Raw genomic sequence first — 57,671 nt, 5'->3', positions numbered from 1 at the left:
CCTTGTGCAAGGCGATATCAACTGTCCGTACAAAATCAAGTGGATTGCCGATGTCATAGTAGGTGACGGTGATGCCAGCACGATGAGGACTGTGGATGGCCAACTGATTGATGTTGCTAAGAAGAACAATGGTCATGCCGTGATCTTCATTCGATACGATAGGGCTGGAACCGAGGTCAGCGGCGCGAAGGGAATCGTTGTACGATTTGCCCGCCGGTGGCTTAAGTCCGGGGAATCCAGCGAGAGCGAGTAATAGCCTCTCTGAGGCACAACAGCACGAGATCATTCTATGGAAAAGAGAATCAGAGTACTTCTGGCAAAACCGGGTCTTGACGGACACGATCGTGGCATAAAAGTCATCGCTGCGGCATTGCGTGATGCCGGAATGGAGGTCATATACACCGGACTCAGGCAAACACCTGATATGATCGCCGAGGCCGCGGTTCAGGAGGATGTCGATGCTGTCGGTGTGTCAATCCTGTCCGGTGCCCACATGACACTGTTTCCCGCAATTCGGAAGATTCTGGATGAAAAAGGCGCCAAAGATATGATCCTGTTTGGCGGCGGGATCATTCCGGATGATGATATCGAATCTCTGGAAGCAAAGGGAATTAGTAAGCTCTTCGGTCCCGGCACTTCTACCGATGAGATAGTCAGTTATATCAAGATGTCCATCGGCGGAAAGACTGAAGAGGAGCCGATTCTATAAATTGAACTGAGCTACCGGACCCAACCATGATCTCATACACGGATTCTGCAGACAACATTACATCAGAGATGCTATCCGGCTTTTTTGTCGGCTGGCCGAATCCACCCTCTGAAGAGACACATCTCAGATTACTGAGCAAAAGCGATGAAATAGTGGTTGCAACCGATGAGCGGTCTGATCGAGTTGTCGGATTCATCACAGCGATTACAGATAATGTACTCGCCTGTTACATTCCGCTTCTCGAAGTCCTGCCGGAATATCAGAAACAGGGGATCGGCAGTGAACTCGTGAGACGGATGCTCGACAAGTTTCGTGATTTCTATATGGTTGATCTTGTGTGCAACACAGACAAGGTAGCGTTCTACGAGAAGTTTGGCCTCAGAGCGGGCAATGCCATGATGCGCAGGAATTTCGAGAATCAATCCGGCCGGTGAATTCAAGCAGAGATGTAAGTTATCTGAAGAGGATCATCTTCTTACTGTCGGAGAAATCTCCGGAGACTATCCTGTAGAGATAAATCCCATTAGACACGCGCTCGCCGCTGTCATCCCTTCCGTTCCATGAAACCTCATGCAGTCCGGCAGCCTTGGAGTCATCTACGAGAGTGCGCACTTTCTGACCGAGGATGTTGTAGACGGTGATGGTAACAGTCCCTGCTCTTTTCAGTGAGTATTCTATCGTCGTGGTTGTGCCAAATGGATTGCCGTGATTCTGCAATAGCATGCTCGCGGGGAAATCATTGATGTCTGCCGGATCGTCTGCATCCACGGGTGAGGTAAACAGATACTCCACCGGACAGAATGTCTGCAACAGCAATGTGCTCATATCAGCCGTTCGCATCTGGAATCTAAGCGAATCGACTGTAACTTCGCCGTGCAGGATCGTGAAGCTGCCTGTAGCCACACCCGTGCCTGTGGGATATACGGGTGAGTTGTGCGCCTCGTACCACGGAGTCAATTGCCCATTTGTGAACGGCCTGACAAAAATTCTGACCCCGGATGGCTCGTCAGTCGAATACGTGAACGTCACATCTATCGGTTGAGTGAATCCGATTGTGGCAGGTGACGGTGGGTAGCATGCTATATCCGTAACCATGTGCTGCACGTAGAAGTACAGAACCGGCAGAAATGATTGGTAGAGCAACTGACTATGATTGCTGTTGTAAATCTGGAACCTCACAGAGTCGACCGTCACTTCACCTTCAATGATCCTGAAGCTCGATGCTCCCGATCCGGTCGTGTCGCGATAGAGTGGTGACCCGGCAGCGATGTTGCCAGGGGTCGGCACACCATCGGTAAACGGCGTTGTGTAAATATATATGCCTGCGGGCTGGTCCGATTCGTAGTCGAATGCGATGCTCACTCCCTGATCGACAGCTAACCAGGCCGGTGAGGCAGGAGTGAGGACGATGTTTGTGATGGCGATATCACATAGAGCAGGTGACGACATCACAAGAAGCCACAGCATCGCACACGCGATTTTAGTCAGTGAGTTTTTCATGACCGACCCTTCGCTGCAATAAAACAGGATATCCCTATCCGGTCAAGTCAGAAATGCACATTTTGACAATCCGGCAGGCTTATGTCCATTAAACTGTTGCGGTTTAAATTCTGACGACATAAATTATATATAACAGTCACTTACGGAGAGACGCAGCTTGACAGAACTGGGACGTGTTCTGACTGCGGAGCATATTGCGGGATCGCGCTTCGCCAAATTCCGTCATCACGCTCCGCCAGATACCGTCATGACGAGGAGCGAAGCGACGTGGTGATCTCGACGTAAACTGATTATGCAGGTGCTCACGGGAGCTGTGCTCCTGTGGTGGATTGTGGAGGATTCTCGCATGTCGGATGTCTATGACAATCCGAAATACTACGAAATCGCGTTCGGTTTCCGCGATATTGCTGCCGAAGTCGACCTATTCGAGCGATGCTTCCGACGTTATTCCAAAATCCCGGTAAAATCGGTGCTGGAGCTCGGATGCGGGAACTCTCCACACATGGTCGAGTTCGCGAAGCGGGGCTATCAATACAACGGGATTGATTCCAACGAAAACATGCTAGCGTATAGTCGTCAGAAAGCTTCAGATGCACGCATCAGCGCGAGCATGATCAATGCAGACATGATCGAGTTCTCGACAGACCGAAGACACGACTTCATCTATGTCATGCTCGGATCACTCGCCGTGAAGAACACGCAGGACATCGTCAATCACTTCAAATCAATCGCGGGTGAACTCTATATCGGCGGACTGTATCTTCTGGACTGGTGCGTGCAATTCGATCCGCCGTGGGAATTGCAAACAAAGCACACCTGGGAAATGGAGCGTGACGGAATAGTCGTCCGCACAACGCATAGCTGCGAGTTGATCAGCCTTGTGGAGCAGACATTCTACGAGACGCTTCGGCTTGACGTCAATGACAACGGCGAGAGGCTCTCGCTTGTCGACAAGACTGTTCGGCGTGCGATATTCCCGCAGGAGTTTTTGCGCTTCATCGAATGCCACGAGCATTTTGAATTTGTCGGCTGGTGGAACAGCTGGGACCTCTCGCAACCATTAGAACGCACCAACAAAATTGACCGCCCAATAGTGCTGGTACGGCGGATATGAGCATCGCAAGATGTGTCTTGCACCACTATTCCGTATGCGCTACTTCGGCTGGAAAGAGACAACAACGAACCAGCTTATCAGCGAGAGCGCAGGATGAATATCCGTCAAGCAGCGGTCGACGATGCGGTAGCGATCGCACACATCCACATAGAAAGTTGGAGAACAACATACCCTGGAATGGTCCCGCAAGAATATCTTGACAATCTGAGCATCGCAAGACGTGCCGCACACCTGATCGGGCTCCTTTCTGAAGAGGCATCAGATACTATCCATCTATTGGCTGAAGCTGACTCCGGCGAACCGGTCGGATTTGGTTCGTTCGGGCCCAACCGTGATGAACCGGTCGAATATTCATCCGAAATTTACGCTCTGTATGTCCTGAGAGAACATCACGGTACCGGAATCGGTAGGGCGCTCTTTCTTGAATCCGTAAGGCTCCTGATTGACCGCGGATGCGATTCGATGATGCTGTGGGTCCTTCGAGATAATCCCGCGTGCGGCTTCTACGAACACCTCGGAGGCATTCTGGTGGGAGAGAAAACCATCACACTGGGCGGCGCACCGGTGAAGGGGGTGTGTTATGGGTGGCGAGATTTGTCCCGATTTCTAAAGAGCTTATTTTGAACCTCCATGCTGCTTCGCGAATCATGGCTGCCTTGCACGTGGCGAAATTATTCGGAATCACGCTCTCTTTCGTCCAAGAGCTTTGTAGATCAGGATCCCTGAGATATCCGGACCCTGAATTCATAACCTATACACATGCAGTAGCCTACACCATAAGCTGTTATCTGGGACTAATTTAGGTATTATTTGTTTGGTCTTGTCTGGTTATGTTTAGATTCGTCTATTTCGACGGTCGGTGGACACAATGCGGGCACAAAGCAAAGTCCGGTGAGAAGCAATGAAGTCACGCACCGCGCTCAGTGGATACTCTATCTCTTTCTCTTGTGCGCATGGCAAAACCAGGAAGGTGGACTTGCCATCCGTTTGCATCTCTTACCTTCCTTCGTTTTCGCTGTACAGCGGCCATGTTTGACCTTCTTCTTTGCAGCGTTCTTCTTTGACTTACGGACTGGCATTCCTAACCTCCAATAACAGCTTTCAAATCAGGTGATTACATAATTAATTTGGGAAATCTCGCGTCTCAAGTCAACAAGAACATCGTGAAGGCGGCGCAAGGCTGTCACTTGCATAGGCTGGGTGGCCGCGATCTCTTACCGCGGGAAGACCCTGTTTTTGACTTGACACGATGATATGATCGTGATATTCTGATTTTGAATTCGAAGTTGTAGGTCAGGATCCCTGCGATCCTGACATATCAAAAGAGGCGGCATGTCGAAACTGCGACGATTCTATAATGATGGGAATGTTTTCTTTGTCACTAATGTCACATACGAGAGAAAACCGATTCTGACCGATAACGCCGAGATTCTCGTGTCGGCAATACAGAGAATGCTTGGTCTCTCAAATAGCGAGCTTATCGCTTGGGTCATCATGCCTGACCATTTCCACATGATCGTGGAGACAGGGTCGGAGAATATCTCGGATATTATGCATCGCATCAAGCTCTCGTTTGCATCGACATATCGCAAGCAGGAACACATGCGCGGAGGCCGCGTGTGGCAGCACAGGTTTTGGGATCATGTCATAAGAGATCAGGTGGATTTAAACAGGCATATTGATTATATTCATTACAATCCGGTCAAGCACGGATTGGCGACGAGTCCGTTCAATTGGAAGCAGTCGTCAATTCATAAGTATGCTCGCGAGGGCGTGTACGCCACAGATTGGGGACAATTAAAGAAGTTGAGATATGTCGGTGAGTTTGGAGAATGATATCAATAGTCAGGATCGCAGGGATCCTGACCTACGGAGCTGATAAAATCAAAAAGCAGAGGTATTCCGACAGACTCCTAGCAGCTCTGAGGTCTGCTGGATGTCCGATCTGATGAGTTCAAGCCAAGCATGATCGAGTTTCTCCTGCTGCTTCGTGGCATTCTTCTCTTTCCTCCGCTCTTGAAGGTAGGTGGCAATGAAACCCACGATCGCTCCGGCAGCCACGTATATCAGATTAGGCACAATGTTCTCCACTTCGTCTTCCTCCCATTTTGAAATGTCTTACCAGTTCCGTAGGTCAGGATCCCTGCGATCCTGACTATCATTACGATCATCCAAAAGCAATAGGCAGGATCACTCCGTCACGCCGTGCGTGACTTCGGATCGCTGCCCTACAGGATTAACTACAATGGTATATTCCCGTGCTTCTTCGGTGGGTTGGTGTCGCGTTTGGTGTCGAGCATGTTGAGTGCGCGGATCAGACGCGGGCGCGTTGTCTTCGGTTCGATCACATCATCGAGATAGCCGCGCTCGGCCGCCGTGTATGGATTCGCGAACTTCTCCCTGAACTCCTCGATCTTCTCCTGCAGTGCCTTCTCAGGGTCTTTCGCTTTCGCGATCTCTTTCTTGAATATGATCTCAACCGCACCTTTGGGACCCATCACAGCGATCTCCGCAGTCGGCCAGCCATAGTTCATGTCGCCACGCACATGTTTCGAATTCATGACATCGTACGCGCCGCCGTACGCCTTGCGCGTGATAACCGTCACTTTCGGCACAGTCGCCTCGCAGTATGCATAGAGAAGCTTCGCGCCATGCCTGATAATCCCGCCGAACTCCTGCGTGGTTCCGGGAAGGAATCCGGGGACATCCTCGAACGTGACAATCGGAATATTGAACGCATCGCAGAATCGTATGAACCGCGCCGCCTTATCGGATGAATTGATATCGAGCACACCCGCAAGCGCCGCGGGCTGATTCGCAATAATGCCAATCGAACGCCCGCCGAGACGCGAAAATCCGATCACGATATTCTCCGCCCATTCCGGCATCACCTCAAGGAATTCCCCCTCGTCGACCACACGCGTGATGACTTCTTTGATGTCATACGGCTTGTTCGGATCATCCGGCACAATATGATTCAGCTCAGGGTCTTCTCGATCGTGCGGATCGGTCGTTTCTTTGAATGGCGGATCATCCACATTGTTTTGCGGCATAAATGAGAGAAGCTTGCGTGTCAGCAGCAGAGTTTCCGCTTCATTATTGCCGACGAAATGCGCAATGCCGGATTTGGAGGCATGAGTCGTCGCTCCTCCGAGTTCTTCGTACGTAACTTCTTCGTGAGTTACCGTCTTGACGACGTTCGGTCCCGTCACGAACATATACGACGTCCCACGCGTCATCAGAATGAAATCGGTGATGGCGGGAGAGTAGACCGCGCCACCCGCGCATGGTCCAAGCACGACCGAAATCTGCGGCACGACTCCGGACGCGAGCGTGTTACGCAAAAAGATGTCGGCATAACCGCCGAGCGATACTACGCCCTCCTGAATCCTCGCGCCCCCGGAATCGTTGAGACCGACAACGGGTGCGCCGACTTTCATAGCCATATCCATGATCTTGCATATTTTTTCGGCGTGAGCCTCTGCGAGAGAGCCGCCGAACACGGTGAAATCCTGCGAGAATACGAATGTCATTCTGCCGTTGATAAGGCCGCAGCCAGTGACGACGCCGTCACCGAGATATTCCTGCTTGTCGAGGCCGAACGCACGTGAGCGGTGCGTGACGAACATATCGAATTCTTCGAATGTTCCTTTGTCGAGCAGCAGGTCGAGACGTTCGCGGGCGGTCAGCTTGCCTTTTTCATGTTGTGCCTCGATTCGCTTCTCGCCACCGCCGAGTCGCGCCTGTTCCTGCTTCTGCCGCAGCCTCTCGAGTTTTTCCTCTATTGACATCGATATTATCCTGTCGCGTTATGTGAATCGGTTCTGTTTTCCTCACAAGTCTTGAGAACAGCCAGGAACGGCTCCCCAACTTTTTCGGGGATTACATTCCTGCCATCGCGCTTGAGCTTCGCAAATTTGTATTCAAGGTCATGGTCAAATGCCACGATCCAATTTCTGTCAACGATCTTATCTAATAATTTCTTTTTGTAAGCCAGCGTGTCAAGTGGAAAGAGGTCTGATGATGCAATATATTCCGGGCGCAGATGGCCGGTCGTAGGGATCATATCAGCGCAGCAGACGACATTCTGATCGCCGGATGTGATGACGGTTGCCTGATGTCCGGCTGTGTGACCGCCTGTCAGCACGAGCTTTATGCCGCCGAGAACTTCAGTATCAGAATCGACGAATTCGATCAATCCTGCATCTTGGAGGCAGCGCAGATTATCAGACGGATATGCTGCTCTCGAGCGATCATCCGGATTCATGGCGACATCCCATTCTTGTTTTCTGATGAGATGCCGTGCATTGGGAAATTTCGGAGTAACATCGCCGTTGTCGTCAAGAGCAAATGTGCCGCCCACGTGATCGAGATGCAGATGGGTCGGAATTACGATGTCGATCCTGTCAGAAGAGAGACCAAGCCTCGTTAGTGATTCGTCAAGACGGGATGGGGCAGTGCAACCGTATAGCTTTCGTTCCCGATCAGTAAGCACATCCCCGAGCCCGCAATCGACCATGATGCATTTGCCATGAGCCTTGATTAGAATGATGTTCATGTCAAGCGGCACAAGATTGTTCTCATCGCACGGGGTCAGTTTCGACCATAGCTTCTTGGGAATGACGCCGTATATCGAACCACCATCGATATATGATCTGTTCTCGACGAACGAAAATAGCTCCAGGTCGCCGAGCGCAAGTTTGGTCATGAGATGCGGTTTCTCTGCATTCACGCGCAAAAATCCTGAAATTGTGGACATAAGAAAACGCTGCCGATTCAATCGAGCCGGCAGCGTCTTGAGTCAGCTTTTATCCTCTAAGGACATTGCCTGCAATAACGAGTCGCTGGACTTCCGAAGTTCCTTCAAATATCTCAGCCACGCGCTGATCGCGGTAAAGCTTCTCGATCGGTGAGAATTCACCAATATAGCCGTAGCCGGAATGTATCTGCATCGCTCTGTCGACACAGAAATTCGCAGCTTCAGCGGCGAAAAGCTTCGCCTGCGCGGCTTCGAGGCTGAATCGAGCACCAGCATCCTGCAATTCAGCAGCCTTATAGGTTAGCAATCTGGCTGCCTCGGTCTTAGTTGACATATCAGCGATCATCCACTGGATGGCCTGGAGCTTCGCAATCGGAGAACCGAATGCGATTCGCCCCCTGGCATACTTCACAGCTTCATCGAGCGCTCTCTGGGCAATGCCTGTCGACTGCGCGGCGATGCCAATGCGAGCGCCGTCGAGTGCCATCTTGGCATACTTGAAGCCTTCGCCCGGCTCACCGAGAAGGTTCTCCTTGGGAACCTTGACATCCTTGAACCAGAGCCGCCCGGTAGTGGCATATTTCATGCCTATCTTTTGCTTGAGGGTCTCGGCCCGCACGCCACTCTGCTTGAGATCGACGAGCATCGCCGATACTTTGTCGCGCACGCCTTCTTCCTGAATTTTGGCAAAGACGACACCTACATCCGCGACGTCGCCGTGCATGATGAATATCTTCTCGCCGTTAATCACGTAGTTGTCACCATCAGATTCGGCTATAGTACTCTGATTAGCTGCGTCTGAGCCGGCATTCGGTTCCGTGAGAGCGAATGCGGGGATCAGTTCACCGGTTGCGGACTTCGGTATAATAGCCCTCTTCTGCTTATCTGTACCGACTCTCGATATCGGGTCAACCGCGAGCTGCGAAACTGCTGCCAGCAGGGAAGAGGGGGCGTCGTAGTAGGCGACTGTTTCGATCATAGTCGCGTATTCCAAGGCGCCGTGTCCGCCGCCGCCGTATTCCTTCGGCATATTGAATCCGACCAGTCCCTTGGCCGCCAGTATCTTGAATATGTCGAACGCAAAACCGTCAGGTTTGCGATCCCATTCATATCCGAGCTTCTGGATTTCCGGACCGATCTCTCCGACAAGATCTCTGATGGGCTGTTGATCATCCGGTTTAACGTTAAAGGGCATTACTTCTCCTTAAATTCGCTGTTACTTTCCTATTAGGCGAAAATTTACGAAATTGATGTGTGTTGCGCAAGTCGTTTGAATGAGCATCCGGCTGTCGGTTTAGCTTGCATTATGCGACGCGATTTCGTAATATCCTCGCGTGTCCAAGTTCCAGAAGATAGACTTAGGCAAGGTCAATCGATACTCCATACAGGAACGCCGAAGCAAGGTGGCGACTGATCGATTCGGCAAGCCTTCCGATCCAGCAGGGGGAGGTCTGCTTGCCTACCTCGACTCTCTGCCGCAATTCCTGAAGGCGAACGATTTGAGGAGCCTGGTGGAGCGCTGCGTCATCGCCATAGGTGCAAATAGGCCGATTATCTTAATGTCGGGAGCACATACGCTCAAAGTAGGACTTTCACCGATTTTCATAGATTTTCTTAAGTTCTATCCGAACATTCATTTTGCGACCAACGGCGCAGGCTTGATCCATGATTTGGAAATCGCATTCTTCGGGTCAACATCGGAAGATGTAGAAGAGAACTTGCAGGATGGGTCATTCGGAATGGTCAGGGAGACTGCCCAGCTCTTTGCGAAGGTCCTCTCGATTGCAGACGAGCGCCAGATGGGTCTCGGAGAGGCTGCGGGTGTTATGATTGCGGACGAAAAGCCCCCTTTCGCGGAATACTCGATTGCCTACAATTGGTACGCTAATGACGCGCCATATACACTGCACATATCTGTAGGAACCGACATTGTCTGTCAACATCCCGAATATGACGGCGCAAAGGCAGGGAGAGGCTCGCAGCTCGATTTTCGGGTATTGTGCAGCTCAGTAGCTGATATTGGGGGTGGAGGGGTTGTGCTGAACATCGGATCGGCTGTTACCATGCCGGAAGTCTTCCTCAAAGCTCTTTCGGTCGCCAAAAACCTCGATCAATCCCTCAGCGGGTTCACGACTGCCAATTTCGATATGATTCATCAATACCGTCCCGCAGTGAATGTTGTTAGCAGGCCGCAGAAACTTGGAGCTGTCGGGTACGATTTTGCAGGTCATCACGAAATCATGATTCCACTCCTGTTGGGAGCTATAAAGGAGGGAGCTTCAAAGACATAGAGCGGCAGCGCTGAATTCTACTGCCGCAACAGATTATCGCTAACAATCCGTCAGTAAATGACGAATACACTTGTAGGGGAGGGGGTTGTTCCGAAATAGCGCCCCTGCACCTATAGGTGAGCTGAATGTAAGTAAACATTCGACACAAAAGGAGATACGCTGTGACGGACCAAACAAAACCAAGCTCCGAGAAGATCAGTGAAGCACTGCAACTTCTCGAAGAGGCCGCCAAGGACAAGAAAGCCGAACTCAAAGGCCTGGTTGCTAACAAGTACAAGAATGTGAGGGATGTCTTTTTTTCCAGCGAAGAGCAGGTTGCCGAGGCGCTGAAAAAGGCTAAGGATGCCAGCGCGGAGAAGATCAAGGAAGTCTCGGGCGCTGTCGATCAGGAGGTTCATCGCAATCCATGGCCGTATATCGGTGGCGCGGCAGTAGGTGCGCTTCTGCTCGGATACATTATGGGGAAAAAGAGCTCCTAAGTGCTTGAATTCGTAAAATCGCTCATCAGATCAGTTCTGTGGGAGTCCTTCTTGAAGCGGAGCTTCCAGACGGGGTCCTTCGATCTGCTATTGATCAAGGGCGTCTCGGTCTACCTGAAGGCCATCGATGCGGCACGGAAGTCGGTACTGAGGCTGATACTGCTGATGGCCGCGTTGATGATGCTTATAGTCGGATTTGTTGCGCTGCATGTCGGTGTTTTCATCCTGGCTGGATGGAGCCTGCAGACTGTCGGCATCATCACAGTTTGCCTCGGGGGAGCCTATTTCCTGATATTTGGCGCATTGATGCTGGTTCTGACATCGGAAAGAACATGGATGAAGATATCCAAAGGGGCTGAGCTGGTCGAGAAAGTAACGAAGAGTAAGTGCAACTGAAATGCGATTGGTGCCGGTCAGATTCCGCAAGGAATAAGCCCGGTTCTGTTCTGAATTTCCTCCTAAAGACTTTGACAGTCTTGCTGCTAATTGCTATATTCGCTAACTTGGCTTCCATACCTGTAAAGGATGAGGAAGCCTTGGATTGGGGCGGAGCGTTCGGCGTTCACCCCTCTCGCGGAAACCTTGAGAATAGATATATGGATATTAATGTCTTTGCTCTTGAGACGCAACTTAGCAGAATAGGATAATCACAATGGCGAAACTTGTAGAGGTGATTCCCAATTTCTCGGAGGGGCGTCGCCCCGAAGTGCTCGATGAAATAATCGATGCAATACTCTCGGTCGAAGGTGTGGTCCTTCTCGACAAGGAGATGGATTCTGACCACAATCGCGCTGTCGTGACTTATGTCGGCGAGCCTCAGGCAGCAGCCGAGGCGGCCTTCAGGGGGATAAAGAAAGCCTCCGAAGTGCTTGATTTGTCGACCCATACAGGCGAGCATCCACGTATGGGCGCCACCGATGTGTGCCCCTTTGTGCCAATTTCGGAGGTAACCACCGAGGAGTGCATCGAATTAGCCAAGCAGGTTGGGGAGCGCGTCGGAACGGAGCTGAATATACCCGTCTACCTCTACGAACTTGCTGCTTCGAGACCTGAGAGAGTCAATCTCGCTGACGTGAGGAGAGGGCAGTACGAAGGTATCAGAGACGAAATCGAGACTAATCCTGATCGCGTACCCGATTTTGGACCTGCGAAGATGAACATCAAAGCAGGCGCTACAGCAGTCGGCGTCAGACTTCCCCTTGTTGCATACAATGTCTATCTCGACACGCCTCATGTCAGCGTTGCGAAGCGCATAGCGAAGGCTATCAGATCGCAATCAGGCGGTTTCATGTACTGCAAAGCGCTCGGATTCGAGATAAAGGAACGTCATCAAGCACAGGTTTCGATGAATCTTGTGCATTACAAGAAGACACCCATATTTCGAGTGTTCGAGGCGATAAAATCCGAGGCTAACAGATGGGGAGTCAACGTCACATCGTCTGAAATCATCGGTCTTGTACCGAACGATGCACTGGTCGATGTGTCCGACTTCTACCTGAAACTGGAGAACTTTTCGAAAGATCAAATCCTCGAAGAGAAGCTAAACAAGAGCATGGAAGCACAGTCCAAGGGGCGAGGGCTTCTCGATTTCGTCGAATCGGTTGCATCGTCATCGCCTGCACCGGGCGGTGGTTCTGTGTCGGCATGCGCAGGTACTCTTGCAGCAGCGCTCAGCGGCATGGTCTGCAGGCTGACGCTCGGCAAGAAGAAGTATCAGGATGTGCAGGATGAGATGTCAGAGACACTCAAGAGGGCCGATGATCTGAAGATGGAGCTATACAAACTGATTCAGGAAGACGCTGATGCTTTCGATGCCGTTATGGCGGCTCGCAAGCTGCCCAAGGACACGGATAAGCAGAAAGAAGCGCGTCTCGAAGCGATTCAGAAAGCGACGATCATAGCCGCTGAAGTTCCCCTGAAAGTCATGAAGACGTCACTCGAAGTTATGGCGGTCGCGCAGGTTGCCGCAGAAAAGGGCAATGTTAATTCAGTTTCGGATGCTGGTTGCGCTGCACTGAATGCCCGCTCCGCGGTGCTCGGCGCTTTCCTAAACGTGAAAATCAACCTTCCCGGAATTGACGATGAGGCTGTGAGAAAGCGGCTCGAAACCGAGGCGGATAGGATCAGGAATGAAGCCGAGCGGACGGCACAATCTGTCTATGATCTTGTTCTAAGCAAAATATGAGTAATTTCGCCGATTTACATGTCCATACGAGTCATTCCGACGGCGTTCTGTCGCCGGAGGAAGTGGTGCGGCTCGCAATCAAGGCTGGCCTGAGAGTCCTTGCAATATCGGATCATGATACCCTGTCGGGGTACCGAGAGGCGAAGCAGCACGTGTCGGATGAGGAACTTATACTGCTGCCAGCTGTAGAATTGTCGACCGCGGTGGATGACTCAGAGCTGCACATACTCGGATACTTGATTGATTGCGAGAGTTCCCAGCTGGCCGCAAGAATTGAGGAGTTCCAGCAGGAGAGGCTGGTTCGTGGCCAGAAGATAGTCGAGCGCCTGAATGAGCTCGGAGTGGATCTCTCAATGGATACAGTCATGCGAGTAGCCGGTAATTCCGCTCTCGGCAGGCCACATGTTGCTGATGCACTGATTAGCGAGGAGTATGTGCGTACTTTTGATGAAGCATTCGCGCGGTATCTCGGCTACCACGCCCCGGCTTATGTCCCCAAGTTCCACATGACTCCTGTTGAGGCTGTAGAACTGATTCATGCAGCTCACGGTGTTGCGATACTGGCGCATCCGGGAACATTGGGTCGAGACGACCTCATTCCATCGCTTGCCAAGAAGGGGCTGGACGGAGTCGAGGCTGTATACCCGCTGCATGACCACAGAACTGTACAGAGATACAAGAAGATGGCCGCTGATCACGGTATGATATTTACCGGCGGATCGGACAGCCACGGTCGAAAATCCGACAGGGCCGCTTTGGGTTCTATTAATGTACCAAAGGAGTGTTATGAGAGCTTGCTTCGGGTTAAAGAGAGATATATCAGTTAAGGAGTCAAGGTGAGAACAGTATCATTTGCGGTCCAGATCGTTCTGGTGATTTTCTCAGCAGCGCACGCGGCGCCGCTAAGTTCGACGGTTGAAAGCCAGGTAACCGACATCATTCGGGGCTGGTCCGGCGAACAGATGATATCAACATCCTCAATGATCGATTTGATCGGCTACCAGCCTGTCAAATGCGGTACCCCGGCAATCCTGTCTGTCCAAAATATTGTTCGGCAGGCCTCACCAAAGGTACAAGAGGAGTTGAGCCTGCTGCTTGAGAAGAGGTATAATCAGATATGCCCGGATACAGTCGGCTCACTTGACGATCATTTTCTCATTCACTATGCCTCAAGCGGGACCCATGCTCCAGCCAACCCAACGGTCGACAACAATGGTAACGGAATCCCGGACTACATCGATCAGACGGCGATGATCTTCGATTCGGTGTGGACGTTTCAGATGGGAGAACTGGGCTTCGAACCGCCGCTCTCAGATGGCTTCTATCCAGCGGGAATTGATGACCGATACGACGTATATGTATTTGATCTGTCAACCGGGGCCAATTTTCCCGGCGTTTATGGTGCGACGTTTCCTGACACGACAGTTGTGTCTGCGGGGAGACCGAAGTCGACCAGTTTTATAATCATTGAAAATGATTACGCAGGAGCGAGCTTCGGGGAGTATCAGGGCCGCCCGCTTGATGCACTCCGGGTCACGGCAGCTCATGAGTTCTTTCACGCAGTGCAGTTTGGATATGATCCGTTCGAGTTCGAACTCGGTCTGGTCGAAAGTGATCCGAATGATGATAGAACTCAATGGATGGAGATGTCGGCGGTCTGGATGGAAGAGCAGGCATTCGACTATGTCAACGACTACTACTTCTATCTGCCCACATTCCATTATAACTGCAATTGGTCGTTGAGAACGGGTCGTAAAGATGGCAGCATCCAGGGGACCTATCAGTATGCTGCTGTGGTGTGGCCGCTTTACTTGTCGCAGACCTTTGGCTCGAATACAATAAGGAGAATTTGGGAGGAATGCGCTGCAATCTCCGGTCCGAATGTGTTCCAGAATGCCTTCGATGATGTCATCCGGGAGGTTTCCTCTGATGAACAGGACTTCTCGACCGCACTGTCGGAGTTCTACGTATGGAATTATTTCACCGCAAGTCGCGCCATTGACGGATTCGGCTACGAAGAGGCAGCCGACTTCGGATTTTCCTGGGCAGGTCAGTGGTACCCGTCGATGATACCGGAGGTGTTTGAGGATCATCTGGGCGAGACCCCGTTCATTCAGGAATTCAGAAATTTCCCGCTGATTGAATACTACCCAGCCGCAGATCCTCCGGATGGCACCGGATTCAAGTCCTGGCCCGATTATCTGGGAGCCAACTACATTAGGCTAAAACCAGCAGGACTCGATTCTATCAGATTTATTCTCGATGGTGAAGTCCAGCGTGTAGAAGGATCTCACGACCGGGACACTGTCGATTTCGACTGGAAAGTGAGAGTTGCAACGGTGAATTTCGAGGTTGATGGTGGCACGGTCAATCTCGACCCGGTCATCTACAGCAATGTTGAGGAGCTCATAGCGAGAGACCTGCATCTGTCAACGGAAACCCTTGTTGTACTTGTTCCATATGCACAAACGAAATACGCTCGGATTCATAATGATGTTGCATACAAGTTCACCATTCCAGACACTACTGAGGCAATATTGGCGACGGCGGTCTCTGAGCCATTTCCTAATCCACTTGTCCTGTCTGAGGTTGATCAAGTCAGGTTTAACGTCGAGCAACCTTTGGAGTCGCTGATCAAGATGGACGTATTCACTGTAGCAGGTGAGAAGGTCATCGAAAAGGCGCAATTTGGTAACTTGATCACATGGAACGGCAGGAACGAATCTGGTGAATTGGTTGCATCAGGACTCTATATTGTCTACGTCAAGGTGGGAGACCAAACTGAAATCTTCAAAGTCGCCGTGATCGAATGAACTCATATTTGTTCAGGTTGACGCTCTCGTCGGTCATGGCAGCATTGTGCTATGTGGTGATGCTGCCGATGATGCTGATCCCCGGCCTTTTTCTCACGCTGTTCATCTGCTTCGCAGCTGGAGTAGCTCTCGGAAAGGGATGGGGATTTCTCACGGGTATAGTCGGGATGTTTCTCTGCTCTTTTTTCAACCCTCTCGGCTCTGCGCTACTGCCGATAATGATTGCCCAGATGCTTGGTGCCGGAATCGCCGGTTGGTTGGGCGGTGCGGTCCGGAGAGTGGTAATCTCCGGTCACCCGAAGTATGTGCGTTATATCCTGATGGGGCTCTTCGGGCTGATCACTGCGCTCGCATACCATCTGCTTGTGGATATTACTGATGCGTGGTTATGGGGACCCTTCTGGGTGAGGCTTCAGATAGGTCTCACATATTCTCTGGTGACAATCGCATCCAACGTTGTTATATTTATTGTTCTGTATCCGGCTCTTGACACATTGGAGAGTCTTGTGAAGAGTCGGAGAGTATCGGCAACACAAGATCGCAGTAGTTTCCTGAACGCGCATCACACGAGCGACTACGATTTGTGAAATGCGATTCGTGTGATGATCCAGAGGTTTAGCCTTGAGACTGCCACGGAATTCACTTTCATCGAATGTCGTATTGGGAGTGCTGGTAGCATTACTGGCCATCTCACTGTTCACGCCCTGTTCATATTGCCAGATCATCGATGATGACAGCCTCAGCGTAACTCGAAGATTCGAATCGCCTTTCGACTCGGTTTTGATAGAAGACTCGCTCGGGCTGCCGGCGGAACTGCCCACAATCTATCCGGAGTTCTACGATCGCAATCCGATGACTACGACACTCTCCACTGGTTACGGTGACATTGTAGAACTTGCAGGGAACCACCCGCAGATGTACTTCTCGCTGTGTGATGCTCTCAGGGATGACACACAGTTCTATCGTCTCACCTCTGGACCGATGGGACAGAGTTATGGGATGACTTTTCTTGGGCTTCCTCCGTATCTGCTGCGATTGTCTCCCGATCTTGCCGGCTCATACCAGCTGTATGAGTTCCCGATTGCCGGGATGAATGACCTTCGCTTGTTCAGCCTCGAGCAAGGGGATGTCCTTATTGTCGATACCGATGATCCTCGCTCCGGCACGGCATCTCTCATAGCATACCGACGACCACACAACGCTAATGAGGCTTACGCTGATCTCTCGATCCATAAGGGAAACTACTCTTATTCCAACACTGATGTGATCTTCAAACAACGGCCGGGCAGTCGATTCGGATGGGGGTTCAATGCGGGTGTAGAGGGGAACAATGGCTATCGAAGCAACTCAAGAAAAGACCGCGAGAATTATGCCGTTGATCTGCACTACAAACTGACCCCGGCATGGCAACTCAATGCAGACGTAAGATATCTAAATGTTGACGACAATCTCGCACACCTCGGACGTTGGGAATCGATAACGGCTGAACGAGATGATGCATATCGTAGTCTGACGGTCGATGCTCTGAATGAAGATTCTTCCGGGAATTATGTAAGGGCCTACGCTCACTATCAGACATTCGAAGAGAAAGTCAGATCGAGATATCTCTTCCTGCGTCAGAAGATCGACAATTACAAATTCGGCTGTGAACTTGTGCGGCCAGTCCGACAGCACACCGCATTCTTTGAGTCTCAACTGGTCTTCAACAGAGTCACCATTGAGCCGGGGCACGACTATTATACACGAATTAACGTGTTGGGAGGAGCTCGTCTATTTCCCGAAGAGAGGCTTTCCTGGGTTCTATCCGGGAATTACCTCTACGACTGGGGAGACGCATCGAGAGTGGGCGGCACAGCAGAAATGATTCTGCGCTCAATCGACAGCCTGACTCTGCGAACCTCTGTAGGCGTATCTCACATCCCACCAACAGACATGGCACGGTTTCTCAAGCCATGGGGATTGGAAATCGCTGGTGATGGTCCTTCTTTGTATTATCACAATGGAGATCGCAGTTTGAAGCCAACCCTCGTCGCCAAAGCGTCTGCTGAGATCAGGTACAGTCTTGGCAGGTACGATCTGACGGCAACCGGTCGAGCTTGCAGAATCGATAACATGGTGATCTGGCAAGCCTACGAGGGTGAGAGCGGCGGCTTGTATCAGCCTGAGGCACACGAGGCGAACCTCTATGCATTGACGGGAACCTGTGGGATCAGATTCCTCGGGTCGGCAAAGTTGAAATCATCTTATACATATACTCGAATCGATGACAAGAATTCGGATGGAAATCTCTCTCTGATGCCACGACATAATATTCACGCTTCAGTATCCTGGAAACAGCATGTCAGGAAGCTCAAGCTGGATGCATTCCCCAGCATTGATGCGGAGTACCACTCGACCAATTTTGGTAACTACCTGAATACAGGAGATCTGGGAGACTACATCTTGTTACACGCCAGAATCTCCCTAAGGATTAAGAGCTTCAATTTCTATTATACAATGGAAAACATAGCAAACAAGAAGTACCAGACTGTGTTCGGGTACCCATCGAGCAGACGAGTCTGGTGGGGTCTTAGATGGTTATTTATCGATTGAGGAGGGGAGCTTGATATCGCGTCAGGATGCATATGATCTTGTTAAGAAAAACGTCACCCAGAAAAACCTCGTCAAACATATCCTCGCGGTCGAAGCTGTGATGATTCGACTGGCGGAGTATTTCGGCGAAGATGAGCAGAAGTGGGGGCTGGTCGGACTTCTGCATGATCTGGACTACAGCGTTACCGCCGACAAGCCATCTGATCATACTTTCATAACGGAGCAATGGCTGACTGAGGCAGGCGCGGAGCTTACTCCGGAAATGCTGCATGCCATCCGTGCCCATCCGGGACACATTCCATGTGAGAGCCGGATGGATTGGGCACTCTATTGCTCAGATCCCGTCACTGGCCTTATCGTGGCTGGTGTTTTGATGCATCCGGACAAGAAACTTGCGAGCGTTACGTCGGAATATATGCTGAGACGATTCAAAGAAAAACGCTTCGCAGCCGGGGCAGGACGTGACGAAATTGCTGCCTGCGAGAAGATCGAACTGACTCTCGATGAATTTATGACTCTCGCGCTCGAAGGCATGACAAGAATCTCACCCGAATTGGGTTTCTGATCCACAATGGACTTTCCAGGATTTCATAAGAGATCTTCTCTCTTTGGATGGCTGATCTATGATTTTGCCAACACGATCTTCTCGATGAACATCCTGACTATGTACTTCGCGCAGTGGATTGTTGTAGATCTCGGATATCCCGACATCTACTACAGTGTCGCATATTCGAGCTCGATGGTCGCTGTCGCCCTCACATTGCCAATACTCGGACACAGATCAGACAGTAGAGGCAACAAGAAGGGCCTTCTTGTCCTGTTTACAATCGGTTGCATATTCGCGACAGCCTTTCTCGGTACTATGGCGTTGGTAATCAGTGATGTCGCTTCCCTTATGATATTTGGTCTCATCTGTGTCGGTGTCGCCAACTACTTCTACGAGGGTGGTCTCGTATTCTACAATGCGATGTTGACTTCTGTGTCAACTAAGCAGAATGTGGGAACAATCTCTGGATTGGGTGTGGGACTGGGATATGTCGGGGCGATCTGCGGACTGCTGCTCGTGCAGCCTTTTGTCGATGGAGCAGTGCCTTTCTGGCCAGCGGGGCGTCATGCTGCATTCTTGCCGACGGCAATCCTGTTTTTTCTCTTCTTCCTGCCAACTTGGATTCTTCTAAAAGAGAAACCGACTGTTCGTAAGATCGCTGTCGAGCGAGATGGGCCGATTCGCGGATTGGTGAAAAGCCTGAAGGAGGCGAAAGAGTATCGAGGTGCATTCAGGTTCTTGATTGCTGATTTTCTCTTCGAGGATGCAATCGCCACGCTGATAATATTTATGGCTGTCTATACAGAGAAAGTGATGGGGTTGCCTGACAAGGCCAAGATTACGCTTTTCATCGTGTCGACACTAAGCGCTGTAGTTGGCTCAGTTATGTCGGGCAGAACCTCCGATCGTTTTGGTCATTACGCTACACTGAAATGTGTCGTTATCGGTTGGGTGATGCTTCTGGTTTTCGTCAGTTTCACGACGGATGAGACCCTCTTCTGGATTCTTGGATCAGTGGTCGGCATCCTGCTCGGATCGACCTGGACAATTTCGAGACCGATACTGAACAGCCTCGTTCCGGAGCAGAAGCTGGGCCTGTTCTATGGACTATACAGTTTATCCGGAAAGGCAGCAGCTGTGATTGGCCCGGTGGCGTGGGGCGCGGTCGTATTGCTTTGCAAAGAGGGTAGTCCGCCCGCCAAATGGATGCTATCACTTCTCGGTTGGATTGGTGTTCAGGTCTCCCAGTCGGTCAGCCAGTCAATCGAATACCGCTTCGCCGTTTTCTCTCTGGCCATCATAATGCTCGCAGGTCTCATCATATATTTACGTGTGCCCCAGTTTCCTGATGAGCAAGCCTCTCCATCATAAGGGGTTAGTCGGTCAATATCTGCTGCCATCCCCTCGGCGCATGCGAAAACAGAATCGTAAACTGGCGATTGACATTATACAATCTGTGCATTATATTCTGATGTGAAGAGTCTTTAATGTATCATGACAAACAGTCGGAGAAGCCGACCAAATACGTGTGATACTTCGGATAAAACCATCTCTGTAGCCGTCCAATTTTAAGAGATTAGCGCGGGAGGTGCCATGTTAGAACGCACACGCCTTGCAATGTTGTTTCTGCTCCTCAGTCTGCTTATTGCAGGTTGCTCGAACAAGAGCAATAATCCTTTTGATAACAACAATCAGCATGATCCGCAGGATGAGACTCCACCTGCAGCAGTCACTGATTTAGCAGCTACGGCTGTCACGGATAGCTCTATCACCCTTAGCTGGACATCAACCTTTGACACCGATAACAACTACCATTGGGGATTCGGCTATATAATTTATTACGCGGACTTCCCGTTATCCACAAGCAATCTTACCTCGGCGATGCGGATAGTTCACCAGATGATAGATCCGAAGGATACCGGAGAAACAGAGACTTTCAAAGTTAGTAATCTGTATTCTGGTACGCAGTACTATTTTGCAACGAGGCTGGAGGGTTACGACAAAGTCACGGCACTTTCCAATATCGTCATACAGAAAACCGGGTCTCCTGACACTGACAATTCAGCGCCTGCGGCAATCACCGATCTGATAGTCACTCGAGCTTCACGATATTCGGTATTATTGGAGTGGACTGCTCCCGCCGACGATGGCCCCACCGAGGGAGCATTCCAGTATGATATCCGCTACTACCATGAACCTATCAACATCCAGAACTGGGAATATACGAATCATCTGGAGTGGTGGTACGACCTCGTACCAAGCCCGGCAGGGACCCACGAGAGCCTGCTCATTGGCGACCTGTGGCCCGGCCAGACATACTACTTCGCGATACGTTCCCGTGATGAACACCCCAACCAATGGTCATCTTTATCCAACTCAGATAGCGCAACTACATACCTGGCCGAAGAAGATATGTTTGATGTAATCTCACCCAGCACGCTGGAGGTCGAGTTCTGGGGATCCTATGCGACCGCCGCAGATTTTGATCATGACGGCGATGTCGATCTCGCGGTTATCCGGGAGGGCGAGTCGATGGTGGCGCTGATTGAAAACGATGGGCAGGGCAATCTAACTCACTCACTGGATATGCGTACCGCTTCATGGCCGATACTCATACTGTCCGCTCGACTTAATGCTGATCAGTATGACGATATTGTGACTATGAATGAGTTCTCCAATTCCATCTCGATTTTGTTGAATAGTGGCAACGGCACATTTGCAGCACATGTTGATTACCCAATCGGCTATACGTCCTATTCATTTGTCGCTGCAGACCTGAACGGCGATGCTATAGATGATATCGCGTGCGTCCACCACGTTGATACCAACAATGTATTGGTCCTGCTGAATAATGGATACGGCGCGTTTTCCGGTCCCCAATCATACGTTACTGGCACACCAGCATATGATATCGAAGCCGCGGACATTGACAATAGAGGTATAAACGACCTTTTGATCGCTACGGGATGGAGTCTTGTAAAGTTGACGAACAACGGCAATGGCACCTTTAGCGACGACGTTGAGCACTTTCCCGGGATTCAAGCGTACACCATTACGGCAACTCTTTTGAATGGTGACAATTCTATCGATCTGTTAGCGACTGAAACTATGGACTATCAGGCTTATCTGTCTGTATACTTAAATGACGGTGCCGGTAGTCTAATATTTGACAACCGTAGCCTCGTGGCAGCAGACATTAACACCGATAGAATAGAAGCTATTGACCTGGACAATGACCTGAAGACTGACTTGGTCGGCCCCGGATATTCCGGATTCAGTTTTCTCCCGGGGTTAGGCGACGGTTCTTTCCAACCTGCAGACTACTATGTTGTTCCAGAGGATTATACAACTGGGGGACTCACCAGCATTTGCCCAGCCGATTTCGACAACGACGGTGACATTGATATTGCAACAGTAAACCCCCGGCTTATCAGAATCTATTTCAATAGGCTGATCAATCCCTAATGGTTTCTCGCGCGGCACCTACTATAGCAGGAACACAATTCCGCCGCGGAAATCAAAAAGGAACCCGTCGTTTGACACATAAACACCATAAGGGCCGTCTCTTCCGTAGATCCAGTTAAACGCAAAACTGAGATCCAGCCCGACAAAAGACCGAAGTAGAAAGACCGTTCCGAAATCAAAATGAAGAGCAAAATTAACCAAAGACTCAGATTCATCAATATACGTAGAGTATCCTATTTCGGGATCGAAGAATTCCCCCTTAACCGACACCTCCGTGCTTACGAGTCCCAGCCCTCCAGTTGATCTGAAAAGGAATTTCCAGGGCTTCATATCGCACGGATATGGCAGCATGTATTGCGACCCGAACATGAATTTCATTGTGGCAATCTCTGCATGGATTCCGGGCGGAAGGGTGGGAGTCTCTTTGAAATGCATGCCTGCCTTGGCTACCATGAACTTCAGTGCCATACCACCCTTGGTCGCCATGAAGAGGTTCAATTCATAACCTCCACCACCACCCACTCCCTCGTAGTACTTGCCGGCAGGCTTGGAAACGGCACCCAGCATCGAAAGGCCGATGTGCCACGGTTTTGCTTTATATCTTCGCAGCCCCGGCCCAACCGGAACTATCATACCGTCTTCATCCATAACCATCGACGAATAGAGATAGATTGCGGTAACGTCGTTACCGGACAGGTCAGTGATGGACTCGATTTCACCGAACCGGACCATAGTTTCATCGTCACCCTTCTTCACCGTGACGATTTCACGGTCGCGATCGATTAACAGAGTCGCCATTTCGAATACGTGCCCTGATTTGGTTTCGAGCATCCCGTACAGGCTTGCACTTGGCTTCGTATGTTTCTCGCGTGACGCCTCACCCAGCATATCACCCGTTATGTCTCTGCCAGACTCACTCGTGATTGACTCGATAGCACTGAAGCCGAGCTGTGTTTCGGTGTCACCCCTGATAATTGTTATAATCCCCACACTCTTGTCGGCCCTGATATGAACATCCCTGTACACATCGCCCGACTTCGTTACCACCGTTCCATACTCGGCAGGAATGACGCTTTTCACTTTTCTTCCCAGCAGCTCATTCGTTATGTCTCTGCCAGTGTGATCTGTGATCGACTCAACGGCTCCATAACCGATTTTTACTTCTTCTGAATCCCTAATCAGACTTATGATCTGCACCGCAGCATCCACTTTTATTGCGATGTCGTCATATCTCACGCCCGCTTTGGTCACGACCGTCCCATATACAGCGCCGGGGATCTTATCATATCCCCGCTCTGTTTTTCCTAGCAGATCGGATGTTACATCCCTGCCGGTCGCATCAATGATCGATTCGATAGCGCCAAAACCGATCATAAGCTCCACAGTGCCACTGATCATATTGACCACCTGAAGATCGTGATCGACTGTTAGCGTGACAGTCTCGTATGTCACGCCAGCTTTGGTTGTCAGGGTCACATTTTCAATAGCAAACGATGTTGAAGCAAGGATTGACAGCAGTGCAACGAGGCAGACTTCAATCTGCACAAAATTACGTGCGTGCATTTCTCCTCCAGAGGTGATCAACTATCTGGATCAAATTCAATGGACCTAATACTCTCCAACCCTATTGATTCTACAATAAATGAGCGCCGCCGTGTCCTGTCAAGCGCAATATTATACATTTGCCGGGGGACTCCATTTGGCTTGATGGCTATGTGGGCACTCCCACTACTGACTTCTACATCCCGGTCTATTTCTCTAACAGTCTCCCAGCGGGCGGGATGTCATTTAAGATAAACTACCATGCCTCCGAGATCAGCTTGGTGTCATATTCGCTTCTTGGCAGCCGCATCCCTCCCGAGTGGGACAGAGTCTCAGCTGTTGAGCGCAGCTCCGGAACTATGTTCTATGCGATGCCGGACACGTCTGGCACGGCGCAAGACCATACGTTGGCACCCGGTAGCGGGCTAGCTGTGACACTCAGATTCCAGGTCCTAAATCCGCCAGAGAATAGGATCAGGTTCCATTTTGAAAGAATGCAGTTATTGGGCCAAGCTAATGGCTATGCGACTTTCGAATATCCCTGGTGGAATTTCGCGTCATTTCAGCAAATCGATACTGACATATTCCTGACGTTCGTGCAAGGCGATGCTGACGGTTCCGGAGCCATTGACATAGATGACGTCGTCTTCCTGATTGCCTACATGTTTCAAGGTGGTCCAGCCCCTGAGGTATTCGAGATAGGTGACTTCAACGGAGACTTCGCGATTGATATCGATGACGCAGTTGCTTTGCTGGAATACATATTTGGGTAGTGTCTGTCTTTCGCCCCAGTGCGTAGCTACGCCACGAGATTCCGGCTTGACAGAATTACCGGATCGATCATAGTTCATTTGGTACTGACCGAAACGCTCCCGCTTCGCCTATTTGGCGCACTTTGGGCCGAGAACCTTTGACAGAAGGAGCATTATGTTCAGGGCAAAGCACCCACCGATTCCCGCAATGATCATTATCACAGTGGCGTTGATTGTCTTCTGCACCGTCGGAGTTGCATCGGCGGATCCGGCAGACTCCACGATTTTCATATTGCCGCACATCTCCGCCGAGCCGGGCCAGTTGGTATCACTTCCGCTCTCGATCAGCACAGTGCATAAGATCGGAGCATTCGAATTCCTCTTCGAGTTTGAACAAGGGTCGCTCGACGCGGAATATTTGTCTCTGGATAACACCCGAAGCGAGGGAATTGAACTCCACCTAACCTGGTTCACAAACCTCGGTCTCGATGCGATTCGGGGATTCGTTATCTTCGTTCCGCCAGACGCGTATATTCCTGCCGGTGATGGACCTGTGGCCAATCTCATGTTGACTTCAGATGCTTCCATTCCGAAGGGGTCGCTGCTTCCGCTGAGCTTCTGTTGTGACAACGAATTTCCGGCGGAGAATGGAATCTCCGATCCGCTCGGTATCTACTATGTGCCTGATTTCAACCACGGTTCAATTCTGTTCAAAGTCGACCCGGCTGGCGCTCTTGAACGTGGCGACGTGGACCTCAACGGGAAAAGCTACGAGATTGCGGATTTGAACCTGATGTTCGAGCAGCTTGAAACGGGGATAGCTTCCTACGTGGATGCAGAAGCACAGACCGAGAATGCTGACATCAATGCCGACGGATTTCCCTGGACAATATCTGATGTCGTTCTGATGCGTGCCATAGTCTTTGAGCATACAAAGCCTTTGCTTAGTAGCCGGGAGGTGCTGCATATGTCTGGTGATTCAATATGGTTCGATGGTTACACCGGCGCTCCGACATCCGAGTTCGATATTCCAGTTTACTTCTCCAATAGCCTTACGGCAAATGGAATATCATTCAAGATCAACTACGATGCTGATGAACTGGGGCTCGTTTCATACTCGCTGTCAGGCAGTCGCCTGCCTTCCGAATGGGACAGAGTTTCGGCGATTGAGCGCAGTTCCGGCACCATGTTCTATGGCATGCCGGACAACCCCGACTCAACACAGGGCAATTCGCTACCACCCGGCAGTGGTCTGGCAGTCACGCTCACATTCGAGGTAAGAAATCCTCCTGAAGACAGAATCAGATTCCATTTCGAGAGACTACAGGATCTGGGTCAGGCGAACGGGTACTCTACACCGTACGACTTTTCGTGGAGCTTCGCATCATTTCAGCAGATAGATACTGACATATTCCTGACGTTTGTGCAGGGCGATGCTGACGGTTCAGGAGCCATTGACATCGATGATGTTGTCTACCTCATTGATTACATATATCAGGGTGGCCCAGCCCCTCAGGTCTTTGAGACGGGCGACTTCAACGGGGATTCAGTGATTGATATTGATGATGCCATCGCTTTGCTGGAGTACATATTCGGATAAAACGAAGTACGCCTCTCATCCGCTAATCTAAAGAGGCTCGCGCAGCATGGCACCGCAAGACCTTGAAGTCATTGAGCCTCACAGCGTTCACCAAATAACTGTTGACATGCCAGCATATATTATTTAGATTTGCCGCTAATCATTCGCGGCGTATACAGGAGCGACTTGTGTTTGAGACATTTTTTCCGATTGCACTGCTACTTTTCGTTTCGATAGCCGCAGGTGGGGGGCTCTATCTCGCTTCAAAGTTTCTCGGCAGGAAAACTCCCGATTCCGTTTTCATGGATACGCCTTACGAGTGCGGAGTGGAACCAGTCGGCTCGACAAAGGAACGATTCCCGGTGAAGTTTTACCTCATAGCGATTCTGTTCATAGTCTTTGATATAGAAGTGGTTTTCATGTATCCGTGGGCAGTTGTCTACAAAAGACTCGCGTTATTCGGATTCATTGAAATGCTCGTTTTCATTGGAATTCTCTTGATTGGATACGTATACATTCTCCGCAGAGGTGCCCTGAAATGGGATTAGAGGAAAAGATTCCGGATGGGATACTCCTGACAAGCGTTGACAAAATGGTTAACTGGGCCAGGAAATCGTCCCTGTGGCCGCTTGGATTTGGACTCGCCTGCTGCGCAATTGAGATGATGTCAACGTTTGGGCCGAGATTCGATCTGGCACGCTTCGGAATGGAAGTAATGCGTGCATCCCCCCGGCAAGCCGACCTGATGATTGTCTCGGGCAGGGTCTCGAACAAGATGGCGCCGGTACTCAAGCGCCTCTACGATCAGATGCCATCACCAAAATGGGTTATCGCTATGGGAGCTTGTGCGTCGAGCGGAGGCGTCTTCAACAACTATGCAATTCTGCAAGGCGTTGACAAAATCTTGCCGGTGGATGTCTATGTTCCCGGTTGCCCTCCCAGGCCTGAACAGTTGATAGATGGAATAGTGAAGCTCCAGGAGAAAATTAAGACAGAATCGGTGAAGAAGCCTGCGTGAATTCGGCTTCGATTAGAGCGGTAGATGAGCAAAGCAGATCAACGATTGTGAAAAGAATAGCTAGCTTGTGACAGTGACGCACGACAATATAGAGACAAAGCTGAGGGAAGCCTTCGGAGATTCTATCCTTGAAGTGCTCCATTTCAGGGATGAGTTGACGTTCATAATTTCGAAAGAGTTCCTCATTGGCATAGTGGAATTCCTCAGAGATGAACCGGAATTCGCATATACTTTCCTCACCGACCTGACCGCCACCGACTGGCCTGATCGTGAGCAGCGACATGAGGTCGTCTACCTTCTCTATTCCTTTGATTCGCACACTTATGTAAGACTTAAGGTACGATTGAAGGAAGGGGAGAAGATATCGAGCCTTTGTGGAATCTGGGATATCGCAAACTGGTTCGAGCGAGAGGTGTACGATCTCTTCGGTGTCGAATTCGAAGGGCATCCTGACCTGACCAGGATTCTGACGCCTGATGGCTTTGAAGGTCATCCGCTGAGGAAAGATTTCCCATTGACATACGAAGTCCCTCAATTCACATACAATATTGACGACCCACCGGAGGTCATCGACTGATGGAAACCAGAACGATGACCATCAACATGGGGCCGCAGCATCCGGCGACACACGGCGTTCTGCGGATTCAACTCGAACTCGACGGCGAGACTGTCGTCAAGGCTGATCCCATCATCGGCTATTTGCATACCGGGATTGAGAAGACCGCCGAATCGAAGCACTACTACAAAGCAATCCCCCTCACTGATCGGATGGATTATCTCGCTCCGATGTCGAACAATCTCGGTTTCTGCCTGGCAGTCGAGAAGTTGCTGGGTATAGAGATCCCCGCTAAGGCGCAGTGGGCGAGAGTATGCCTCACTGAACTAACACGACTCAATTCGCATCTAGTCTGGATCGGAACACACGCCCTTGATATCGGTGCCATGAGCATGTTGCTGTATGCTTTCCGCGAGCGAGAGAAGATCCTGGGAATATATGAGCTTGTCTCTGGTCAGCGCATGATGTCGACTTATTTCCGTCTCGGTGGACTTGCTGAGGATCTCCCGGTCGATTTTGAGGAGAAGATGCGAGATATACTCGAGGACTTCCCGTCGAAATTTAACGAGTATGAAGACTTGCTGACAAACAATCCCATCTGGCGTAATCGCACAATCGGCGTTGCTAAGATTTCACCGGAGGATGCTATCAGTTGCGGGTTTACCGGACCTCTTCTGAGAGCTTGCGGTATGAAGCATGATCTAAGGAAGGCAAATCCGTACTCATCATACGAAAAATTCGATTTCGATATTCCGACTAATGACGGCTGCGATGTCTACGCACGGTATCTCGTGAGACTCGAAGAGATGCGTCAGAGCCTTAGGATCATCCGACAGACTCTCGATGGAATGCCGGAAGGGCTGTACCGCGCTCATGCCCCCGGAATAGTGCTTCCCCCGAAGGAGAAAGTACTAACCGAAATGGAATCGCTCATATTCCATTTCAAGATTATCACGGAAGGAATCCATCCTCCCGTCGGAGAAGTGTATCAAGGCATCGAAGGTCCTAAGGGGGAGCTTGGCTTCTATATAGTGTCGGATGGCGGACCGTATCCATATCGCATGCGGGTCAGGCCACCATGTTTTGTGCATACCGCGGCACTCAAGAAGCTGTGTCAGGGCGGTCTTGTCGCGGATGTAATTGCGGCTATTGGATCGATTGATATTGTACTGGGCGAGGTTGACCGATGATTTTGACCGACGAGAGCGTGAAGCAGATTAGGTTGACGATACCGCACTATCCTCAGCGCCGCTCGTGCATTTTGCCCGCGCTAACGATTGCATATTGGCAGGTTGGCCATCTTAATGATGATCTGTATCGCGAAATCTCGGATATTCTCGAACTGCAATTGGTAGATGTCGCCGAGGCCGCATCATTCTATACGATGTTTCCGAAGAGGCCGGTCGGCAGGTATTTCATTCAGGTCTGCCAGAACATATCGTGCTCATTGCTCGGTGCAGATTCACTTATCGAGTATCTGTTGGAGAAACTGAACGTCAAACTGGGCGATATCACAAAGGACGGATTGTTCACGGTTGTGACGGTAGAGTGTCTCGGATCATGCACTACCGCACCAATGATGCAAGTTAACGACAAATATTACGAGAAGCTGACTCGCATCAAGGTTGATTCTATCATCGAAGAGTTGAGAAGTAAGGGATAGACTGAATGGAACTGAAAGTTCTATTGAAGAATGTTGATAATCTCGATCAGCACAGAATAGAAACATATATTTCTGGCGGCGGGTACACGGCGTGGGATAAGGTCTTGAAGGGGATGAAGCCGGAAGAGGTCGCAGATGTTGTTAAGCGCTCCGGTCTCCGTGGACGTGGCGGGGCAGGATTTCCTGCCGGCGTGAAGTGGGGATTTGTCCCGAAAGACTCTCCCAAGCCGAAGTATCTCGTATGCAATGGTGATGAATCTGAACCGGGCACATGTAAAGACCGCGTTCTGCTGGAAAACGATCCACACGCAGTCGTCGAAGGTATGGCCATAGCGTCATATGCGATAGGCGCGCACCATGCATTCATCTACATTCGCGGCGAATTTGTTTTCCCGGCATCGAGGATGCGCAAAGCTGTCGAGGAAGCATACGGCAAGGGCATGCTTGGCAAGAACATTCTTGGTAGCGGCTATGATTTGGAGATTACCGTACACACTGGTGGTGGAGCCTATATATGCGGTGAAGAGACGGCGTTGCTTGAATCTCTCGAAGGCAAACGCGGATTGTCGCGCATCAGACCGCCGTTCCCGGCCCTTGAGGGTCTCTATGCATGCCCGACAGTCGTCAACAATGTAGAGACGCTTGCTAACGTTCCGCTGGTAATCAACAACGGCGCCGAATGGTACTCCGCGATGGGTACCGAAAAATCAAAAGGCACGAGGATATTCTGCCTGTCGGGTCATGTCAAGAATCCCGGCAATTACGAGCTCGAACTCGGCATGCCTCTCAAGCACTTGATATATGATATCGGGGGCGGCATTCTGGATGACAAGAAGCTGAAGGCAGTGATACCGGGTGGATCGTCCACGCCGGTTTTGAAACCTGACCAGATAGATGTTCTGCTCGACTTTGAATCTCTTGCTCAAGCAGGGTCCATGCTTGGCTCTGGTGGTGTGATTGTGATGCATGAAGACACGTGTATGGTATATGCCGCGAGGAAGCTGGCATATTTCTATATGCATGAGTCCTGCGGAAAGTGCACTCCCTGTCGTACGGGCACTCAGTGGATGTACCAGATGCTCGACAGAATCGAGAAGGGGGAAGGCACGGAAACGGACATTGATCTGCTGCTCGACGTGTGCGACAATATCGAAGGACAGACAATTTGCCCGCTCGGTGACGCTGCTGCTATGCCCGTGCGAGCGTTTGCGAAGACATTCAGAGATGAGTTTGAGTATCACATCAAGCACAAGAAGTGTATGGTCGAGAACAAATTCCCGAGTTTCATTTAAATGAGTGAGATAAGACTTACTATAGACGGCAAAGAGATTACCACAACGGCTGGTAAGACCATACTCGAAGCTGCGCTCGAAAACGGGATAGACATTCCTGTCTTCTGTTGGCATCCTAAGTTGAAATCGATTGGTGCCTGCAGGGTTTGTCTGGTCGAGGTCGAGAAGTGGCCCAAGCTGCAAATATCCTGTTCTACGCCGGCTGCGGATGGAATGGTTGTCTTTACGAACAACGAAAGAGTTGTTAAAGCCAGACGTGGTGTCATCGAATTCATATTGCTGAATCATCCGCTTGACTGTCCGACCTGCGACAAAGGCGGAGAGTGCCCGCTGCAAAATATCACTTATCAGTATGGCGTCGACAGCGCTCGCACTATTGAGGAGCGGCAGAGGTTCATTACAGATTCTAATTCGACCTTCGATGATCTTCAGATCGGTCCGGAAATAATCCGAAACCAGAATCGCTGCATACACTGCTATCGATGCACGCGAATCGTCGATGAAATATGTGAAGAGGATGACCTCGGTGCATTCAATCGAGGCCACGGAACCGAGATACTTCCTCCTCCCGGCAGAGAGGTCCGAAATCTCTATTCCGGCAATATTGTGGAGTACTGCCCGGTTGGTGCACTGACCAATCTCGATTGGCGATACAGAGTCAGAGTGTGGCTGACAAAGCAGAAGAAAACGATCTGCAATTTGTGCCCTGACAATTGTAACCTCACGATGTGGACTTTCCGTGATAAGATATACCGAGCGACGGTCAGACGGAATGATCGTGTTGACGACGCATTCCTATGCGATGTCGGCAGATATGGCTATCAGTTCGTACAGCACCCGGATCGGCTTAAATCGCCCATGATTAAGCGTGGAGGAGCGCTGGTTGAGTGCTCGTGGGATGAGGCTTACAACGCTATCGTAACAAAGATCAAGTCTATCTCCGAGAAACTCGGCCCCCAGGGTATTGCAGCTCTCATAGGCTCCGAAGAGTCAAACGAAGATTATTATGTGATAAGCAAATTCATCAGATCGGTCATCGGCTCGAATTCGATCGATCATAGATTGCATCGAAAGAGAAAGCTCACGCATACACCAGAGCTACGAAAGCTCGGCATCATCGGCACCAATCTGTCTTTCGATGACCTCGAGAAGGTAGATCAATTCCTGATTGTCGGATCAGACCTGCACACGGAGAATCCGATTACAGCGCTGAGGCTCCTCAAGGCGAAACGATTGAATGGAGCTCGAATAGCAATGATCAATCCTGCTCCAAGCAGACTGTCGCGCTCCGGAGCTGAGTACCTCCACGCTGCTAATTCCGAAATAGAGGTTCTTACATGTCTCGCAAGGATCATTCTCCAGGAGAAGCTGGTCGATCCAAGTGAGACGGGCCTACAGGATAAACAGATAGAGGCTTTCTTAAACGAAACAGACTTTTGCTCCACCGATGAAGTCAGCGCCTCGTCAGGGATTTCTGCAAATGACCTTACTACATTTGCGCGACAGATCGCTATCGCGAAACGGGCGGTGTTCATTACTGGCTCGCATGTAGCCCTCCATTATCAACGTGATATGATACTCACTGCCCTGTTCAATCTGGCGCTTGTAAGCGGCAATGTAACCGGTGACCAAAACAGCATTCTGATACACCGCAATGGCTCCAACAGTAAGGGTTGCTACTTCTTTGGCATGCGACCCGACCGGCTGCCATTCCGCAAAGGGATTGACGAGAAGGAGATAGTATCTTCTGCAATGCCGACTGGGGTCCCAGACCGCCAGGGTGCGGATACAATCGACATTCTGAGGCAGATTGAGGAGAGCAAGGTCGAACTTACTTTTGTAGTCGGTGCCGACCCTATCACCAACTATCCGGATCACAAGCATATTTGCTCCACATTGTCTAAACTCGATTTTCTTGTTGTCACTGACCTGTATCTAACAGAGACAGCTAAATTGGCTGACGTAATTCTTCCTAAATCGAGCCACATGGAGTCATCCGGAAGCTTCTGCAATTGGGAGGGCCGCATTCAGACCTTTGAGCAGGTCATCAAACCGATTGCACCTTCAAAGCCTGCATGGCGAATATTCGCCGATCTTGCAGCCAAGATTGGTGTCGATTTTGAATACGAGAGTAGTCAGAAGATATTTGATGAATTCGCTCCCATGTTTACTGAAAACGGAGATATCTCTTTTGACAATTTCCCGGAAGAAGGGCTTCGACTGCCGTCGAGTCGATCACCGAGCAGGAATGCAAGGCTGCAGACTATAGAGAAGAAGAAGCCTGTTGAGAGTGACATACACAAGTTTGTGCTTCTTACCGGCAACGGAGATCATCATATCGGCCGCAACCGAACCACAAGGTCGGAGAGCCTTTGCCGATTTCTCGGTGGACCATTCATCGGACTTTCCGAGAAAACAGCAAATGATTTGATATTGTCTGAGGGGGATCTGGTCAAAGTCGAGAATGAGTCTGGCAAGGTGATAGGACCGGTGAAGTACATTGAGAATCTCAGGGATGATTGCGTTTGGATACCGGACAATTTCCCCGAGATGGTCGCTAACACGCTCATGAACCGTGAGCTTGACATAGACAAAGTCAGTTTGGTCAAGGTGTAGAATGGATTTGACGCCCGTCCTCATAATGTTCGTGAAAGTGGTCGTGGTCTTTGCGGTCCTTCTGACGGGATGCGCATATATGACCTGGCTTGAACGCAAGGTCGTGGCGCGCATTCAGTCGAGACTTGGTCCCATGAATGCCGGGTATCATGGGTTGTTGCAGCCTGTTGCCGATTTGATCAAGCTGCTGTTCAAGGACGACATTTCTCCGAAACATGTAGACAAGTTCATCTATGCCATTGCACCATTGGCGGCATTTATTCCGGCGACGCTGAGCATCGCGGTCGTACCCTTCGGCGACTCGATCACGCTTTTCGGCAGACAGATCGATCTCGTGATCTCCAATCTTAACATCGGCATTCTATATGTACTTGGAGTGACTTCTCTCGGAGTGTACGCGGTTGTTCTTGCAGGCTGGTCCTCGAACTCGAAGTACTCACTTCTGGGTGGACTGAGATCGACTGCACAGATGATCTCCTACGAGATTGGAATGGGACTCGCCATAGTTGTCGTGGTGCTTTTGTCAGGATCGCTGAATCTCGTTGATATCGTCAACAGCCAGAGTTCAGTGCTTGATTGGTACGTATTCAAGAATCCCGCGGCATTCCTGATCTATTTTGTCTGTGCGGTCGCCGAAACCAACCGGTCACCGTTTGATCTGCCGGAGGCTGAGAGTGAACTGGTAGCCGGATACCACACTGAATACTCGTCTATGAAATTTGGGATGTACTTTGTCGGGGAATATGCCAACATGATTACAGTTGGCGCTATCGCGGCTACACTGTTCTTTGGAGGATGGCAGGGACCGTTACTACCGCCGATTGTCTGGTTTATGCTCAAAGTCGCGGCGTTTATGATATTCTACATCTGGACAAGAGGAACACTTCCCAGGTTCAGATATGATCAACTCATGAATTTCGGATGGAAGTATCTGTTACCGATTGCAGTTATCAATGTGTTAGTGACGGCGTTTTTCAAACTTTAGGTCTATAGAATATGTTTGCAGCGCTCAAAAGAGTTTTCGTTTCGATTCCGATAGGCTTCTTCACAACACTGAAGAACGCAATTAGGAAGCCGGTCAGTTTCCAGTATCCAAAACAGAAAGTGCCGATGTATCCGCGATATCGCGGCCTGCACTTCCTTGAGCGGTACGAGGACGGCACTGAACGATGTGTTTGTTGTGGCCTCTGTGCTGCGGCATGTCCGGCGGATGCAATTTACATGGAGCCTGAGGAATCAGACAAAGGCGAACGCAGAGCGAAGATCTACGAGATAAACCTGCTGCGCTGCATTTTCTGCGGATTCTGCGAGGAAGCTTGTCCGGAAGAAGCCATATTCCTTGGCAAGGAGTATGAGATATCGGATGACGACAGAGACAAGTTTGTTTATACTAAAGACTATTTGCTTGTAAAATGGCCGCGTGAGAAACCATCGCCGGTCAAGTTCATTCGCAGGAATCGCAGACAGTACATGAAGTAAGGATAATAGAGGACCGCTCGAGTGGAACTGTTGATATTTGTCATCGCCGGTGTAACATCCGTGGGCTGCTGTCTCGCTGTGATCACACAGAAGAGCCCGGTCAGGGCGGTTATATTCCTGATGATGGCCTTTGTCGCACAGGCGATATTGTTTGTGCAATTGGGGGGGCTGTTCGTGGCGGCTCTGCAGATAATCGTCTATGCCGGCGCCATTCTGGTTCTCTTCCTCTTCATCATTATGCTTTTGAATTTGCGCAAGGATGAGTTCGGACCGGATGAGCATTCGTCCCAGCGCTGGGTCGCATTTACGTTTGCCGGGTTGTTGGGCGTAGAGATAATACTGACCGCTGCAAAGGGCGCGGGGTTGGGTGATAAGGCCGCAACGGTCCCCGCAGACTTTGGATCGGTAGAATCCATCGGCGAACTGCTCTTCACCAAGTATTTGCTTCCATTTGAAGCGACATCGATACTATTGATGGCTGCTATTATCGGTGCCGTCGTGCTGGCAAAAAGAAAACTGGATGACTGATATGGTACCTTTGGAATATTATCTTTTGTTGTCGGCTGTGATCTTCATAATCGGAATTGCCGGCGTGCTGACTTCCAGGAATTTGATAGTCATCTTCATGTCGGTCGAGATTATGCTCAATGCCGGGAATCTGGCATTGATCGCCTTCTCGAGATCGCTTGCGGATGTATCGGGCCATGTCTTTGTGTTTATCGTGTTCGCTGTCGCAGCAGCAGAAGCGGCGGTGGGCCTTGCCGTCATTTTAGCAGTATATAGAAACAGAGAGAGTGTTAACATTGACGATTTCAATATTATGCGCTGGTAGGGGAGAGGCTTGATGCTGAACTACATCTGGCTAATACCACTGGCGCCGCTGATCGGGTTCATCATCAACGGCCTTATTGGCAAGAGACTTCCCCGGCAGATGGTAAGTCTGATTGCCTGTGGATCGGTATTCATATCTCTTCTCGTGTCGGTAATTGCGTTTACCAAGTTGCTTGCACTCGATCCCGCAAACAGGGCATTCGAGCTATCGCTCTTCTCATGGATACCGTCGGGCTCGTTCAATGTCGATATGGCATTTCTCCTTGATCCGCTGTCTGCGGTGATGATACTCGTCGTTTCCGGCGTCGGGTTTCTTATTCACGTGTACTCAATAGGGTACATGTCTCACGATCCGGAATACTCGCGTTTCTTTACGTACATGAATCTGTTTACCGGATCGATGCTGATTCTGGTGTTGGCGAATAACTTCCTGCTGCTGTATGTTGGTTGGGAAGCGGTGGGACTCTGCTCGTACCTGCTGATAGGATTCTGGTACAAGAAAAAGTCGGCTGCGGATGCCGGCAAGAAGGCATTCATAGTCAATCGTATCGGTGATTTCGGCTTCGCTATTGGGATTATGCTGATATTCTGGACGTTTAGCTCACTGAATTTTACTGATGTTTTCCAGGGAGCTGCAGATTCATATCGGGTCGGCAGTTCCGTCATGACAACGATAACTCTTCTCCTTTTTGTAGGAGCAACCGGCAAATCAGCTCAGATACCACTTCATGTCTGGCTGCCGGACGCCATGGAAGGCCCCACGCCGGTTTCGGCACTTATTCACGCGGCGACGATGGTAACTGCAGGAGTCTATATGGTCGCAAGGTGCAATGTGCTGTTCGTGTTGGCGCCTACAACACTGATGGTAGTTGCAGTGGTCGGCGCTGTGACAGCGTTCTTCGCTGCGACGATGGGACTTGCACAGAATGACATCAAGAGAGTGCTGGCCTATTCGACAATCTCACAGCTTGGCTATATGTTTCTTGCCTGCGGCGTTGCCGCATTCACTGCCGGTATCTTCCATCTTATGACGCATGCGTTCTTCAAGGCGCTGCTCTTCCTCGGAGCCGGATCGGTGATACACGCTATGTCAGATGAGCAGGACATGAGAAAGATGGGTGGACTGAAGTCGAAGATCAAGGTTACTTACTGGACCATGTTGGTTGCCACCCTTGCGATATCGGGGATACCGGGGCTATCGGGATTCTTCTCGAAAGACGAGATACTCTGGAAGTCGTTCTCATCAGGGCATGGAAATGTTCTTTTCTGGGTACTGGGTGTGATCACGGCCGGACTGACTGCGTTCTACATGTTCAGGTTGATATTCCTGACTTTCTATGGCAAACCGAGGTATGACAAGCGCACCGCAGAACATCTTCATGAATCACCGAAGAATATGCTCTTCACACTGGTGTCTCTGGCTGTGCTCTCTGTGGCCGGTGGCTGGGTAGGTATTCCGGCGGCGCTGGGAGGCGGGAATCGTTTCGAACACTTCCTGCATCCTGTTTTTGCTCGCGGCGAACAGCTCATTCATGAGTCGGCCCATCATGCGCATTCGACGGAGTACTTATTGATGGCCATCTCCGTTGCGCTTGTGCTTGTCTCCATCTATTTCGCGTATCTGTTGTACTTGAAGAAACCGCAAATGGCAACGTCTCTGCAGAAGAAGTTCTCCGGATTGCACAAGCTGATATATAACAAGTATTATGTTGATGAGATATACAGCGCCATAGTAATCCGTCCCATTGTGAATCTCTCTCTGTTTCTCTGGAAGGTAGTCGACATCGTGCTCATCGACGGCTTCGTCAACGGACTTGCATCGATGGTGAAGTCATTCTCGAGCACTACCCGGACTATTCAAACCGGCTATCTGCGAAACTACGCACTGATATTCCTGGGTGGAGCGGTTATCGTGCTGGCGTTCTTTATATCGTTGAGGTAGGATGGATCAATATATTTTGACAATCGTTGCTGCGCTGCCACTTGTCGGCATATTTCTGCTCTTGCTGGTGAATCGCAAAGCCGAATCGACCCTTAAGGGAATCGCCTTTGCAGTCAGCCTGATCACGTTTATTGTTTCACTCTATATTTATTTCAGATTCGATTCATCGACAGATGCAATGCAATTCGTTGTCAATATCCCCTGGATCAGTTCTCTGGGCATAAGCTATCACGTCGGTATCGACGGCCTGAGCATCTGGCTGTTCATCCTGACTACATTTCTGTCGTGGCTCTCGATCTGGTCATCATGGAACGCAATCAAGGACAGGCTCAAAGGCTTCCTGATATCTATGCTGCTGCTTGAAGTCGGAATGGTCGGCGTATTCATGTCCCTTGATCTCTTTCTGTTCTACGTCTTCTGGGAGTTGATGCTGATTCCGATGTATTTCCTGATAGGGATCTGGGGTGGCGCAAATAAAGTATATGCGACAATTAAGTTTGTTCTCTTTACGCTGGTCGGCTCGTTACTCATGCTGGTTGCAATCGTGGCGCTGTTCGTGATGCACTATTATGCAAACGGATTCTATTCGTTCGATCTCACGCGGATGGGCGACCTTGTAATCGGGAGTTCAATACAAATGTGGCTCTTCGCCGCCTTCGCTCTGGCATTTGTGATCAAAGTACCGATGTTCCCGTTCCACACGTGGCTTCCGGATGCCCATGTGCAAGCGCCGACGGCGGGAAGTGTTATTCTTGCAGGCGTGCTGCTGAAGATGGGAACCTACGGTTTCCTGAGGTTCTGCATACCGCTTTTCCCGGCGGCGTTTGTTCAGTTCGTACCTCTGATATCAGTGCTTGCAATCATTGGCATCATTTACGGCGCTCTCGTTGCCATGGTACAGAAGGATGTGAAATCGCTTGTCGCATTTTCATCCGTGTCACATCTCGGATTCGTGATGCTCGGAATGGCTGCCCTGAATATGCAGGGCATGGAAGGTTCGATCATACAGATGATCAATCACGGCATCTCGACCGGTGCCCTCTTCCTGATAGTAGGCATGATCTATGAGCGGAGGCATACGAGACTCATTGCCGATCTTGGCGGTCTCTTCACCTCAATGCCGGTGTGGACTACGTTCTTCATCATCGTGACGCTGTCTTCGATCGGACTACCATTCACAAATGGATTCGTCGGCGAATTCCTGATTCTCCTCGGGACTTTCAAGGCAAATGTTGCTTACGCGGTTATCGCTGCAATCGGGATCGTTCTTGCCGCAGGATACATGCTCTGGATGCTCCAGCGGGTCGTTTTCGGTGAAATTACGAGAGAAGAGAACCGTAATCTGACAGACATAAATCTCAGGGAGAAGCTGATCCTTCTGCCGTTGACCGTGCTGATCTTCTGGATCGGCATTTATCCGAACACATTCTTCAAGCCGATGGAAAAGTCGATCGGGTCTTTGCTTCTGAAGGTCTCATACGTGCAAAACGAAGAGGTCCCGCAATTGTTGGATGGAGTCGAGTATTCGGATGGAAATGCGGCGGATAATGAGAAAGAGGTGGATTAGATGTCAGAAGTAACGATCTATACAAAACCGGGATGCCCTTACTGTGCGGCGGCGATGGAAGATTTGAAGAAGCGTGGTGTTTCTTACATCGAGTTCGATGTTACGGCCAGTAAGAAGTATGCTGACGATGCACTCAAGCATTCCAATGGTCAACGCACTGTTCCGATAATTGTAACCGCAGGCGAAGTTAAGGTCGGCTTTAATGGCGGCTGAGGATTCTAAATATCGGGCAGTGTGCTCGAATTGAGGCGCGAATATGGAACTTGACTTTCCACGAATTGACTACGCGGCAATAGCTCCAGAATTGATCATAGGAGGGTTTGCCCTGCTGGTGATGCTCGTTGCGCCATTTATGCCCCGGGAGAAGCGCTGGCTGACCGGTCACATCTCATGGATAGGCATTATGGCGGCATGCCTTGCGGTGTGGTTCAATTGGGGAAGCGACGTTTCCACTTTCGCCGGGCTCTATACTATTGACCTGTTTTCATCGCTTTTCAAGATGATCTTTCTGCTCGGATCGCTGCTCGTAATATTCATGTCGGATAATTACGTCAGATTGCGAAATCTCCCAGCAGGCGAATATTATGCGCTCATACTCTTTGCGACGCTCGGCATGATGATGATGGCGTCCGCGGCTGATCTGATAGTGTTCTTTGTCGGGCTTGAGATCATGTCTGTCGCTTTGTATGTCCTTGCCGGATTCCGTCGCAATGATCTTAAGTCGAATGAAGCCTCTCTCAAGTACTTCCTGCTTGGAGCATTCGCCACCGGCTTCCTGGTGTTCGGCATCGCATTCATATATGGGGCGCTCGGAACCACATCGATTGCGCAGGCATTCAGTTCCGGCAGCTATGCATTCGAAAACTCAGGACTCTTCCTGATGATCGGTGGAGGCTTGCTGTTGATCGGACTGGCGTTCAAATTGGCGTCATTCCCGTTTCATATGTGGGTGCCGGACGTCTACGAGGGTTCTCCCACGACGATCACAGCCTTCATGTCCGCAGGGCCGAAGGCTGCCGCAATCGCAGTCATGGCGAGAGTGTTCATATTCGCGTTTGGCGAGCATGCTACCGAGATATCCTCGATTTTCTGGTCGCTTTCAGTGATGACGATGTTCACGGGCAATCTGATCGCTCTCTCACAGACCAACGTGAAACGGATGCTCGCTTACTCATCGATTGCTCATGCCGGATATATGCTGATTGCCTTCGCAACCGCCAGCAGCGATGCGGTATCTGCGGTCGCATTCTATATGCTCTGCTATACAGTTATGAACATCGGCGCCTTCATGGTGCTTGTCATAGTTGAGTCCAAATCTGATGGGGACAATGACCTGACCAGCTTCACGGGTCTTGGCAGAAGGCATCCCATTCTTGCTGCAACGATGGCGCTATTTCTGATCTCGTTGGCCGGCATCCCCCCGACGGCGGGCTTTACGGCGAAGTTCATGATTTTCAAGGCTGCCATCCTAAAAGGACACATTCCTCTTGTAGTCATAGCAGTGATCAACACACTCATCTCAGTGTATTACTATCTCAGAGTGGTTGTTGTAATGTTCATGATCGATACGGAAACCGAATACCGGCCGGTGACCTATCCAGCTTTCCTTTTCGTCGCGCTTGTCATTGCAGTTATGGGGGTGTTCGCGTTAGGCATGTTCCCGGGTACATTGTTCCCACTTGACCAGCCGCTGCTTGCTACATTCCACTAGCCTCGAAGCAATATTTCATATATTCAAATTCTATCTCTCCGCAGGAGATTTCTCAACGAGGCAGCATGGCGCTAATGGCTGCTTGATAGGAGCTGTTCTCTCTATGGGAGTGTGGTCAAGGGGTATAGCTGCAAGGCTCAGGGCCTGCCAGGAAGATATATGCCACGAGATACACGATATCATCGATATCAATCTCACCACTGCACTCGCAGTCGCCAACATCAAGCGGAGTAGGCGCCGGTCCGCCGCTGAAGATATATCCGATCAGATAGACGACATCATCGATGTCAATATCACCTGAGCCGTCGGTATCACCGGACGGCATGACAAACTCGTACGTGGGAATGAAGTCGACACGCAATGAATCATGCAAAACATTCGACGATGGAGCGCCTGATGAAAGATATTCTGTGAATCGGCAACCCTCGTCACGACTCATCCCCACCAGGGCTGAGAATCCTAATCCGTAGCTGCCCACTTCAAGATACTGAAAGGTTATCGTGTGGTCCGAAGTGAGAATGACCTCAAAAGTGATCATGCTGTCGGCAATCTGATGGAAGTTGCCGACCTCATGGTATTCTATCACCAGCGAATCGTTGCCGGAAGAGTTATAGTAATATATCGCTCCATGCCCCGCACCAATTGAATCGATGCTCAGATCCTCCCAGAAAGCTGCAAGCAATGCGTCTATCCCCGGAGACGGAAACCCGATGTCGGCAAAGTAGCCGTCGATGTTGACTTCATCGGAGACAAAGGAAAGACCACCGTTGACTCCGGCATACAGAGAGGTGAATACGCCGTTATAGAAGTTGAAGGGGAAGCCAATTGAAATCTTCCGAGATGTGCCGTCATCAAGTGCGGATGTGGGAATAGCTGCGTTGTGAAAATCGTCGGGATCCAGCCGAGTGCCTATCGATGTAATATCGACCCATTCGAAATCGGGCTGAGGTGGGCTATCGCTGTCAACATTCGCATAGTCGGTATCATTACACATGACATCGAAAAATACGGGAATTCTGAGCGGAGACCAGGTGCCGTAGTCGACAGTAATCATACCTTTGTAGTTGTAGGTTGTATCAGCGAGAATGTCAGATGACAGAGTTATTAGAAGGTCCTGCATCCCTCCTGACGCAATCGTACCACTCATCGGCGAAACCTCAATCCATCCTGGCGAGGCAAGTCCTTCGAGTGAGTCTTCTATCTCGATTGTGAAATCAACAGGAGACGAATAATCCCTGTTGGTCAGAAGCACTCCCACAATAGTGCTTTGTCCTCCCACGACCCAGGTGTCTATATGGAGCGGCATTGCAGTGATGCCGGGCGGAGGCAGAAACTGATTCGCTGCTATAAGATTGGGGCGTGGGCCGATCCATTCGGTCGGATTAGGCTGCAGAGATCCCGTATTCGTTAGCAGTCCGACAACAGCGTCAGGGGAGAGGGGAAACCCGTACTCGGCGAAGTAGATACCCTGCAGACATGCCGCAGCACCGGCGATCATCGGGGAGGCTGCCGAAGTGCCGCCGAATGTCTCGGTATAGTATTGATCGTCATCGCCGTCTCCACTGAACAAACCGCCGTAACCGGTGGTCACCACACTTTTCCCCCAACCCTGCAAATCGATACGAGAACCGTAATTCGAGAAATACAGACGCGATCTGTCAGGACCAAATTGCCCGTTGGGAGGAGCGCCCGCGCCGACTATGATCGCCCTCGAATAACGAACATCTCTGTCGAATCTGCTTTCATAGAGAGGATCATCAAGGTTCTCATACCCGTTTCCGCCGGCTTCCACGACTACTATACCCCGAGCTGCGGCCATCTGGATAGCGTCAAAATTCGCCTGAAAATACTCGACGGGTACATAACCCATCTGATCCGGTCGCGTGGCGAAATTGTATCGCGGACCGGGACTGTGAAGTTCGATGAGTATTATGTCTCCTGCCTGGAGAAGTGATGCAGCGACATCTATCGCGGCGGCAGTCCCCAAACCATCGATCGAGATCAGATCTATGTCGGAACCATAAGCTATACCTGTAATTCCATACTCATTAGAATCGGCGCACATCTCACCGGTAGTCGCTGTGCCGTGATTGATCCAGTCTGTTGCTGCTACAGGGTTGCCGGCAATGACCGATCCAACATTGTCGCCGAAATCCTCGTGATCAGAGTTCAGATTCCCTTCAATGTCAATTATCCTGACCCCAGTGCCGGTGCCTCCAGGAATCGACCAGCAGAAATCAGCTCCGATCCCCTCCGGCGGGTCATAGAGATACCCCTGATCTCCGGCAAAATCGGGTGTCGGAGGGGGTATATCCTGAGCCGGCTCAGGCATTGGCTCAGCATATACGCACTCAATGTAGGGGAGATGTTTCAGGCTATTGACAATATCTTCCGCTTGGCGATGATCGGTAACCAGGACCTCATAATATGAATTCTTATCAACTAATGGTCGAGCCATCGAACTCTCAAGGCTGCTATGCTCGGCATCTATCTCTGCCTCGCTCCTGTGAAACAACCGTTCAACAGTACTCCCATGCAAGAGCGCATTGAGCGCCGACAGATCGACATCTGACAGACTGACCAGCCTGTCACTCCTCAACCGCACTGACGCGAAATCGTCAAATTTGATAACGACGCGATCAATTACCATATGCGGTGAAATGGTTACAGCTTCGCTGCTGGCAGGCAGGGCGGCCCCGCGCGCACTGCCCCCATAGCACATCAGCAAAGCAATCGATACAATGCTGCAAAATCTTCTGATGTTCATCCGTACCTGATTCTGAGTGAGAATCTTAAAAGCCGCTCTCACGGCTATGATATTACAATTATCGTATATGTCAACCGGGTATTTAACCGAGTTTCAACTTACCATTCTGGGCTTCGATAGGGGTGGGATACTTGCCGGAGAAGCATGCGACACAGAAGTCGTTGTCTGGCAATGAATTCATGGAGAGCATCCCTTCAAGAGACAGGTAGCCAAGTGTGTCTACTTCAAGATGTTTTCTGATCTGCTCAACTGTGAACTGCGATGCGATCAACTCTTTTCGCGTTGGCATATCTATGCCGTAGAAGCAGGGGCTGATGATCGGCGGACATGATATTCTCATATGCACTTCTTTGGCACCCGCCTCGTAAAGCATCTTGACGAGTTTCCTTGATGTTGTGCCGCGTACTATCGAGTCATCGACTACTACTACACGTTTGCCTTTCAGCACTCCCTTGACGGGGTTGAATTTGATCTTAACATCGAGATCACGAATCTTCTGTTCCGGATCAATGAATGTGCGTCCAACATAGTGGTTTCTGATGAAGCCGATTTCCATCCTGAGGCCGGATTGTTCGGAGAAACCGAGCGCCGCCGTATTTGATGAGTCAGGGACGCTGATCACTATATCCGCATCGGCCGGATGCTCTCTTGCGAGCTGCCTGCCGAGCCGACGACGAACCTTGTCAACATTTTCGCCGAAGATCATGCTGTCTGGTCGTGAGAAATATATGAATTCAAAAATGCAGAAGGCGTGCCGCGATCGCCTCTCGATTGTCTCACTCTGGAGCCCCTTCGGGCCGATTTCCAGTACTTCACCGGGGTCTATGTCACGGACATAACGAGCGCCGATAATGTCGAACGCGCAGGTTTCCGATGCCACCACCCACGATTTGTTTAGTCTGCCGAGAGCAAGTGGTCGGAAGCCGAGTGGGTCGCGAGCGGCGATGATACTGTCGTCGGTCATAAAAATCAGACTGTATGCACCCTGGACACGTTTCAAAGCGGCGACGATCTTCTTTCGCATCGGCCGCTGCTTGGATCTCGCGATGAGGTGCAGGATCATCTCCGAATCGGATGTTGTCTGGAAGATGGCGCCGGAAGCTTCAAGCTTCTTCTTCAACATGATGGAATTAGTGATGTTGCCATTGTGACCGACGCCGAGATGGTACGTCCTGAAACTCGTTATGAGGGGCTGTACATTCGCAAGTGTCGAGGAGCCTGTTGTAGAGTACCGGTTATGGCCAATAGCCATGCTCCCTTTCAGTTTCTTCAGGTTGACCTCTTCCGAAAAGACCGCACTAACCTCACCCATGCCTTTGTGGATGTGTATGGCTCCCTTGTCGTTAGTAATAATCCCGGAGGATTCCTGGCCCCTGTGCTGGAGGGAATATAGCCCGAGGTAGGTCAATTCGGCTGCTTTTCGGGCGCCGTAGATTCCAAAGACGGCGCAATTGTCATGAAGCGATGCCAAGTTTCACTTGCCTCCTCTAAAGAGAAACCACAAATCTACGTTTCAATCCTGCAATGTCAAGGCATTTGTCACTCGATTGGCTGCAACAAATGTGAAAGCGATTTCACTCATCATGCCACTCTTGCCCTGAACAAAGATACAGCCAGTCAGACAGAAAATACTCGCATTCCGCTGGGCAATATCTATATTACGTTAACGTCTTGTTACTTCGCCGGTTCGCACACTGAAATGACGATCTTTTCCGATTCCTCGGGCTGCGAAAGATAAGGCGGCCAACATCGGGCGATTTGGTTACACGGCATGAACTTTGCGCAAGGTGTGTGTGTGAAAGAATCTACTGACATCATGGAATCGCTGGAACGCATACGACTGAAGTATGAAGCGTTGCGACAGATCGCCGTCAAGGCTGCAAGCGGGAGTAGTCTCTCAGACATTTGTCAGGCTGCACTCGAAAACGCAGTTGCTATCGTTGAGGTGGAAGCTGGATCCCTCACGCTTGACCGCCCCGGCAATTTGATCCCTGACCGATTCTCTGCCGGCTCCGACGAATTCGCAGCTGTAATGACGGACCTTCAGGCAAGACTGATTTCGATGCTTCGGGATGATTTTTCTGTCGAGAATCTATTTCTGACATTCGACAAGAACGGTCCGCACAGCCTCTTTTCTTATCCACTGATGATCGGCGGAAAAAACATCGGAACCATTTCAGGTGTGACATCCGGAAAGAGAAAACTGGCCGTCGAGGAGGATTTCATCGAAGCGATATCCTCTCAGTTGGCACTTGCTCTAAGCACAGTAACTGGAGCCGATGCAGGTGACGTAGACATAAAGAAAGCCAAGGTCGAGGCCGTCGTCGAGACTGCCGTTACCATAAATCATGAGATCAACAACCCTCTCACGGCCGTTCTCGGCAATGTTCAATTGCTGCTTGTTGACAAAGATAAGATGGATGCGAAGACCGTCAAGATGCTCCAGGCTATCGAAGTTGCTGCACTTAGAATTCGAGAAGTCACCCGTCGATTGATGGACATGGTCGAACCGCAAGTCACCGAATATACTACCGGAATCAAGATGGTGGACATCGAAAAATCCTCTCGTAAATCTAATCAAGATGATTCGCAATAGCCTCTGGCGATTGCCTGCAGATATAGATTTAGACATATAGAAAAGGCGGATGATTTCTCACCCGCCCTTAATTGTTTGATCAAGCAGCGGGCTAGAACAGAGCCATGACGCTTCTAAAGCTCTCATGCAACTGTACGACCGATTCTTCAATCTTCTCGTCCGACTTGGAATCGATGACTTTCTCGATGTCGTCAATCGATGACTCAACTTTCCCAACTGCCGCCAGATATTCATCCTTGATCTCCTGCTGCGATTCGTTGAGCTTTGCGGATGCGAGCTTTTTGCAGCCGCCCCTCAATGCCGGCAGCGCAGCCTTGATACCGGCATAGTCCTTATTCGGAAGAAGCTCGTGCCATACTTGAGCAACGATGGCATGGAATTCATCGAGTTCGACAGGTGAAGGGACAAGAGATGATGCCATGCGTGCAAAAGCCTCATGCATTTTATCGAAAGCTTCGGCAAATACTTCATCATCCGTTCCCTCGGCAGCAACCATTAGCTGGTCTACCGCCGCGAGAAAGAGGCGTCGCTCCTTTTCAAATGCCTCCGCCACCGGAGCAAACGTCGAATCGAGCTTTAGGTCCGCAATAGTCGCCGCCTGCGTAACCATATTGGGAACGTGCTGACGGACTGTTGCGTAGTCCTTTGCCGGCATGTACTTGTGACATGAAGGCGCAATCACATCATGATAGGTTTGGATGCACGCGATGTCGATGCCGCGAGTGCAGTCCGCACCTTCAGTGCCGAACGACTGGGCAGCAAACACAAATAAGAGTATAGCTGCCACGAAAAGTAACCTTGATATTTGCATCACTCCTCCATTATTTGATCAGATTACCACTTTTTCAAGTTCCTTGGTCGATTCCTTGAAACGCTCGAATGAGAGCGGGGTGAGATCAATTGAACAACTTTCACTCGTGACCAGTTCTGCAATCAACTTGCCGACTGCCGGTGCGTGCATGAAGCCGTGACCGGAGAATCCGGCCGCAACGATGAAACCTTCAACGCCCGGCACCACCCCTAGAATGGCCTTGTGATCCGGCGTCACAGAATACAGCCCAGCCCAGCTCGTGGCTATTCCAGCCTCTTCAAGAATGGGGATTCGATCCATTGCCTTCATAATGATTTCATCAGTGTAATCAGGATCGAGTGACTCATCGAATCCCGGTGCCGTATCCGGGTCGGCCCAGCCGAGCAGCAATCCTCCCGATTCACGATGACAGTAGAGTCCCGATGCGACGTCGACGACCATAGGAAATCGATGGTCAAGCCAAGCAAGTGGTGAAGTTGTGCTGATCTGTCTCTTGACAGGCACAATCGGGAGGTCTACGCCGACCATCTTTCCGATTGATGCTGAACTCGGCCCGGCAGCATTAATGACTATCTTGCAGGCAATGTCGCCTTTATTCGTAGAAACACCTGTTATCTTTCCGTTGTCTACTTTGATGCCGGTGACTTCAGTCTCGACTTCGACCACAGCACCAAGTTTCTTGGCAGCCTTAGCATAACCGTGTGTGAAAACATGCGGATCGCCGATTCCATCCTTGTGACAAAATGTGCCCCCCAGTATGTCGTCTAATCGAACATTGGGAGCAAATTCGCGAATATCGTCAGGAGTCAACCACTCGACCGGCACACCGTTGGCCAGTTGCAGATCCATATTCTTGCGGAATATGTCCTCATGCTCGTCGGTGGAAACCATGAAGAGATATCCGCATTGATCGAATATGCCCTCCTCGCCGGTCTCATCCTGGAAAGCCTCCAGAAGGTTCTCCGACATCAGCGACATCTTTATGTTTATTTCAGATGAGAACTGGGCTCTTATACCTCCGGCACATTTGGCAGTAGCGCCCGCGCCGATAAATCTGTCCTTCTCGATAATGACAACATCGCGCATCCCAAGCTTTTCGAGATAGAACGCAATCGCTGCTCCCACGATGCCGCCACCAACTATAATCGCTTCTGCACCAGACTTCATGACTCAATCCCCGTTGTTGAATTCGCGGTAAATCTATCTAAATGGCACATAAAGTCAAGGCATTTTGAATGTGCAATTCTGGATCGAAATTGTTGTTGTATATCCGACTGATGCGACTTACATGTAGATATCATGTCACCCGCTGTCAACAGATACATCATCATCGGTATTGTCGTCGGGATCATAGTCGGCTCGGTTCTCGGTTGGTTCCTTGGCGAGCGCATGATGTGGGCAGGGATGATAGGCGAGCTGTTTCTAAATGCGCTCAAAATGATAGTGGTGCCATTGATCGTTACGAGCATGATCACGGGTGTGATATCACTCGGCGATGTAAGGCGTCTCGGTGTAACAGGTGCGAAGACGCTGGCTTACTATCTTGTAACCACCGGCATTGCAGTAGCGATCGGAATTGTACTGGTCAACATTATCCAGCCCGGGGTAGGCTCCGCAGCATCGGCCGGTCTCAGTGAAGTCGGTCATCCCGGCGAGTACAGCATTTTTGATGTCATCCTCGGGATGATTCCATCGAACATCGTCGCGGCCATGTCAGAAACCAGAGTTTTGCCGCTGATTATCTTCTCTCTCGTGTTCGGCGGCATTGTCACGACAATGGGGGAGAGGGGGAAGCCCCTGAAGGATTTCTTCGTGGCCGCCAACGAAGCCGTCATGAAGTTCGTTCACCTCGTGATGCTCCTCGCGCCATTCGGCGTATTTGGTCTGATAGCGGCCAGGTTTGCCGAAGCGGGCGGTGCAGGGTTTGTCACCGAACTCATGAAGGTTGGGAAGTATTTTATTACGGTCGTAATCGGATTGACGATTCACGCGATGATAGTCCTGCCGTTGATCCTCAAGTGGTTTGGCAAGCAGAATCCGGTGAAGTATGCAGGTAACATGATGCAGGCGCTGCTGACGGCCTTTTCGACCGCATCGTCATCGGCGACACTTCCTGTTACGATGGAATGTGTCGAGGAGAAGAACGGCGTCAGTCACAAGTCATCGAGTTTCGTGCTGCCGCTCGGTGCGACGATCAACATGGATGGGACGGCGCTCTACGAAGCTGTCGCTGCAATCTTTATCGCGCAGCTTTATGGCATTGATTTGACAATCGGTCAGCAGATAATGATATTCTTCACCGCCAATCTCGCGGCAATCGGCGCAGCGGGCATCCCTCAAGCGGGACTGGTGACGATGGTGATGGTGCTGCAGTCGGTTGGGCTGCCGGTGGAGGGTATAGCAATGATCCTGAGTATAGATTGGTTTCTCGATAGATTCCGCACGACTGTGAACGTATGGGGCGATTCGGTTGGCGCAGCGGTGATTGCACAGACGAAAGAGATTAGATGAACTAATGTATGTCAGGATTAGCACGATCCTGACACATATGTTCCGGGTGCCCAGCCGCTTGCTCCTTGATGCTTTGATACTAAAGGGGTGATCGCCCCAGCGCCTATTGACATCGGTTTTCAGGCTGTGTATATTCTCCGGAGAGAGATCGGTATCAGAATGTATCAGCCGTAAACAGGGACGAATGATGCCACAGGAGGAGAGACTAGTCGAGACCTTGCAGCTGCTTCAGCTTCATTACGATGCGTACACAGAAATAAAGCCGTACGCAGATAAGTACGCCCATCCCCATCCCACAGATACACGGGGTTGGTCGCAAATTATCGTCAGCGCATTGACCGGTATACAGGGATACTCAAGAAAGAAGGGACCGGATCTGGAGGATGGATCGGACGTGAAGGGGGCGAATTGCTGGGATGCGATTGACACACCCCGTTTCAACGGCTGCATCAAAGCAGGAACACATGCATCAACCGCTGATTCGCTGAGTTCTTTGGATTCCATGCCATACTTGTTCTTTGTGATGTGGGACATGACGGAGAAAACAGGTCATAAGCGCTGTCGTATCTGGGTAGTGAGGACCCAACACGATGTAGAGTTCCGGAAGATAGCTGGAGCTTGGTATCATCAACGTGAAGAAGGGATAATAAAGAGTAACAATTTTCAGCTGCATCCGCCTCGAAACCTTGATAGGAACGTTTTCAGAAACAATTGTGGACATCTCAAGTATCCACTCCTATTCGAGGCGCGCATAGATAATGGTCTATTCTCCTGCACCACTTACAATGAAGTGGTAATGACCAGGGGTGCCTGCATTACATCCGAAGGCTAGACTACCAACATATCGTTGAGCCCACTCCAAGTCTCATGTAGTGAAGTATTCGATTCATTTAGACGGATGTTTGCCGTTTCAAACGCCTTCACAGCATCATCGTACGCTGTTCGCTTGACTGTGCCTGTTCGAGGAATGGCCAATCTTATTGACAGAAGCTCCCTTGTCTTAATCCGATTGTGAGAGGAAGAGGTTCCACATGTCAGAGAGCGAATCTGGTTCTGCGCATAGTCAGACAGGAGCAATAACATAATCTCATATGGGTTGTGTCCTGATTTAGGCCTCATCACTTCAAATTCTGTTGAGCATGTGAGTTCAAAGGGCATGTTTGGGACCACCAAGACTCTCGGTATTCTAGGATTAATCTTCGAGAACAGAATGTCACCTGCTTCACATGGCTTGCCCGGGGTTTTCGGCTCATACGCGATCAGTTCACTTACGTTTAGCGATCCGAAGTCTCCGACGTGGAGAACGCTGATACATTTCTGAGATTTTGCCTCACGAATCCCTCTCCTCGACTTCGAGGTTAAGTTAACAAGCGACTCAAGAGAGTGTACTTCAAACTCTTCATCGTTTGCCAGGCCTTCAATTTGCTGAAGCGTTCTAAGACGATCCGACGAATAGTGCGATGGTGTCCAACTTTCATCGGTTAGGAAACTGGGGGCAACCGCAACGCAGGAGGGGGAATCAGCGACTATCTTGAAGCAGGAAATCGAGTTGCTTTCTTGTGTGAAGCTGGACATTGCATCAAACAGAGGTTCTAAAGCATTCATACCTTCTGCTTTCTTGTACGGAACACCTTTTTTTGAAGAAACCTCAAAACCTAGACTCAGCACCTTTCCCATCAATGCAGCCTTGCCTTCTGGCTTTTTCTTCTCAACCTCAAGGATGCAGGTCTTCGTTCTCGTCCCTGCCTGTGCAAATGTAACAGCTGGCAGTTCTGTAATGGAGCGAATAGTCCAGTGCTCGTGTAATTGCCCGCGCAAATAGGAAGGTAGTCCCGATGAAGAGATCACGGAATCAGGAACGACGGCCAAAACTGTCCCGCCTGGTTTAAGAAGACTCAGGTACCGATCAAGGAAGAGAAGTTCAGAGTCAATCAACCCTCCCCGACTCTGAATATAGTTGTGGAGGAATGGAAAGTACTCTAGACTATGAAACGCCAGATCGGAACTTTCAAAGCGAGCACCAAATGGTGGATTGGTGAGAATTAGATCGCACTTCTGCGAATATGCGTCCAACGGCGAACTAGCAACAAGCGAATTGCCTCGATATATCTTCGGATTTTCGATGCCAAAGAGGGATAGATTCAACAGGCTCAGACGTGCCATCTTATCGACTTTGTCCTGTCCGACCAAAATAGGACATGAACTCATCCTTTCTTTCACGGTCCATGCTCGATAAAATTGAGCAAGGAATGAACCAACGCCGCACGAAGGATCGCAGATGATAGGAGGCTTCGAATTAGTGAACCTCTTGCCTCTGAGTCGGACTATCCCCAAATCCACCATGAAATTGACTACTTCTGGCGGGGTCATATACTGCGCGTCTTCGATGTTCTGTCGGAAATTGTCTCTTATGAAATGACAGAAGGCCTCATTAAGAAATTCAAACGACTCTGAGCCGTTGCTTCCCCTCAAATACCCATTAAAAGATTGAAGGACGATCTGCGCGAGTCCCCTCGCCAGAGCTTCTTCTGATTCGGCAATATTGAATTTGGGGTTCGGTCCGAGGAGTGATCCTCCATCGTAGTTTCGGAGTGTCTCACTTTTTGCAGCCAAAGAGAGTGCAGCGTTTAAGGAAGAGACAAGACCGTGACCGCAGTGGTGCTTCTCTAGAATCTCCTTTAAGCTAGGTACCCTCGACTCTGGATCTCGTACCGATGCGATCTCTAGGCAGAGTAGTTTTGTGACCTCGTCGAGCTTAGAGTTAGAATCATCTAGTCTGCCTGACTTATGGAAGAGTTCCCGCATATCCAGCAGTCCTACATTGAACTGCTTCAAGAGAGTGTTCTCGTTCTTCATCCTTGATACCCTCGTAGTAGTGTAGACATCAGTGCCATATGAGATTGCAATCTTAACACAGATTATAATCTGTCAACTAAAAACTCCATAGTCCCCTCGTTAGTTCTGCCCGGCCATGCTTCTGTTCTGTCTGACCTGTGCGCATTTGGCTTTCCAGGTGCGCACCAGACATACTAATTCGCCGCTCGCTCGGTCATCGCCACCAGCCACTTGTGAACCGGCAAATATGGTCTTAGCTTGTCATAGCAAAAATCAACTGCCTTCGGCGTAAATATCTCTTTTGGAATCCTAATATCAATACCGGCATGAAAGCCATTCATGCGCAGCAGATCAGCATTCCTGTGATCCGGGTCGAATCCGCGCGGAACTCTCTTGTAGTTCTCCCGACCGATCGACGTGCCGGGAACCTTCGATGCCTTTGCGACAATTCGAGTCAGCTCTTTGCCATAGATATCGTGCACACAGGAATTGCGATACTCTTCAAGCAGATGCGGCGGAAACGTATACATGCCGACACCGAGCCACATGCGCGGCGGATCGAGATGGAAGTAGAATCCGGAGCACTCCATCCGTCTGGCATCCCCCTCCCAGAACCAGAGGCCGAGATGCGTCTTGTACGGCAATTTGTCCGCACTGAATCTGACATCGCGATTAATACGAAATATCGACTTATTTACGTGCGGCTCGGCATGGATGCGAGGCACGATCTTTCTCAGCCGTGTACCGAGCGCGACCACGAAATCTCTCGCCGGTGCCATGACGAACTGATCGTAGTCTGTCCTGTGATCATCAAACCACACTCTTGAATTGTTCTTCTTGAGCCCTTCGTAGAATTTCACACAATCTCTTGGGAAGCCGTCGAAATCTGCTCTCGGTGTCATGCCGTTCTCCTTGAGAAAATCAAATCGCGCGATCGCCAATGGCATATACTTCACGCTGGCTGATATGTCAATCATTATTGAAATAGAGGCGATTTCGTGCGCGGGCGGGAATCCCTTTCTGCCCGATTCGCGCACTAATCATTTCAGAGACCCGCCAGGATGTGAACTCTGACGACACCATAAGAAAAACGCACCCATAAGACGGGTGCGTCTAATCTCATCCAGAATCTCATTCTCAATCAGCGATGGCGAATCCTCCGGGAGCTCTCACCGGAGCGCGCAAAAACCCATTCAGGTAAATCACAACTGGTTGAGAAATGCCGTCATAATGGACCTCATAGCGTGAGATAAATCCACTTTTCTTGAAGCTCTTGCCGGGCAGTTTGAAGTGGCAGCAATTCGCCAACCGATCTGCTCTGATCCGCTGGCCTTCAGGTCCCCTCAGTTTTGCGATATACTTCCGCTCGCCATTGATTCCGCCCCCACAATTTATGGGATTGTCTGCAGAGTATCCATAGCCGGAGTCCTTGACTATGATTATGTCGTGACTTTGCTGAGTCGAAGAGCAGCCAACGACCAGGAATGCCAGCATCGTCAACAGTAACAGTGATCCCCTCATACACTACTCCCTTCGGCATACGATGTTATCGACGTATAGTGTAATTATCGGATGCTGGACACACTGATACAGCGTAACGAGACTGTTGCACAAATGTTATACATGTGTGGCACATGTGAACATCTGCCCGATGCCGTTGAGAAGATGTAATTGCGGAGCTACATCCGCATATTTTGGATCATCGACCGGGCAGTATTAGCGCCCGGCAATCTTGACCTTGAAAGAGCTCTTTGTAGCGTTGAACTCCACTTTGTTCTCTCTCGCTAGCCAACCAAGAGCCAGATATACTACATCTGACTTTTCCTTGGTAGCTGTGGAGAGCTTCCGCGGCGACATTTCGCCATCTCTTTCGAGCTTCTTCCAGATGTTACCGGCAACTATCCCTATTCTGTCTTGCATCTTGAACTCCTTTTCTGAATCACAGGGTACACGATACAACTCATCAATTAGAATCTGATTAGGTAACTATGACTATCATAGTTATTTTCGGCCACAAAGTCGAATGTTTAATCGTTTATCGTGAACTCACTCTTGTAGCCTTCAACCAGTCCTAACCCCTTAAACAAGACTCGCAAGCTGATAAGTTCCAAATTGATTCGGTTTAGCTCCGAATAGTTTGGAAAATCTTATCCGGCGAGGCGCAGATGTTGGCTTTGAGCTGGTCAAATGGCCATGTCTGCTCACAACCCGAACATTCTTTGCAGAATGCGAGTCTGCGCCCCAAGAAGCCGTTTAATCTGCCATAAATCCGCCGATATCTGTATGCGAGACAAAGGAGACTGGCAGAATGGACAAAACACGTGTCTTGGTAGTGGATGATGAGGAGAGCATGCGCAATTTTATGGAAATCATGCTCTTCAAAGAGGGTTACGAGGTCGAGTGCGCATCGAGTGGCGAAGAGGCCATCGCGAAGATTCGCAAAGCGGCTCCGAACGTGATCATAGCCGATCTGATGATGCCCGAGATGACAGGGCTTGAATTGCTGTCGAAGGTGAAGCGGATGGACGAGGACATACCATTCATCGTCATGACTGCTTTTGCTTCAGTCGATTCGGCGATTGAAGCCATGAAGAGCGGAGCGTATGACTATATCACTAAGCCATTTAAGATCGATGAGGTGAAGCTTGCGTTGAGCAAGCTGTCGAAGGAAGCTCTGATTTCAGAAGAAAATAAGGACCTAAAAACGCGGCTATCGACAGAATTCTCATTCGACAATTTCATTGGGCAGAATCCTCGCGTCCTGAAGATGAAAGAGATGGCACTGACCGTTGCCAATTCGGATAGTACCGTCCTTGTCAGGGGAGAGAGCGGCACTGGAAAAGATCTTATTGCTAAGGCAATGCACTATCATTCGAACCGAGCGGGGAAACCATTCATAACGATCAACTGCGCGGCGCTGCCCGAAACACTCCTGGAGAGCGAACTATTCGGACACGTCAAGGGTTCGTTCACCGGCGCTTTCAAGGATAAGGATGGTCTTTTCAAGGTTGCGGATACGGGGACTTTCTTTCTGGACGAAATCGGGACAACGTCTCATAGCATACAAGCCAAACTTCTCAGGGCGCTGGAAGAGAAGATCATAACTCCGGTCGGCTCGACTACGCCAATCAAGGTGGATGTCAGGCTGATCGCTGCTACAAATGCCGATCTGGAAACGGAAGTTGAAGCGAATCGCTTCAGGGCTGATCTGTTCTACAGGCTTAATGTCCTGCCGATTTATATCCCATCGCTGAGGGAACGGCGCGAGGATATTGAACTGCTGGTGAACCATTTCGTGCGCATATACTCAGAGAAGATGAAGCTTCCAATCAGAAAGGTATCAGGAGAAGCGCTGAGTGCATTGGTCGCGTACGACTGGCCGGGCAATGTCAGGGAACTTGAAAACAGCGTTGAACGAGCGCTCCTGCTGTCGAAGTCGGATGAGATTGTAATAGTTGATTTTCCGAAGAATATAACTGAACAGGTTCCGAAGACAGCAATCGATCCGAGAGACAAGGCTACGACGCCGACGCTGGAATCGATCGAGAAGGCATATATCTTCTGGACGCTGAACCAGACCGGATGGCAGAAATCGAGGGCGGCTAAGATACTCGGCATAGACCCATCCACTCTATATCGGAAGATAGACCGATACGATCTCAGGCATGCGGAGAAGGGCGACTCGTAGATGTTGATTCTCGCATTTTGCAGTATGGAGAACGCAGGAAGCAATACTTGGGGCGGTGAGTCGTTGACTTGTCTCTACAGTAAGCGATGTAGTCGCAACAGTGTCATCGACTAAGAACATTGCCTGCAGTTGGGCACCCTCTTTGCGGCATCCGGATTGGTCGAATTCAAAGATTGGAGTAACATTTGAGACGGGTGAGGACAACAGGTTTCACGCTGATAGAACTGATGATCGTAGTCGTGATCATCGGCATTCTCGCCGCAATGGCTATCCCGAAGTTCATGACTGTGGCAGCTCGGAGTAAACAATCGGAAGCAAAAAAGATCCTGAAACAAATCTATGTCAACCAGCGGGCGCATTTTCAAGAGAATGAAACCTATTGGGATCCGGGTGGTGTCGTGCTTACACCGGCCAATCCGGACGCCTACAAGGATATTCTGGTAGAACTGATGTCAACCGCACGCTATGCGTACAGCATGGTGGTAAATGGCAGCAGCTTTGTAGCGACTGCAACGTGCGCGGATCCGGGGTTGGATGATGATCCAGCACCCGATGTCTGGACTATTGACGACGCAGGGAATCTTGTAAACACTTCGGATGACGTGACAAGTTAGCATTGCGTTTTGCGATGTGCCAAGGGCAAAGTGAGAGAGTTTGAATGATCCTGAACATGGTTTGAACAGCAATTATGAACAAGAGAAGGAGACATCACAAAATCGATTGTATTGCATCGCAAAGGGATAAGCAGAGAAATGAAAGTTTCCCGCAGAGTTTTCGCCGATGGGCGCGATCTTTGCGAAACTGTTAAGCGAGAGTCAAAGAGAAATCGAGGACTTAGTAGAAAGAAGCAGAAACCCATATCAACTCAAAGCTCGTAGGAGGGCAAAAATGTTGTCAAAGTTCCACAAATCCCAGAAGGGCTTCACGCTGATCGAACTCATGATCGTCGTGGTCATCATCGGTATTCTTGCCGCGCTGGCGATTCCGAGATTCATGACGGCGAGCACCAAGTCGAAGCAGTCAGAAGCCAAGCAGATCCTCAAGCAGATCTACGTGATGGAGCGTGCGTATTTCCAGGAAAAGGGCTTTTACACGGATGACCTGGCTGAGCTCGGTGTTGAAGTGATGCTGCAGGCCCGTTATGCCTACACAATCGTAGTTACCGGTGCTGCATTCGTCGCTACCGCCAACGCGCCTGATCCGGGTATCGATGATGACGCGGCGGCGGATACCTGGACTATGGATGAAGACGGTACTCTCACCAATACGGTGAACGACGTGGTCACATAACCAGACTCCGCGCAATTTGCGAACGTGTGGAAGGGCGGCGACCATCAAATGGTCGCCGTCTTTCTTTTGCCAGGGCTTATTGAAAAAGTCTCGCGTAAAACAAAGCCGTCATCGCGAGGAGCAAAGCGACGAGGCGATCTCTATGTCGACTAAGGCTGCACCCTGCGCTGT

Annotated in this window: 54 protein-coding genes (1 of these 54 running past the window's edge); 40 read left to right on the top strand and 14 right to left on the bottom strand. The window is 50.3% G+C overall.

Going from position 1 to position 57,671, the window contains the following annotated elements:
- The 3 genes in view from KKH67_13140 to KKH67_13130 are tightly spaced (at most 36 nt apart) and all read left to right on the top strand, a layout consistent with a single transcriptional unit that may run on beyond the window.
- On the top strand, positions 1-253 hold the end of the coding sequence (locus tag KKH67_13140) for a hypothetical protein (GenBank protein MBU1320126.1). The gene continues 413 nt to the left of window position 1, outside the view; the window shows 253 of its 666 coding nt (coding positions 414-666); its start codon lies off the left edge, out of view; the stop codon is at positions 251-253.
- Positions 254-289: 36 nt separating this feature from the next.
- Positions 290-709, top strand: coding sequence for a cobalamin B12-binding domain-containing protein (locus KKH67_13135; GenBank protein MBU1320125.1), 420 nt, complete (start codon positions 290-292; stop codon positions 707-709).
- A 29-nt stretch (positions 710-738) separates the two neighbouring features.
- Entirely contained in the window at positions 739-1,143 is a 405-nt protein-coding gene (locus tag KKH67_13130) for a GNAT family N-acetyltransferase (GenBank protein ID MBU1320124.1), read from the top strand.
- 19 nt (positions 1,144-1,162) lie between these two features.
- On the opposite strand, the gene KKH67_13125 is transcribed toward KKH67_13130, so the two are convergent.
- Positions 1,163-2,209 carry a T9SS type A sorting domain-containing protein gene (locus KKH67_13125; protein MBU1320123.1) on the bottom strand — a complete coding sequence of 349 codons (1,047 nt, stop codon included), beginning with the start codon at positions 2,207-2,209 and terminating at the stop codon, positions 1,163-1,165.
- Between the two features lie 346 nt (positions 2,210-2,555).
- Between KKH67_13125 and KKH67_13120 the strand changes: the two genes are divergently transcribed.
- From KKH67_13120 to KKH67_13110, 3 genes are all read left to right on the top strand, one after another.
- Positions 2,556-3,323, top strand: coding sequence for a class I SAM-dependent methyltransferase (locus KKH67_13120; GenBank protein MBU1320122.1), 768 nt, complete (start codon positions 2,556-2,558; stop codon positions 3,321-3,323).
- A gap of 93 nt (positions 3,324-3,416) precedes the next feature.
- Positions 3,417-3,947: a GNAT family N-acetyltransferase gene (locus KKH67_13115; protein ID MBU1320121.1), complete on the top strand. Its 531-nt coding sequence runs from the start codon at positions 3,417-3,419 to the stop codon at positions 3,945-3,947.
- A 708-nt stretch (positions 3,948-4,655) separates the two neighbouring features.
- The gene (locus tag KKH67_13110; protein MBU1320120.1) at positions 4,656-5,159 is read left to right on the top strand and encodes a transposase; all 504 of its coding nucleotides are present in this window, start codon (positions 4,656-4,658) and stop codon (positions 5,157-5,159) included.
- Between the two features lie 48 nt (positions 5,160-5,207).
- On the opposite strand, the gene KKH67_13105 is transcribed toward KKH67_13110, so the two are convergent.
- From KKH67_13105 to KKH67_13090, 4 genes are all read right to left on the bottom strand, one after another.
- Entirely contained in the window at positions 5,208-5,402 is a 195-nt protein-coding gene (locus KKH67_13105; GenBank protein ID MBU1320119.1) for a hypothetical protein, read from the bottom strand.
- Positions 5,403-5,563: 161 nt separating this feature from the next.
- Positions 5,564-7,114: an acyl-CoA carboxylase subunit beta gene (locus KKH67_13100; protein ID MBU1320118.1), complete on the bottom strand. Its 1,551-nt coding sequence runs from the start codon at positions 7,112-7,114 to the stop codon at positions 5,564-5,566.
- A 5-nt stretch (positions 7,115-7,119) separates the two neighbouring features.
- Complete coding sequence (locus tag KKH67_13095; GenBank protein ID MBU1320117.1) at positions 7,120-8,055, bottom strand: MBL fold metallo-hydrolase; 936 nt, start codon at positions 8,053-8,055, stop codon at positions 7,120-7,122.
- 76 nt (positions 8,056-8,131) lie between these two features.
- A complete protein-coding gene (locus KKH67_13090; protein MBU1320116.1) occupies positions 8,132-9,277 on the bottom strand; it encodes an acyl-CoA dehydrogenase family protein in 1,146 nt (381 codons plus the stop codon).
- A 139-nt stretch (positions 9,278-9,416) separates the two neighbouring features.
- On the opposite strand from KKH67_13090, the gene KKH67_13085 reads away from it, so the two are divergent.
- The 11 genes from KKH67_13085 to KKH67_13035 all read left to right on the top strand — a co-directional run bounded on the left by KKH67_13085 (position 9,417) and on the right by KKH67_13035 (position 22,454).
- The gene (locus tag KKH67_13085) at positions 9,417-10,373 is read left to right on the top strand and encodes a hypothetical protein (GenBank protein ID MBU1320115.1); all 957 of its coding nucleotides are present in this window, start codon (positions 9,417-9,419) and stop codon (positions 10,371-10,373) included.
- Between the two features lie 161 nt (positions 10,374-10,534).
- Positions 10,535-10,852 (top strand): DUF883 family protein, encoded by a 318-nt coding sequence (locus KKH67_13080; protein MBU1320114.1) that lies wholly within the window; start codon positions 10,535-10,537, stop codon positions 10,850-10,852.
- A gap of 51 nt (positions 10,853-10,903) precedes the next feature.
- Positions 10,904-11,248: a hypothetical protein gene (locus KKH67_13075; GenBank protein ID MBU1320113.1), complete on the top strand. Its 345-nt coding sequence runs from the start codon at positions 10,904-10,906 to the stop codon at positions 11,246-11,248.
- 256 nt (positions 11,249-11,504) lie between these two features.
- On the top strand, positions 11,505-13,037 hold the full coding sequence (gene ftcD / locus KKH67_13070) for a glutamate formimidoyltransferase (GenBank protein ID MBU1320112.1): 1,533 nt from the start codon (positions 11,505-11,507) through the stop codon (positions 13,035-13,037).
- A complete protein-coding gene (locus KKH67_13065) occupies positions 13,034-13,864 on the top strand; it encodes a PHP domain-containing protein (GenBank protein MBU1320111.1) in 831 nt (276 codons plus the stop codon). Before ftcD ends, KKH67_13065 begins: the two co-directional genes overlap by 4 nt.
- A 9-nt stretch (positions 13,865-13,873) precedes the next feature.
- Complete coding sequence (locus tag KKH67_13060; protein ID MBU1320110.1) at positions 13,874-15,850, top strand: T9SS type A sorting domain-containing protein; 1,977 nt, start codon at positions 13,874-13,876, stop codon at positions 15,848-15,850.
- A complete protein-coding gene (locus tag KKH67_13055) occupies positions 15,847-16,437 on the top strand; it encodes a hypothetical protein (protein MBU1320109.1) in 591 nt (196 codons plus the stop codon). Before KKH67_13060 ends, KKH67_13055 begins: the two co-directional genes overlap by 4 nt.
- Positions 16,438-16,471: 34 nt before the next feature.
- Positions 16,472-18,442 carry a hypothetical protein gene (locus tag KKH67_13050; GenBank protein ID MBU1320108.1) on the top strand — a complete coding sequence of 657 codons (1,971 nt, stop codon included), beginning with the start codon at positions 16,472-16,474 and terminating at the stop codon, positions 18,440-18,442.
- A 13-nt stretch (positions 18,443-18,455) separates the two neighbouring features.
- Positions 18,456-19,007 (top strand): HD domain-containing protein, encoded by a 552-nt coding sequence (locus KKH67_13045; GenBank protein MBU1320107.1) that lies wholly within the window; start codon positions 18,456-18,458, stop codon positions 19,005-19,007.
- Between the two features lie 6 nt (positions 19,008-19,013).
- Positions 19,014-20,360: an MFS transporter gene (locus KKH67_13040; protein MBU1320106.1), complete on the top strand. Its 1,347-nt coding sequence runs from the start codon at positions 19,014-19,016 to the stop codon at positions 20,358-20,360.
- Positions 20,361-20,582: 222 nt separating this feature from the next.
- A complete protein-coding gene (locus tag KKH67_13035; GenBank protein MBU1320105.1) occupies positions 20,583-22,454 on the top strand; it encodes a VCBS repeat-containing protein in 1,872 nt (623 codons plus the stop codon).
- Between the two features lie 21 nt (positions 22,455-22,475).
- On the opposite strand, the gene KKH67_13030 is transcribed toward KKH67_13035, so the two are convergent.
- Complete coding sequence (locus KKH67_13030; protein ID MBU1320104.1) at positions 22,476-24,017, bottom strand: hypothetical protein; 1,542 nt, start codon at positions 24,015-24,017, stop codon at positions 22,476-22,478.
- Between the two features lie 218 nt (positions 24,018-24,235).
- On the opposite strand from KKH67_13030, the gene KKH67_13025 reads away from it, so the two are divergent.
- The 17 genes from KKH67_13025 to KKH67_12945 all read left to right on the top strand — a co-directional run bounded on the left by KKH67_13025 (position 24,236) and on the right by KKH67_12945 (position 41,002).
- Complete coding sequence (locus KKH67_13025; GenBank protein MBU1320103.1) at positions 24,236-24,769, top strand: dockerin type I repeat-containing protein; 534 nt, start codon at positions 24,236-24,238, stop codon at positions 24,767-24,769.
- Positions 24,770-24,923: 154 nt separating this feature from the next.
- Positions 24,924-26,348 carry a hypothetical protein gene (locus tag KKH67_13020; protein ID MBU1320102.1) on the top strand — a complete coding sequence of 475 codons (1,425 nt, stop codon included), beginning with the start codon at positions 24,924-24,926 and terminating at the stop codon, positions 26,346-26,348.
- A gap of 167 nt (positions 26,349-26,515) precedes the next feature.
- A complete protein-coding gene (locus KKH67_13015; GenBank protein ID MBU1320101.1) occupies positions 26,516-26,875 on the top strand; it encodes an NADH-quinone oxidoreductase subunit A in 360 nt (119 codons plus the stop codon).
- Complete coding sequence (locus KKH67_13010) at positions 26,866-27,345, top strand: NADH-quinone oxidoreductase subunit B (protein MBU1320100.1); 480 nt, start codon at positions 26,866-26,868, stop codon at positions 27,343-27,345. Before KKH67_13015 ends, KKH67_13010 begins: the two co-directional genes overlap by 10 nt.
- Before the next feature lie 67 nt (positions 27,346-27,412).
- On the top strand, positions 27,413-27,922 hold the full coding sequence (locus KKH67_13005) for an NADH-quinone oxidoreductase subunit C (GenBank protein ID MBU1320099.1): 510 nt from the start codon (positions 27,413-27,415) through the stop codon (positions 27,920-27,922).
- Positions 27,922-29,091, top strand: coding sequence for an NADH dehydrogenase (quinone) subunit D (nuoD, locus tag KKH67_13000; GenBank protein ID MBU1320098.1), 1,170 nt, complete (start codon positions 27,922-27,924; stop codon positions 29,089-29,091). The genes KKH67_13005 and nuoD overlap by 1 nt, the downstream gene beginning before the upstream one ends.
- Complete coding sequence (gene nuoE / locus KKH67_12995; GenBank protein ID MBU1320097.1) at positions 29,088-29,564, top strand: NADH-quinone oxidoreductase subunit NuoE; 477 nt, start codon at positions 29,088-29,090, stop codon at positions 29,562-29,564. The genes nuoD and nuoE overlap by 4 nt, the downstream gene beginning before the upstream one ends.
- Positions 29,565-29,569: 5 nt before the next feature.
- Positions 29,570-30,856 (top strand): NADH-quinone oxidoreductase subunit NuoF, encoded by a 1,287-nt coding sequence (gene nuoF / locus KKH67_12990; GenBank protein ID MBU1320096.1) that lies wholly within the window; start codon positions 29,570-29,572, stop codon positions 30,854-30,856.
- Positions 30,857-33,472: an NADH-quinone oxidoreductase subunit NuoG gene (gene nuoG, locus KKH67_12985; protein MBU1320095.1), complete on the top strand. Its 2,616-nt coding sequence runs from the start codon at positions 30,857-30,859 to the stop codon at positions 33,470-33,472.
- Position 33,473: 1 nt separating this feature from the next.
- Positions 33,474-34,457, top strand: a complete 984-nt coding sequence (gene nuoH, locus KKH67_12980) for an NADH-quinone oxidoreductase subunit NuoH (GenBank protein MBU1320094.1) — start codon at positions 33,474-33,476, stop codon at positions 34,455-34,457.
- An 11-nt stretch (positions 34,458-34,468) separates the two neighbouring features.
- The gene (nuoI, locus tag KKH67_12975) at positions 34,469-34,951 is read left to right on the top strand and encodes an NADH-quinone oxidoreductase subunit NuoI (protein MBU1320093.1); all 483 of its coding nucleotides are present in this window, start codon (positions 34,469-34,471) and stop codon (positions 34,949-34,951) included.
- A gap of 21 nt (positions 34,952-34,972) precedes the next feature.
- The gene (locus KKH67_12970; protein ID MBU1320092.1) at positions 34,973-35,479 is read left to right on the top strand and encodes an NADH-quinone oxidoreductase subunit J; all 507 of its coding nucleotides are present in this window, start codon (positions 34,973-34,975) and stop codon (positions 35,477-35,479) included.
- A gap of 1 nt (position 35,480) precedes the next feature.
- A complete protein-coding gene (gene nuoK / locus KKH67_12965; GenBank protein MBU1320091.1) occupies positions 35,481-35,783 on the top strand; it encodes an NADH-quinone oxidoreductase subunit NuoK in 303 nt (100 codons plus the stop codon).
- A gap of 12 nt (positions 35,784-35,795) precedes the next feature.
- Positions 35,796-37,724, top strand: a complete 1,929-nt coding sequence (gene nuoL, locus KKH67_12960) for an NADH-quinone oxidoreductase subunit L (GenBank protein ID MBU1320090.1) — start codon at positions 35,796-35,798, stop codon at positions 37,722-37,724.
- Between the two features lies 1 nt (position 37,725).
- A complete protein-coding gene (locus KKH67_12955) occupies positions 37,726-39,291 on the top strand; it encodes an NADH-quinone oxidoreductase subunit M (GenBank protein MBU1320089.1) in 1,566 nt (521 codons plus the stop codon).
- Positions 39,292-39,504: a glutaredoxin family protein gene (locus KKH67_12950; GenBank protein MBU1320088.1), complete on the top strand. Its 213-nt coding sequence runs from the start codon at positions 39,292-39,294 to the stop codon at positions 39,502-39,504.
- Between the two features lie 43 nt (positions 39,505-39,547).
- A complete protein-coding gene (locus KKH67_12945) occupies positions 39,548-41,002 on the top strand; it encodes an NADH-quinone oxidoreductase subunit N (GenBank protein MBU1320087.1) in 1,455 nt (484 codons plus the stop codon).
- 115 nt (positions 41,003-41,117) lie between these two features.
- Here the strand turns inward: KKH67_12945 and KKH67_12940 are convergent, their stop codons facing one another.
- Both KKH67_12940 and KKH67_12935 read right to left on the bottom strand, forming a co-directional pair.
- Positions 41,118-43,769 (bottom strand): S8 family serine peptidase, encoded by a 2,652-nt coding sequence (locus tag KKH67_12940; protein MBU1320086.1) that lies wholly within the window; start codon positions 43,767-43,769, stop codon positions 41,118-41,120.
- Positions 43,770-43,851: 82 nt separating this feature from the next.
- Positions 43,852-45,240, bottom strand: a complete 1,389-nt coding sequence (locus KKH67_12935) for an amidophosphoribosyltransferase (GenBank protein ID MBU1320085.1) — start codon at positions 45,238-45,240, stop codon at positions 43,852-43,854.
- 324 nt (positions 45,241-45,564) lie between these two features.
- Here KKH67_12935 and KKH67_12930 point away from each other — a divergent pair, with 324 nt between their 5' ends.
- Positions 45,565-46,365 carry a hypothetical protein gene (locus tag KKH67_12930; protein MBU1320084.1) on the top strand — a complete coding sequence of 267 codons (801 nt, stop codon included), beginning with the start codon at positions 45,565-45,567 and terminating at the stop codon, positions 46,363-46,365.
- A gap of 91 nt (positions 46,366-46,456) precedes the next feature.
- Here the strand turns inward: KKH67_12930 and KKH67_12925 are convergent, their stop codons facing one another.
- Both KKH67_12925 and KKH67_12920 read right to left on the bottom strand, forming a co-directional pair.
- Entirely contained in the window at positions 46,457-47,176 is a 720-nt protein-coding gene (locus KKH67_12925) for a hypothetical protein (protein ID MBU1320083.1), read from the bottom strand.
- 18 nt (positions 47,177-47,194) lie between these two features.
- Positions 47,195-48,343 (bottom strand): FAD-binding oxidoreductase, encoded by a 1,149-nt coding sequence (locus KKH67_12920; GenBank protein MBU1320082.1) that lies wholly within the window; start codon positions 48,341-48,343, stop codon positions 47,195-47,197.
- A gap of 132 nt (positions 48,344-48,475) precedes the next feature.
- Here KKH67_12920 and KKH67_12915 point away from each other — a divergent pair, with 132 nt between their 5' ends.
- Positions 48,476-49,687: a dicarboxylate/amino acid:cation symporter gene (locus KKH67_12915; GenBank protein MBU1320081.1), complete on the top strand. Its 1,212-nt coding sequence runs from the start codon at positions 48,476-48,478 to the stop codon at positions 49,685-49,687.
- Between the two features lie 184 nt (positions 49,688-49,871).
- Positions 49,872-50,519 carry a MamI family restriction endonuclease gene (locus KKH67_12910; GenBank protein MBU1320080.1) on the top strand — a complete coding sequence of 216 codons (648 nt, stop codon included), beginning with the start codon at positions 49,872-49,874 and terminating at the stop codon, positions 50,517-50,519.
- On the opposite strand, the gene KKH67_12905 is transcribed toward KKH67_12910, so the two are convergent.
- The 4 genes from KKH67_12905 to KKH67_12890 form a co-directional block, all read right to left on the bottom strand.
- Entirely contained in the window at positions 50,516-52,543 is a 2,028-nt protein-coding gene (locus KKH67_12905; GenBank protein MBU1320079.1) for an N-6 DNA methylase, read from the bottom strand. The two genes, KKH67_12910 and KKH67_12905, sit on opposite strands and share 4 nt — an antisense overlap.
- A 173-nt stretch (positions 52,544-52,716) precedes the next feature.
- A complete protein-coding gene (locus tag KKH67_12900) occupies positions 52,717-53,424 on the bottom strand; it encodes a DUF2461 domain-containing protein (protein MBU1320078.1) in 708 nt (235 codons plus the stop codon).
- A 235-nt stretch (positions 53,425-53,659) separates the two neighbouring features.
- Positions 53,660-54,043 carry a hypothetical protein gene (locus KKH67_12895; protein ID MBU1320077.1) on the bottom strand — a complete coding sequence of 128 codons (384 nt, stop codon included), beginning with the start codon at positions 54,041-54,043 and terminating at the stop codon, positions 53,660-53,662.
- Between the two features lie 195 nt (positions 54,044-54,238).
- Entirely contained in the window at positions 54,239-54,442 is a 204-nt protein-coding gene (locus KKH67_12890) for a winged helix-turn-helix domain-containing protein (protein MBU1320076.1), read from the bottom strand.
- 388 nt (positions 54,443-54,830) lie between these two features.
- On the opposite strand from KKH67_12890, the gene KKH67_12885 reads away from it, so the two are divergent.
- The 3 genes from KKH67_12885 to KKH67_12875 all read left to right on the top strand — a co-directional run bounded on the left by KKH67_12885 (position 54,831) and on the right by KKH67_12875 (position 57,500).
- Complete coding sequence (locus KKH67_12885) at positions 54,831-56,210, top strand: sigma-54 dependent transcriptional regulator (protein MBU1320075.1); 1,380 nt, start codon at positions 54,831-54,833, stop codon at positions 56,208-56,210.
- 227 nt (positions 56,211-56,437) lie between these two features.
- Positions 56,438-56,824, top strand: coding sequence for a pilus assembly protein PilE (locus tag KKH67_12880; GenBank protein MBU1320074.1), 387 nt, complete (start codon positions 56,438-56,440; stop codon positions 56,822-56,824).
- Positions 56,825-57,098: 274 nt separating this feature from the next.
- A complete protein-coding gene (locus KKH67_12875; GenBank protein MBU1320073.1) occupies positions 57,099-57,500 on the top strand; it encodes a prepilin-type N-terminal cleavage/methylation domain-containing protein in 402 nt (133 codons plus the stop codon).
- Positions 57,501-57,671 lie beyond the last annotated feature (171 nt).

It is taken from the genome of Candidatus Zixiibacteriota bacterium (assembly GCA_018820315.1).
In the GTDB taxonomy this organism is placed as follows: Bacteria; Zixibacteria; MSB-5A5; order JAABVY01; family JAHJOQ01; genus JAHJOQ01.
Note: the sequence above shows the minus strand (reverse complement) of the source record. Positions and strands in the feature narration are given on the sequence as shown.

Coding starts and splice junctions, on each gene's coding strand:
- KKH67_13135 (MBU1320125.1), top strand. CDS start 290: ATGGAAAAGAGAATCAGAGTACTTCTGGCAAAACCGGGTCTTGACGGA.
- KKH67_13125 (MBU1320123.1), bottom strand. CDS start 2,209: ATGAAAAACTCACTGACTAAAATCGCGTGTGCGATGCTGTGGCTTCTT.
- KKH67_13120 (MBU1320122.1), top strand. CDS start 2,556: ATGTCGGATGTCTATGACAATCCGAAATACTACGAAATCGCGTTCGGT.
- KKH67_13115 (MBU1320121.1), top strand. CDS start 3,417: ATGAATATCCGTCAAGCAGCGGTCGACGATGCGGTAGCGATCGCACAC.
- KKH67_13110 (MBU1320120.1), top strand. CDS start 4,656: ATGTCGAAACTGCGACGATTCTATAATGATGGGAATGTTTTCTTTGTC.
- KKH67_13100 (MBU1320118.1), bottom strand. CDS start 7,114: ATGTCAATAGAGGAAAAACTCGAGAGGCTGCGGCAGAAGCAGGAACAG.
- KKH67_13090 (MBU1320116.1), bottom strand. CDS start 9,277: ATGCCCTTTAACGTTAAACCGGATGATCAACAGCCCATCAGAGATCTT.
- ftcD (MBU1320112.1), top strand. CDS start 11,505: ATGGCGAAACTTGTAGAGGTGATTCCCAATTTCTCGGAGGGGCGTCGC.
- KKH67_13065 (MBU1320111.1), top strand. CDS start 13,034: ATGAGTAATTTCGCCGATTTACATGTCCATACGAGTCATTCCGACGGC.
- KKH67_13055 (MBU1320109.1), top strand. CDS start 15,847: ATGAACTCATATTTGTTCAGGTTGACGCTCTCGTCGGTCATGGCAGCA.
- KKH67_13040 (MBU1320106.1), top strand. CDS start 19,014: ATGGACTTTCCAGGATTTCATAAGAGATCTTCTCTCTTTGGATGGCTG.
- KKH67_13035 (MBU1320105.1), top strand. CDS start 20,583: ATGTTAGAACGCACACGCCTTGCAATGTTGTTTCTGCTCCTCAGTCTG.
- KKH67_13030 (MBU1320104.1), bottom strand. CDS start 24,017: ATGCACGCACGTAATTTTGTGCAGATTGAAGTCTGCCTCGTTGCACTG.
- KKH67_13025 (MBU1320103.1), top strand. CDS start 24,236: ATGTCATTTAAGATAAACTACCATGCCTCCGAGATCAGCTTGGTGTCA.
- KKH67_13020 (MBU1320102.1), top strand. CDS start 24,924: ATGTTCAGGGCAAAGCACCCACCGATTCCCGCAATGATCATTATCACA.
- KKH67_13010 (MBU1320100.1), top strand. CDS start 26,866: ATGGGATTAGAGGAAAAGATTCCGGATGGGATACTCCTGACAAGCGTT.
- nuoD (MBU1320098.1), top strand. CDS start 27,922: ATGGAAACCAGAACGATGACCATCAACATGGGGCCGCAGCATCCGGCG.
- nuoE (MBU1320097.1), top strand. CDS start 29,088: ATGATTTTGACCGACGAGAGCGTGAAGCAGATTAGGTTGACGATACCG.
- nuoF (MBU1320096.1), top strand. CDS start 29,570: ATGGAACTGAAAGTTCTATTGAAGAATGTTGATAATCTCGATCAGCAC.
- nuoG (MBU1320095.1), top strand. CDS start 30,857: ATGAGTGAGATAAGACTTACTATAGACGGCAAAGAGATTACCACAACG.
- nuoH (MBU1320094.1), top strand. CDS start 33,474: ATGGATTTGACGCCCGTCCTCATAATGTTCGTGAAAGTGGTCGTGGTC.
- nuoI (MBU1320093.1), top strand. CDS start 34,469: ATGTTTGCAGCGCTCAAAAGAGTTTTCGTTTCGATTCCGATAGGCTTC.
- nuoK (MBU1320091.1), top strand. CDS start 35,481: ATGGTACCTTTGGAATATTATCTTTTGTTGTCGGCTGTGATCTTCATA.
- nuoL (MBU1320090.1), top strand. CDS start 35,796: ATGCTGAACTACATCTGGCTAATACCACTGGCGCCGCTGATCGGGTTC.
- KKH67_12955 (MBU1320089.1), top strand. CDS start 37,726: ATGGATCAATATATTTTGACAATCGTTGCTGCGCTGCCACTTGTCGGC.
- KKH67_12950 (MBU1320088.1), top strand. CDS start 39,292: ATGTCAGAAGTAACGATCTATACAAAACCGGGATGCCCTTACTGTGCG.
- KKH67_12945 (MBU1320087.1), top strand. CDS start 39,548: ATGGAACTTGACTTTCCACGAATTGACTACGCGGCAATAGCTCCAGAA.
- KKH67_12940 (MBU1320086.1), bottom strand. CDS start 43,769: ATGAACATCAGAAGATTTTGCAGCATTGTATCGATTGCTTTGCTGATG.
- KKH67_12925 (MBU1320083.1), bottom strand. CDS start 47,176: ATGCAAATATCAAGGTTACTTTTCGTGGCAGCTATACTCTTATTTGTG.
- KKH67_12920 (MBU1320082.1), bottom strand. CDS start 48,343: ATGAAGTCTGGTGCAGAAGCGATTATAGTTGGTGGCGGCATCGTGGGA.
- KKH67_12915 (MBU1320081.1), top strand. CDS start 48,476: ATGTCACCCGCTGTCAACAGATACATCATCATCGGTATTGTCGTCGGG.
- KKH67_12910 (MBU1320080.1), top strand. CDS start 49,872: ATGATGCCACAGGAGGAGAGACTAGTCGAGACCTTGCAGCTGCTTCAG.
- KKH67_12905 (MBU1320079.1), bottom strand. CDS start 52,543: ATGAAGAACGAGAACACTCTCTTGAAGCAGTTCAATGTAGGACTGCTG.
- KKH67_12900 (MBU1320078.1), bottom strand. CDS start 53,424: ATGACACCGAGAGCAGATTTCGACGGCTTCCCAAGAGATTGTGTGAAA.
- KKH67_12895 (MBU1320077.1), bottom strand. CDS start 54,043: ATGAGGGGATCACTGTTACTGTTGACGATGCTGGCATTCCTGGTCGTT.
- KKH67_12890 (MBU1320076.1), bottom strand. CDS start 54,442: ATGCAAGACAGAATAGGGATAGTTGCCGGTAACATCTGGAAGAAGCTC.
- KKH67_12885 (MBU1320075.1), top strand. CDS start 54,831: ATGGACAAAACACGTGTCTTGGTAGTGGATGATGAGGAGAGCATGCGC.
- KKH67_12880 (MBU1320074.1), top strand. CDS start 56,438: ATGATCGTAGTCGTGATCATCGGCATTCTCGCCGCAATGGCTATCCCG.
- KKH67_12875 (MBU1320073.1), top strand. CDS start 57,099: ATGTTGTCAAAGTTCCACAAATCCCAGAAGGGCTTCACGCTGATCGAA.